This window comes from Chitinophaga sp. 01L420 (assembly GCF_056399985.1).
Genome location: NZ_JBFTSK010000020.1, coordinates 1 through 57,671 on the forward strand (window position 1 = coordinate 1; position 57,671 = coordinate 57,671).

Here is a 57,671-nt window from a genome sequence, read left to right on the forward strand (position 1 = left end):
CATCACCTATGAGCGTGATATATTCAGAAGGGGCATTGATGATTAAAGCACTGGCGGCTTTATGGAAATATAGCTTTTTTAGTACGGCGGATTCGGGCATTTGCTTTTTATTATAAAAATAAAAAAGAACGACAAGATTCCCGTCGTTCTTTTTTACAAGTTCATAGTACCCTTTATAAGAACATCCCACCTGAAGCCTCAATACGCTGCGCTGTAATCCAACGCGCTTCTTCTGTACACAGGAAAGCTACTACCCCGCCAATATCATCCGGCACACCGGTACGTCCCAGCGCTGTTTGAGCAGAGATATGTGCAATGGCCTGTGGCGCATGATCAAATACGGCTTTGGTAAAATCTGTTTCAATAATACCGGGAGCCACTACATTGGCAGTAATGCCACGTACACCCACTTCCTTCGCCAGGTACCTGGTGAATACTTCTATAGCGCCCTTCATGGAAGCATAAGCTGCATAACCTGGAGTTACAAAACGGGCCAGTCCGGTAGAAAGATTAATGATACGACCGTTGTCCGCAATGAAAGGCAACGCCTTCTGTGTAAGGAAGTATACGCCTTTTAAATGCACCTGATACAATTCATCAAAGTCTGCTTCTGTTGTTTGTGGAATCAGGGATCCACGATCAATGCCGGCATTGTTTACCAGGAAATCGAAAGTGCCACTGCCGGTTGCTGTCTGCAGATGAGTGGATACGGTATCAAAAAAAGCATCGAATGCTTTTGTATCAGCGGTATCCAGCTGGAAAGCCGCTGCTTTTTGCCCCAGCGCCTGTATCTCCCCTACTACTTTGTCTGCTTCTGTTTGGTTGCTTTTATAAGTGATAATGATATCATGTCCGTTTTTAGCAAGATGTAAAGACATATTCCTGCCTAAACCACGACTACCGCCCGTTACCAGGGCTATTTTATTTTTCGCTGCCATTTTTGTTATCTTTTTTTGATAGCACAAATTTCTGGTAATCTTTTGGAGTGGTTGTGGTGATAGCTTAAGTATTTTAAAACGAAACCGGCCATTCTATGCGGGGTATTGCGCATAAAATGGCCGGCTATTATTAGTGGTGATATTAATCGTTTAGCAGCATCTCCAGCTGTTGCTTCAGTTTCTCTTCTACTTCTGGTCCTTCAAATCCTATGTTGGTGAAAATGATGTTACCTTCTTTGTTGATGAGATAGGAAGCAGGAATAATATTAAACCTGAACTTATCTCCTACAGCCGGATCAGTATTATAATACACCGGGAAAGTATATTTCTTATTCCCGCTCCAGCCTTGTGCATCTGCCAGGGTATTCTTAGCGCCGCTGTTAGTGATCATAAACACCACGTCCGGATGTTGTTTGTATTGATCATATAACTTTTGCAGATAAGGCATTTCCTGCATACAGGGAATGCACCAGGTAGCCCAGAAATCAATCAGGATGATCTTACCTTTCAGCGATGCCGCGGATACTGGCTGCCCTTTCATATCCACAAACGTATTCAGGGGTGGCGCTGGTTTGTTCATCCGTTGTTTTTTCACTTTGGCTATCAGCATCTTTTTCCGGAACACCTCCAACTGTGCCAGTTTGGTGGCATTATTGGTATGCTGATAAAAAGCAGCGGCATTATCCAGTGTTTCTTTGCCGGCATATTCATCTGTTGCCTGTTCCATGTATTTATCTGCTGTTGCAAGCTGTCCCTGTTTCATGGCGATCAGTCCCAGCATAGATAATAAATGTCCGCTGCCTTTATGAATCGTTGCCTGCCGCGTACTATCATCTACTGCAGGATAGATATAGCCTGTTTCCGGAAAATAACGGATCACGCCTACCGGATAACTATCCACACTGTCCAGTGCACGTTGTGCGTAGCTGCTGGCACTATCCAACGCCAGAGTGTTATCCAGCAATGTTTGCGCGATCTCCTGCCAGGTGAGCAACTTATAGGGGTTCTCCTTTTCGTTGGTCATGAAACGGGCGTGATACAATGCTTTGCTGCTATCCTTTTTTACGCTGTAATATTGAAACAGTTTGTCATGCATGCCACTAAAAGATTCACTGTTCGCTGCTGTTTCTTTTTTCAGTTCATTTTCAAAAAAGGTGATCTGCCGCGCAGTATCTTTTCCTTTGGCTACTTCTTCGGTCATGAGCTCTCTCCCTACGTCCGAGGCGGGATAGCTTTCACGGATAACTTTCCGGATAGAGTCCAGCCGAGTATTTTCACCGATGATCAGGTAGCCCATGGTGACCTTATTAATATTCCCCCTGTTAGTAGGCGCCGAATTAAATTTATCGGCGATCACCTGGTGTGCTTGCATACGGAGTTGTTCCTTTTCCTTAGGCGTATTGGCGGTATTTATTTGATAGATCAGCAGCCGCAATTTTGCTTCGTAGTTATCCGGATAACGCGACAGCTCTTCTTTGTAAAGCGCGGCCTGTTTATCCGCCAGCAATGGAGATTTCGCCATTTGCGCGCTCATGCTATATCCTTTATAAAGCGATACATCTTTTACCGGCATTTTATTTTTAAAAACGGTGATTTCATAATGCCTGTCTTTTGCCGGTTTATCAATCGCCTCTCCGCTTTCCAGGTAAAAGGTGGCGAAGGTACTATAGTCAGCCAGCACAAAGGAGGTCGTCCATTTATTGCCGTTGCGCTGCATGTTCATTCTCCATGCCTGGTTGTAAAAATTGGAATACGAAAACACCACGGTTACAGGGTTGGTGGACGCCGGGATGGTAGCTCCCGGCGYCGATGGATCGTAGGTAATCGTAACGGTCTGACCGCGTTCCGGATACTCCGGGGTGATCACCACCCGCTGTTGTGCATACGTTTCACTAACGGCAAGTAGCGCCAGTAAATGTAGCAGGATTAAATGTTTCATGCGAACGATGGTTATTTGTACCCTTCATTCTGGGTAAGGTTAACATTAGTTCTGATAGCATCAGAAGGAATCGGGTACAATGTATCAGTAGACTGCCAGTTAGCGCCTTTGACAGGCCCCAGCACGGCGTCTGATCTTTTGGTACGTTTCAGGTCAAACCAGCGATGGCCCCACTCTGCAAACAATTCCACTTTACGTTCCTGCTCTACCGCCAGCAGTAATGCAGGCTGTGTCAGGGAGGTAGACAGATCAGGCAATCCTGCACGTTTGCGGATTGCATCCAGGTCATCACGTCCGTCAGACAGTTTGCCCTGTTGGATACGGGCTTCAGCACGAATAAGATATTGTTCTGCAACGCGCATCACCATGGAATACTCCGTTATAGAACCAACTGTTCCCAGTCTTACTTTATACTTATAGGGGAAGTAATACGTTGCGCCGGCAGTAGTTTTTCTAAACCCTGTCCAGTTAGCAAGCCTAAGATCATTCGGTTCAAATTTCCGGATCAACTGGATGGTGTCCAGTCTGAATAAAGCCGAGGCAGTAGGCGTGCCGGGAGTAGAAGTGAAACCTTCCCAGGTATTGCGACCACCAGTCACATTTACCGGCTGTAATTGCCAGATTGCTTCCTGGCTGTTGGCGAGGAATACGGTATTCAAATCTTTCAACAGGGAATAGCGGCTATCGCTGATCACCAATGTGGCGGTAGCTTCTGCCAGCGCCCATTGTTGATTATACAGATAAGTTCTGGCCAGCAAAGCATTGGATGCCGCTTTATTGGGACGCAACCGCAAACCAGTAGGATAATCATCCCCCATGAGTTCCACCGCCTGTTTCAGGTTAGCGATGATCATATCGTATATTTCTGCGCGCGGTGCACGTGGCTTTACGCCATTGACTTTATAATCTGTACTGGTAATCATAGGCACATCTCCATACATATTTACCAGGTAGAAATACAGGAAGGAACGGGTGAAGTAAGCCTCTCCCAATAACTGATTTTTCACGGAGGCGGTTAAACCGGTGGCAGCGGAAAGCCCTTCTATACAGGCATTCGTCTGATAAATGTAAGCATATACTGCTGCAAACATCCGTTGTGGAAAGGTGCTGCTGGGCAACAACCTGTTTTCACGGAATACATCATAGTCTGCATACCCGGTATAGTAGTACATTTCATCTGCCTGCATCGCCGACAGATAGCTCACCAGTACATTGGCAAACTGGTAATTGAGGGCATTCATGTCGCTGTACAAACCAGTGACTGCTGCCGTTGCCGTTTTATCATCCGTAAAAACAAGACCTGATACCAGCTCATTCTTTGGCAAAGGCGTTTCTACGTATTTGTTGCAGGCACTGGCACTCAGTATCATCAGGCCAGCTAAAAATATATGAATACGTTTCATGTTAAATCTTTTATTATCTGCTGAACAGGAAAATTTCTTTATAACCCAAACTGTAATCCTATCACATAGGATTTTACCGGAGGCATTTTCATACCCTGCGTTTCAGGATCCAAACCATTATAGTTAGTGAAGGTGAGCAGGTTTTGCGCCAAAGCATATACACTCACATTATTCATCTTCCATTTCTTTGTATACTTCGATAAGTCATATCGCAGTGAAATATTTTTCAGGCGGATGTAAGAAGCGTCACCCCAATTGGCGGAGGAGAGCGCATAATTTCTGAAATCTGCGGTTCCGCCACTGGCGCTGGCGCCCGGCACATTAGTCACGTCACCTTTATTCTTCCAGCGATCCAGTGCGCTGATGTCCTGGTTCGCAAACGTACCTATACCTGCTTTGCCGTAGCCATAGTTAATACCAGGCCCTTCCTGTTTTACAAACTGTAAGAAAAAATCAAAGCTGATACCTTTCCAGGTAAACGAGTTCTGTAAGCCGCCGTAAAACCTGGGATCCGTATTACCCAGGGTAACATAGTCATCATTTTCGGCAGGTGTACTGGCGCCGCTGTTGCTGAAGAACAGGGGTTTGCCGGTTTGTGGATCTATACCCAGGAATTTATATCCTCTTACAACAGTCAACGGCTCTCCTATCACATAGGTATCTTTATAAGCAGAAGCTTCAAAATCCGGGTATTCCTTCAGCTTATTTTTAGGGATTGATATATTGAATGATGTTTTCCAGGTAAAGTTCTGCCTTGAAATATTGGTGCTGCTTACTTCAAATTCCCAGCCCTGGTTTACCACGCTGGCGGGCAGGTTTGCTGTAATGGAAGAAAAGCCTACCTGGGGTGACAACTGCAAATCCACCAGTTGGTTATCGGAAATATTGTAGTAGTAGTTGGCATTAAAAAAGATACGATCCCTCAGGAAGCCCAACTCCAGGCCGATCTCTCTTTTATGACTTTCTTCCCAACGGAATAATCCATTTGCCAAACGGGAAGGTACCAGGCCGGGTACGCCGTTATAAGGGTTAGATGTAGATGACCAGCTATCCAGGTATTGATAATCCCCTACCTTGTCGTTACCGGAGTTACCAATACTTCCCCTGATTTTACCAAAGCTCAGGAAGCTGTTATCTTTCAGGAAATCTTCCTTGCTGAATATCCAGGCGGCGCCAATGGCGCCGAAATTACCAAATCGTTTGTCTGGTGCAAAACGTGTAGAACCATCGCGGCGGAAGGAAGCATTCACAATATATTTTCCGTCCCAGTTGTAGTTAAGCCGGCCGAAAAATGATGCGTAGCGATAAAAAGAATACACAGAGGGGCGTGGGGTTATCTGGCTCGCAGCATTCTGCTCTTCCAGCAATGCATCGCTGGAAAAGCCACTTGCTGTTACCGACTGTCCCTGCGTGAGATTCTGCTGCCAGCTCCCCCCCAGTAATACCTGCAGGTCGCCCTTTGCAATTTTCTTTGTATAGTCTGCCTGTGGCTCTATGATATAAGATCCAAAGCTGGAAGAACCAAAAAGGGATTGACTTCCGGTAGTTGTTATCGGATTAAAGCTGGCATCAGGCATGGTCTGCGTCTGCTTCATGTCTGTACGGGTATATCCCAGGTTGGCTTTAATGTTCAGACCAGGCAGCAGAGTATACCTGATGACACTGTTTGTTGCCAGGTTATTTGTACGGACCTCCGATTTTCGCAACAAAAAAGCGGCGGGATTTTGCTGCATATCAAACCAATACAGCTTACCGGTAGAATCGTACAATGGCATATTAGGCGCCAGGTTATAAAACATAGTCAGATCGGTAGGCAACGTATTATCACGACTACTGGTATAATTTACAGAAGCACTGATATTAAACTTACCGTTTGTGCTGCTATGGTTCAGGTTTATATGGCCGGCTCCACGCTGAAAGCCCAAATGATCTGCCATCACACTTGATTCTTTGTGGTAAGTACCACTTAAGAAAAACTGTGTTTGCTCACTGCCACCGGAGATAGATCCCTGTGCTTCTGTAGTATGTGCGGTATTGCCCATATAGAATTTTTGCCAGTCAGTTGTTTTTTGCTGATCCCAGCGTGTCAGATCAGGCGCATTCTCTTCATCATATGGTTTATTGTCATTTTTATACGCTTCTTTACGCATAGTAATGTACTCCGGCGTACTCAGCATCTTCATGGTATTTACTACCTTCTGCGCGCCCGTATATACGTTGAAGTTAGTTTGTGTTTTTCCGCTCTTCCCTTTTTTGGTTTTGATCAGTATCACACCGTTAGCACCCCTGGAACCGTAAATAGAAGTAGCATCTGCATCTTTCAGAATAGAGATACTTTCAATATCAGCGGGGTTAATAGCAGCCAGCGGACTTTGCTCGCCATTGGCAGCAGTAAACTGATTGAGCGGTTCTGAATAAAAGGGTACGTCATCAATTACATATAATGGATCATTGGGACTGAGGATAGAACTCTGGCCTCTTATGGTTACCTTAAAATTGGAACCGGATAAACCACTGGAGGAGTTAATAATTACACCAGACGCCCGTCCCTGCATAGCACCTAATGCATCCAGCACCGGCTGCGAGGCAATATCAGCCGATTTAATAGTGGCTACTGATCCAGTGTTATTACGTTTACTGGTAGTACCATAACCCACGATCACCATTTCATCCAGACTGCTGGTTTGTGGTTTCAGGTATAATTGCAGCGGACCGAAGTTCCCTACGTGGAAGGTCTGGGACTCAAAACCAACATAAGATACCACCAGTTCATCACCCGGACCTGCAGCAAGAGAGAAGTGTCCTTTTTCATCGGTGATGGTACCAATATTAGTTCCCTTCACCTTCACGGTTACCCCAATCAGCAGGTTACCAGCAGCATCTTTCACTACACCGGTCAACGGCTGTTGTGGAGTCTCCCAGACGATGTTCGTTTGACTGGAACCCGCCGGTAGTACTTTCTTCTTAATAAAAATTGTTTTGTCCTTAATCGTATAATCCAATGATTGTCCCTTGAAGATTTCCGTGAGGAAGTCTGCCAGCGGCTTGTTCTCTGCCTTAATGGTCACTGGTTTCACTGCACTCAACAGATCCCTGTCGTAAAAGAACAGGTAACCGGTTTGTTGTTTTACCGAAGAAAAAACTTCCTCCATGGGAGCATTTTTCACCGATACTGATACTGTTTGCGCAAAAGCACCCGCAGATACTTTTAAGGTCGCCACAATCATGAGAAAGATCGTTAATCTCATAGTAAGTGCAATTTTGGTTGCGGAAAGTCCAGGCATAGAAAGGACTTTACCATGATAAGTCAATTGCATAAATTTGCATTTGTTAGGATGGATAATCAGTATTCAAGTATGTACAAGCTTAGTGCGGTCATCATCCGGACATTTCCCCGGAGGTGGGTCCAATCACCTCCGGTTTTTTTATTGTCCGGACAACCGCCTTATAATGTCTAAAGTTGGTCGTGCATAATATTCAGTTGACGATAGCTAAAAATTAAACTGGCTGTTACTTATGGTTCCACGATGATACTGCGGCCCTGCAGGCGGAAATGGATACCGGTATTTTCCAATCCGTCCAATACATCGGACAGTGGCAGATTACGTTGAATTTCTCCCTGAAATCTACGGGCAGGAATAGTACCTGCATAAACAATTGTTACATCATACCATCTGGCCAGTTGGCGCATCACGGTGGGTATATCTGCGTCACGGAAATAAAACTCATCCTTCTTCCAGGCCAGGATGGCGGCAGTATCTGCCTTTGCTATTATATTGATATCGCCAGGGTCATTTACCAATGCCTGCTGGCCGGGTAATAATACCCTTGATCCATTACGGGAGTTTACTTTTACGGCGCCTTGTATAAGGGTCGTTTTAATGCCCGGTTCATCTGTATAGGCATTGATGTTAAAGCTGGTTCCTAATACTTCTATATTGGTGAGCGGGCCTACTTTTACATTAAACGGCATTTTTTCCTTTGCTGTCACTTCAAAATAAACCTCTCCCTTTATCTCCACTTCTCTTTTCCCTTGCTGAAAAGCAGTAGGGTAGGTAATGGCGGAAGCGGCGTTCAACCATACCCTGGTGCCATCCGGCAGCGTAAGCCGAAACTGACCACCTCTGGGTGTAGTGAGGGTATTGATGGTAGTTTGAGCGGAATAGTCCTGCGTATTATACTGCAGCTGACCATTGTTCAAATGAATAAGTGCGCCCTGTTGTTGAATCACCTGGTTGCCGTTACTATCCAATGGTATCACTGAACCATCTGCCAGTGTTAACATGGCTTTACTGGATCCCGGCAATATCCGGGCAGCCGGTACTGATACGGCGGCTACCCGTGGTGCCGGAGCGGAAGGACGGAATAAATAAATGCCTGCACCCAATAGCAGCAACACCGCCGCCGCAGCACTCCACCAGCGGTACATGTTGCGTACCCGCCCCTTGTCTGCTACCGGAAAATGTTGTGCACTAAAGGTGGCCCAACCGGCAGCAGTATCAAATTTCTCATACTGCGCCAGCTTATCGCGAAGGATCACCGGATCCGTTAGCTGTTCAAAAAAAAGACGATTTTCCGCAGACGCGGCTACCCATACCTGCAGTTCTTCCTCCTCTGTAGTGGTCAATATGCCCTGCTGATACCGGTATATCAGGTAAGCCATTCGTTGTAATACCGGGTTGGTTTCACTGTTTTGTTCTGCTGCCACTTCGTCCTTTTAATATAGAAACAATGAAATTTTCATTTCGATTAAAGAAATCGGAAAAAATATTTCTCCCTTAAAACAAATGATTAATAATTATAATAATGTTTGATCAGGGTGATATAAACCCCTAACAATGGTAATATGTTCTTTTTTATCAGGCTGCTTCTGATGAGTTTAAGCGCCCGTAGCTTCTGTGCCCTGACAGTATTGTAGGAGATCTGTAAGGTTGTGGCAATATCCTCGTTCTTGCGTCCTTCGAGGTAACTCATTTTAAAAATCCGCCTGCATTGGGTCGGAAGATGTTCTATTTCCTCGTATAACTGCTGTATAATTTCTGTTTCTGTGAGTACAGCATCAAAACCACTCATCTCATCTGTTACCTGCTCTTCCTGTAAATAAGAAAATTCTTTTTCTTTTACAGATAACCGCTCCCGGCTCTTCAGAAAATTGAGACAAGCATTTTTGGTGGCAATAAAAAGAAAGGCTTTTATATTGGTAGCAGATTTAAAATCACCCCGTTTATCCCAAAGCTTTGAAAAGGTTTCCTGCACGAGGTCCTCTGCCTCCTGTTCACTATCAACAATGGTAAAGGCAAAATAACATAGCGCTCTGTAATGCTGGTTAAATATAAATTGGAAAGCGGATTGGTCTCCACCAGCGAACTTTTGCAGTAAAATATGCTCCTTGTTTGAATACTCGGCTATCATCCCTGGAACCTCCTCCCCTGACAATATAAATGATTATTTATCGCTCTAAAAATACCGATAAAAGCTGATTTATTTATACTTATCAGGAAAATAGCTGGGGCTATTCAGCTGATAACCTCTACTGTTGCGGGTACCGGACATTGTATTCCAGGGATGCCCATCCCATTACACAGCGTTTATAATCCGGCTGATAAACTCATTATATTCGTCTCTCATCGGCAATTCCATATTGCGGCAAAGCTGCTTTCTTTTTACGATCACGGTAGTTTGCTGCTTCACATCAAAACCTTCTTTCTCTACTTCTGCCCAGTAAATACCGGTGCCTCTCTTTTGCCATAAGGGTAGTTCATTGAAATTTACGCCCATCGAAAACAGCAGCTCATTTTTCTCCGCGATACTAAGCTTTTCAATACGTTTGGAGGCATCTGTTTTAGTAACGCCATCCTGCCTTAAACGCCAATAGCAGTGTGCATTCAGGGAGTTACGGTGCGCATCTTCATTACGCCAGCGAAAATAATCTTCTACGAGTCCGGCATTAGGCAGTTCACAGATGCGGCAATCGAAAGCTGCCACACTCCCCAGCAACACCGAGAATTGCGCGCTGGCTTCTCCGGCAAGTATGGAATTATATTTCCGGTGCTTCCGGGAGAAAGCTGTTTCATTTAAATCAAATAACAAGGAAATTTCATCGCTTTGTGTATAGCCATAAATTACCTTAAATCCACAATTCATCAGGTGCTCCGTAGTAGCAATCATGTAATCGCGGAAGCGTACATCGAAAGGTGCTTCAAAAGGATGTGTTTCTTTGGTAAGCCGTGTAAAACCACGACCATCAATCCTCGCTACCATATACATACCAGGCAATACCTGTGTATCGTGCGCTGTTTCATATACGCGCATTTTTAAATCCAGATCATCAAACTTCATGGGTCCAGGGTTTTATAATAAACCTATTGTCTACTATCTCTACAAAATACAATTCATCAAATCCTTCTTCCGGCGAGGGCAACTCCAGCCGGCGGTAAGTGCCGCGGATACCCACCTCCGGGATAAATGCCTTACCGGATCGCCCACTGTTACGTTCTATAGCACCCGCCAGCGCTGATTTAAAATAATATCCCTTCACTTTAAATTTATACTGTTTTGCCAGGGCAATATATCTCTCCCGGTCCGCTTTACCCGGATTCGTATTATCTACCACAAATGGTTGTTGCAGGGAAAAACATACATCTAAAAAACGCCCTTCCTTGTTACGGGTATGCAGCTGATCCATAGAGATCCGCATATGCGTTTCAAAAAAATGCTGTTTGTAAAAAGATGTTTTACCGGTAGCTTGTATACCACAAAAAATAATTGCTTCCATTAGATATCACTGTGCTTTTTCTTTGGCGGCAGATAAATTAGATAACGCGATCAATCCTGCGCCGGCAATAACAGCACCGCCCATAAACGGAAAACCTGCACCCACAAGATCTTCTATCCTTGCTGAAAAGAGGAAGGGCAAACAAAAAAACATGCCAGCAATGCCGGCTGCTATGGCGGCAAAAGATCCCCATTTTGCGATATTATCTACGATAGCTATTTTTTCAAAAGCAGTTTTTGATAGCGCGATCAATCCTGCACCGGCTATGAAAGCGCCGCCGGCGAAAGGAAATCCGGCCCCTACCAGATCTTCTATTCTTGCTGAAAAGAGGAAAGGCAAACAAAAAAGCATACCGGCAACACCGGCTGCTATGGCGGCAAATGCGCCAAATCTTACAATAATAGTCATAAGGATAACAGTTACATAAGTACAGATGGCTATAAATATTTTGTCAACAACTACAGGTCAGCAGTCCCGCAACAACGAGCAATTTTTTTAGTGAATCATCATAGTACAGGATATTATCTCGCTAAAATATAAAATAAATCACTTCTCCGAAATACGGTACACACAACGGCGTTGGCCGCCGGGTATATGCTCTATCCGTTCTATCGCAGCATTTTTTCCGAGCACTGCTCCAAACACATCCTGTTCCATCTGGCAAAAATAACTGCAACATTTGGCCGCTGCCTGAATAGGACAATGATTCTCTATCAGCAGGAAACTATCTCCTTCTTTTTTGAACTCCGCCATGTAACCTTCCCGCTTGCGGAGATCTGCCAGCTGAAGCACCTTACTTTCCAGGTCTTTACAATCTTTCAGCTCTTCCTGGTATTTCTCCTGTGTACTTTGTGCGGTAGCATCCAGTACTTTGCCCATGTTTTCGGGCGATAATGTTTTACTCATATTACAGAGCAGCTTCAGCGCCAGGTCCTGGTGGCGGTCCGGAAAACGGGCATTGCCTGCGTCGGTTAAAGACCAGATCTGTTTTGGTCTTCCTCTTCCCTTCGATTCTGTAGTAGCTTCTACCAATCCTTCATTTGCCAGTTTGAGCAGTTGAAAACGCGCTCCCTCCATGGTTACCTTCAACTCTTCGGCTAGTGCGCACAAAGGTTGTGGTCCCCTGGTTTTGAGTATCCATATCGCCCGCTCATTGTCAGCAAAATTATTATTCATAATAAACAAAGTGTTTATTTGGTTTATTAAGCAAAGATACTATCTTTGTCCCATAACTAAAACGAATAGTTGCGATCCCGCAACACCGGCACTGCCGCGCGTATACCGTGTGCAGCACCTGAGTATGCGGCGATTCAAAACTACTACTCCGTCATATCAACCGGCAGGGCCCTCCGGCTGATATTATTAAACATATACGAATCAACAGCTAAGGCTATGGCAGCCTCGTTGCTTTCAGCAGCAGGCCCCCGCATGTACATACTTTAAACATAAACATCCATTACAATGAAAATAGCAATAATAATTGGCAGTATCCGTCAGGGAAGACAATCTCAGAAGATCGCCCATTACCTGCAACATAAATTACAGGCAAATGGAAGCACTATTGATCTGATAGACCTTGCAGAAACGCCCCTACCCATGCTGGAAGAGCGTGTGGGCAAGCATCCGCAGCTGCCGGCAGCAGTACAGGATTTAAGTAACCGCCTCCATACAGCAGATGCGGTGATCATGGTTACACCGGAATATCATGGAAGCTTTTCCGGTGTATTGAAAAATGCACTTGACTATTTTTACGGCGAATTTTCGAAGAAAGTGATCGGCATTGTAACTGTCAGCGCCGGCAAATTCGGGGGCATTAACGCCGCTACACAGCTGCAACAAGTGATCCTCAGCTTAGGCGCCTTCCCACTCCCCACCAAATTGCTGGTGCCGGAAGTATATGGCGCATTCAATGACGCGCAGGAATTAACCAATGAATTTACACTCAGATCGGCACAAAAATTCATGGATGAATTTCAATGGTTTGCGAGCGCCATCTGCGAAAAGAAACAACAGGCTACACTTAGTATCTAAACACATTCCCGATACCGCGGAGAATACGGGCATTCTTCGCTGTATCGGGTTTTTAGCTATTAGTTTTTAAGCCATAACTTTTAGTTAAACCATGATATTTTCCGCTGCATTGCCTAACAGCTAATGGCTAACAGCTAAAAGCTAAAAAAACATGCTATCTTGCCCCCTATTATACAATATTTACGGGACGCATTCGTCTTCAAAATGGAAATCCTGTTTTTAGCTGCAAAACATATCTGGTAAGATGAAACAAGAAGCTGGTACTAAAAAGAAAGAAGCCGGCATATTCAGTCTGCTGCAACCATATATGGGAATGGTTGTTTTGCTGATACTGTTTACGCTGTTGAGCAATGGCCTCAACTTATGGCTACCCAAAATTATCGGAAACGGCATCGATGCATATGAGCATGGTACCTTTCAACTCAACCCGTTACTGATAAAATTCCTGGTGGCTATCGTCATCATCCTGGTGTTTACTTATCTTCAGAATATCATACAAACATATGTGTCTGAAAAAGTAGCCAGGAACCTCCGCACCCAAATTTCAGATAAAATATCCGGCCAGAGTTATGCCTGGATTGAACAGGCCAACCCTTCCCGATTGCTGACCAACCTGATTGCAGATGTGGATTCCATCAAATTATTTGTGTCGCAGGCGATCGTTTCCCTGGTATCTTCCCTGTTCATTATTATTGGTGCCAGCATATTACTGCTCACCATCAACTGGAAACTTGCCCTGGCGGTGATTGCCACCCTCCCCGTTATCGGTATTACCTTCTTCCTGGTATTACGTAAGGTAAGGGCTTTGTTCATCAAAAGCAGGGAAGTAATGGACTGGCTCAATAAGGTTATCAACGAAAGTATCCTCGGCGCAGCACTCATCAGGGTTATTAATTCCCAACAACTGGAATATGAAAAATTCCTCGATGCCAACGGTAAAGCCATGAACTTTGGTCTTTCTATTGTACGGATGTTTGCAGGACTGATCCCGGTGATCACTTTCTCTGCCGGCATAGCAGGACTCTTAATCCTCGCACTCGGCGGACATTTCGTCATCACTGATACCATGAGTCTCGGCGATTTCGCTGCGTTCAACAGCTACCTCGCCCTGCTGATCTTTCCCATACTGGTGATCGGCTTTATGAGCAATATTATTGCCCAGGCCACTGCTTCCTACCAAAGGATCAGCGCCGTCATCAATATGCCGGATATCATGCCCGGTGGTACCATTAATACTCCTGTTAAGGGAGACATCGAGTTCAGGGATATCACCGTGAACTACGGTCAGAAACCAGTGCTTAAAAACATCTCTTTTACCGTAAAAGCCGGATCAAAAGTAGCAGTGATAGGTCCTACTGCCGCAGGCAAAACCCAGTTGCTGTATTTGCTTACCGGCCTCATAAAACCGTCTTCCGGCACCGTGCTGATAGATGGCCGTCCGGTATCAGATTATAATTCCGAATCCTTTCACAGCCAGATTGGCTTTGTATTCCAGGACAGCATCATCTTCAATATGAGCATCCGGGAAAACATTGCCTTCAATGACAGTGTCACCGATGCATCCCTCGAAAAAGCACTGTACACATCTGAACTCAAAGAGTTCACAGAAGCATTGCCTGAAAAACTGAACACCATCGTGTCAGAAAGAGGCACCAGTCTTTCCGGTGGGCAAAAACAGCGCATCATGCTGGCACGCGCACTGGCTATCAACCCAAAGATCCTGCTACTGGATGATTTCACCGCCCGTGTAGATACCAATACGGAAAAGAAAATACTGGCCAACGTTCAGACAGAATATCCGGGCATCACGCTCCTGTCGGTGACACAGAAAATTTCTTCTGTAACACATTACGATCAGATCATCCTGCTCATGCAGGGCGAAATTATTGCCAGCGGTACACACCATGAACTGATCAATTCCAGTCCTGAGTACATCCAGATCTTTAATTCCCAACAAAGTACCAGCAACTATGAATTACAATCTTAATAAATATACGGAGAAGGAGCATAAAACATCCAACTACGCTGCATTCAGAAATCTGCTGCAGCTGATTTCCCATGAGAAAAAAAATCTGATCATCGCGTTATCAGCTATCCTGCTGAACTCTACGCTCAACCTGCTGGGACCTTTTTTAATTGGTTACACGATCGATCATTATGTGCAGCATAAACAATATCACGGCGTACTGGTATTCTCCGGTATATTACTGTGTATGTACCTGGTGGCCTTATTTACCAGCTTCTTTCAAACAAAACTGATGGGAGGTGTAGGACAACGAACCTTGTTCACACTCCGTAACTCCATCTTCAGTAAAATACAACAACTGCCGGTTGCCTTTTTTAATCAAAATAAAGCAGGAGACCTTATTTCGCGTGTCAACAACGATACCGATAAACTCAACCAGTTTTTTTCACAATCACTGATGCAGTTTGTGGGTAACATTGCCACTATGATTGGCTCCGGCATTTTTTTACTGGTGATCAATTATAAAATAGGTATTGCCGCGCTGGCACCCGCTTTGCTCATCCTGATCTTCACCAGGATCTTATCGCCCTGGATCAAAAGAAAAAATGCCGCCAACCTGAAAACAGTGGGTGGTATGAGTGCAGAAATTCAGGAAAGCCTCAGTAATTTTAAAGTAATCGTTGCCTTCAACCGCCGCGATTATTTCAGAAAACGCTTCAATGAAGCCAACGATAAGAATTACGAAACCGCTATTGGCGCTGGTTTGGCTAATAACGTATTTCTCCCGTTCTATGCCATGTGTGCCAGTATCGCACAACTGCTGGTACTGACAGGTGGTATATACCTGATTACACAGGGAGAATTCAGTATAGGCTTATTGGTGAGTTACCTGGCATACGCTAACTACTTTTATAATCCATTAAGACAACTCGCCACACTCTGGGCCAATTTCCAGGTAGCCATGGCGGGATGGGACCGGATCTCTGAAATACTGGCGCTGGAAACAGACCTGGTAACCGTACCGGCAGTAACTACCAATACATCCAACGCTCCATTACTGGAGTTCAGAAATGTACATTTCGGTTACCCGGAAGGCAGAGAAATATTACACAATATCAGTCTCTCCCTGGAACAAGGAAAAACCTATGCTTTGGTAGGACCAACTGGTGGCGGAAAAACAACCACCGCTTCTCTCATTGCACGTTTATACGATCCTACACAAGGCACCGTGCTGTTGAATGGAAAAGATATCAGGGGCTATGATGCAGATGAACGTTCTCAGAAAATTGGTTTCATTTTACAGGAACCATTCCTGTTTACCGGTACGGTAAAAGAAAATATATTATACGGCAATCCGCTGTATAAAGATTATACCAACGACCAGCTAACAGAAGTGATCAAAGAAGCCAACCTGGAAAAGCTGCTGGCTATCTTCGAAGAAGGCCTGGAATCAAAAGTAGTATCCGGTGGCGATGGGGTGAGCCTGGGACAAAAACAGCTTATTGCCTTTATGCGGGCCGTTCTCCGCAAACCAGACTTATTAATACTCGATGAGGCCACTGCAAATATTGATACCGTTACGGAACAGTTGCTGGGCGAAATACTGGAGAAATTGCCCGCATCTACTACGCGTGTAATTATTGCACACCGACTTAATACCATTGAGAATGCAGATGAAATATTTTTCGTGAATTCAGGAGAAGTAACCCGCGCGGGATCACTGCAAAATGCGATGGAGAAATTATTGCATGGGGTAAGAGTAAGTTAGTAATACAACCATTAGGTAGGGTAACTATCTGTTAGTACCCGATTGATATATACATATTCCGGCAGCGATTGTAACTTTTGTAACAATGCAGCCGGAATTTTTGTTGGTCCTGATAGTGCACCCGCTACCTGCCCTGCCGCCTAAAATACAGCCTTCAAATCGCGCCCGCTTACTTAATACTGCAGTCATACTGTAAAATAATAATATATCAGGAGAATAGTACATGGCATGGCCCCTCTCCACCGAACAGCTCCCCAATCCCGTTTATTTTTATTATATTCACCACATGTCAAAATTCAAAGATGTAGTGGTAACACTATCAAAAAAGCATCCTCAAACAGCTGAACCGGTGCAGGCCGGGCATACGTTTGTTATCGGCGTATTAGGTAAAAAGTCTGCCTACTACGAAATAGCAACCGAGCAGTTAAACAACCTTCATAATGATGATTTGCAAAAAGCGTTGTTTCAACTACTTCACCCACAAACCCCGCACCACTAGTCAATCTATTTCCAACACAAACAAGAACCTGCGCAAATCGCAGGTTTTTTGTTGCCGGAAAAATTTTGTACTAACTGGTAAAGAATATACCTTTGGACTAAAATAACCACAGCATGTCAGGCAGACCTAAAATATTCGATGATCAGGAAGTGATTGGCAAAGCGGCTGATCTCTTCTGGCGGCAAGGATATGAAGCTACTTCTACAGAAGATCTGCTGGCGGAAATGGGCATCGGCAAAGGCAGTTTTTACCTGGCGTTTAAAGGAGGCAAGAAAGAACTCTTTGAAAAAGCACTGGCGCAACACAGCGAAAATGCCATTGCCCGGTTTAAAAAGGAACTGGACAAAACAGAAGACCCTATTGAATACATCCGTCAATTTTTCCGCAGGATTACAGAGAGCCCCAAAAAAATACACCAGCGGGGCTGCATCATGGGCAACGCCATCGCAGAATTATCTAACACCGAAATCCTGCTGATGAAAAAAGCTGTGCACCACCTGCAGGACCTGGAAGGTCTTTTCCTGAAAGCCTTGCTGCGGGGCAAAGAACAAGGCAAACTCACCTCTAAGCTGGAACCGGCACTGCTGGCCCGTTTATTACTCAATAACTGGAACGGACTAGGTATTACCCGGAGAATTTATCCGGATAACGAATCCCTCGCTGCCATCATAGAAACGCAATTGAAAATACTGGAATAGATCCTGATAAAGTTCAGCTCATCAGTGCTGCTAACAATGTAAACAGCAAACTAATTTCATCAATTATTTTGTACCATTCAGTACATAATAAAAAATACATTTAATGGAAAAAACCGTACCACTGTCCAAAGCCACTGCCTTGCTATTTGCCGCCGCCAGCGGATGCGCCGTAGCTAATGTATACTATGCACAACCATTACTCAACACCATAGGGCAAGACCTCCATATCCGGCCAGGTGCAGTAGGCATTGTTGTCACCATTACGCAAACAGGCTATGCCCTGGGATTATTATTACTACTGCCTTTGGGCGACCTGTTTAACCGCCGCCGTCTGATCGTTACCCAACTGTTGCTCGCAGTGGTGGCCTTATTGTTAGTCGCCTGGGCGCCTGCCCAGCCTCCTTTCTTTGCAGGCATCGCCGCAGTTGGATTACTGGCAGTCGTCACTCAAACACTGGTGGCCTATGCCGCTACACTGGCGGCCCCTGCAGAACGTGGGCGTATCGTAGGACTCGTCACCAGTGGCGTGGTGCTGGGCATTCTGCTCGCACGCGCGATCTCCGGCACCCTCGCTGATCTCGCCGGATGGAGAGCGGTATATGTCTTCTCCGCAGTACTGATGCTAGTCACGGCCATCGCATTGTTCAGGGTGCTGCCCAAAAATGACCCCGGCAAAGTAGTCGCCTCCTATCCCCAGTTGCTGGCCTCCGTTTTCCGACTTTTCTTCGAAGAACGCATCCTCCGGGTCCGCGCCATCATTGCCATGTTCATCTTCGCTGCCTTTAGTGTACTATGGACTTCCCTCGTGTTACCCCTCAGCGCTCCCCCCTATCAGTTTACGCATACCGTAGTGGGCATGTTTGGCCTGATAGGCGTAGCTGGCGCCCTTGGAGCCGCCAGAGCCGGACATCTCGCTGATCGCGGTCTTGGGCAGTGGACCACCGGAGTAGCACTCACCTTGCTGCTCCTCTCCTGGATACCCGTTAGTTTCACCACACAATCCATCTGGGCACTCATTGCCGGCATTATCCTGCTCGATCTGGCTATACAGGCAGTGCATGTCACCAATCAAAGTATGATCTACCAGATCCGTCCGGAATCACGCAACCGCCTCGTAGCAGGCTATATGCTCTTCTACTCCATTGGCAGCGGCATAGGCAGCATTGCAGCCACCACTACATATGCCCATGCGGGGTGGACAGGCGTATGTATACTCGGCGCTGCCATCAGCGCCATGGGATTAATATTCTGGGCAATCACCCTCCCCCGCAGCAGCAGGCATAACACACAATCCACCACCGACACTCATCAAACACACGCAGATCAACACGCTTAAAAAAGCAATAACTTTGGGGTCCAGCAAATCATCTTCGTCATGCCACATATACCCATTTACCAGGTAGATGCTTTCACCGATGAACTGTTCCGCGGCAACCCGGCTGCAGTTTGCCAACTGGAAGCCTGGTTGCCAACAGATATCCTGCAGAAAATAGCCGCAGAAAACTTTCTGCCAGAAACCGCATTCTTTATACCCACCGCCCAGTCCGGCCACTATGAACTCAGGTGGTTTACACCCGAAATAGAAATGGATCTCTGCGGACATGCAACCCTCGCCACCGCACATGTACTCTTTAATCACCTGGGCTGGGACATGCACCAGCTCACCTTTCATACACAAAGCGGCGCATTGGCTGTGAGCAAAAATAAAGACCTGCTCACACTCAACTTTCCGTCAAGACCCGCGACAACCGCTTCTCTCCCACCTGAAATACTCAAAGGCATGGGCGTGTACCCTATGGAAGTACTCAAGGCAAGAGATTATATACTCGTGTATCATGATGAAGAAATTGTCCGCAACCTGCAGCCAGACAAAGCGATCCTGGACCAGATCAACCTGGATCCCGGTGGCATCATCATCACCGCCAAAGGAAAAGAAGTGGATTTTGTATCCCGCTTTTTTACACCACAGGCCAGCATCTTTGAAGACCCGGTAACCGGATCCGCCCATTGCTCCCTGATACCTTTCTGGAGCGCCCAACTAGACAAGAAGGAAATGGTGGCGTTACAGCTATCTGCCAGAAGAGGAAAATTATACTGTGTAGATGCTGGTGACCGCGTATTTATTGGTGGCCACTGCAAGACTTACCTCGAAGGAAATATTTTTGTACCTTAAAGAAATGAGATTACTCCTTATACCATTCTGCCTGCTCATCGGCATGACCCAAAGCCACACTGCTACTGCGCAAAGCTTACCGGCAATAGATAATACTGTCACTACTTTCATGAAGCAGTATCATGTTCCCGGCATGGCCATCGCCGTTACACACCATGGTAAACTGGTATATGCGAAAGGCTACGGTTACGCAGATACGCTGCAACAAACCAGCGCTACTGCCAATAGTTTATTTCGTATTGCCAGCGTTTCGAAATGTATAACGGCGACGGCTATACTTACATTAGTGGATGCTAAAAAACTGTCGCTCGATGCGACCGTGTTTGGGAAGAAAGGCGTACTCGATACCACCTATGGTCAACCGCCCTACCCGGAAAAGCTGCGGAAAATCACCGTCCGCCAACTGCTGCAACATACTGCCGGCGGCTGGACCAACAACGGCACAGATCCTATGTTCAGCCATCCTGCTATGTCGGCAGATGAACTGATTTCATGGACCATTACCCATCAACCGCTGGAAAATAGGCCCGGCTCCGTATACGCTTATTCTAATTTCGGCTACTGCATACTCGGCAGGATCATCGAAAAAGTTTCCGGCATGCCCTATGAAGCCTATGTAAAAAAAGCAGTACTACAACCCTGCGGTATCACCACCATGCAGATAGGTGGTAACACCTTAGCGCAAAGAAAACCAAATGAAGTAGTGTACTACGGACAGCACGGCGAACAACCCTACATTTACAATATTGCCCGTATGGATGCACATGGTGGCTGGATTGCTTCTGCTACCGATCTTGCCCGCCTGCTGGTACACGTAGATGGTTTCCCTGCTCCGGCAGATATACTCACAGATACTGCCATCACTGTTATGAGCACTGCTTCCACCGCTAATCCCGGCTATGCCCTGGGATGGGCCGTGAATCCCTATCACAACTGGTGGCACTCCGGCTCACTCCCCGGTACTGCCAGCGAAATCATTCGCTCTCATCATGGATTTACCTGGGTAATGCTTTGCAATACCCGCACCGACAGCAGCTTTTTTAATGACCTCGATGGACTGTTATGGAAAGCGGTGAATGATCCCAATACACCCTGGCCTGCTGTGGATTTATTCACCGGTAAATAATCTATTCTTTCTTACGTCCCACCCATAACAGGGCATCTTCATACATTTTATTCTGCAGGGAATCTGTAAATATTTTATCGCCATGTCCCATATTAACATACAGCATATTGTATTTCTTATTGGTCCATACTACCGGGATATCACCGGAAGTCAACAGGTTCTTTTTTCCCAGCGGATAATTCGCAGCGTCTAAGGTGACCAATACTTTTACATCTTTACTTAACCGGGGGCTGGGATCCCATTGGTACCACTCATTAGCGGGACTCAGATAGTCAGCGGGCAAATGCCGTGTCACCGGGTGATTGGTAGGATCCACATGCAATTTTGCCGGTAATGGCGGCCAGTTATTATTTACAAAAACGGCTCCTCCCATGAAGTTTACAAACCAGGGCCACTGTGTATATTTATCGTTGTAGCCTGCCACATGAAATCCAATCCATCCGCCGCCATGCTCCATATAGGTGCTGAAAGCAACCCGCTGTTCCGGTGTGGTGGGGAAAAAATTCAACCACAACACTACCTCGTACTTACTCAATACGGCTGCATTCATTTTGGACCAATCCGTGGTAGTATCAAACTGAAAATTTCTTTCTGTCGCCAATCGCTTGAAATATACCAGCGCATCATTTGCAAAATCAACATGGTCCGGCTCTACACGGAGATTATAAAAGGCGAGTACTTTAAAGGCAGGTGGCTTGCTAACAGCAGTTGCTGCAAAGCTGATATGTAACAACAGGCATAATAACAATGGGCTTTTCTTCATCATAATTGTGTATTTGTGTTTAATTAATAGCGGGTATCCTTTACATACTACGTGGTAACAAATGGTGATGACGGGCAATAGGAAGTCCGGGGCAATGCCCATCAAAGAAAAACGTAAACGCGTATACGAAAATTAGTGCAGGGCAATTACACTACGCCTACTGCACTGCACGGTATTTCCCGGGCTACTTAACAGCCGCCCAGAAAATAGCATTCTGAAACAGTTGTGTATAAGCCGGATCCTCCAGCAATGCGGGGCCATGCCCCATAAAAATGTATATATTCTTTGCCTTTACATGCTCGTTGGTCCATACCACCGGATGATCACCCATCTTTTTATCAGAGGCGGGCACATAGGAAGATTCATCTACGCTGGCCAGTACATGTACCTGCGGGCGCGGGCTTTTATCGTAGGTATACCATTCTTCTTTTTTAATAATAAAGGGAGATGTAATGCCCTTCATTACCGGATGTGTTTTATCTTCTATCGTTACTTTACCATCGGCAAAGTCAGGGATATAATTGGTAAAACGAATGCCACCCATGAAGTTGTAAAACCAGTTCCACATAGGGAAGCCATCAAACTCTCCCAGCAAGGTTGCATGGTGAAAACCGATCCAGCCACCACGGCCTTCAGAAACGTATCGTTCAAAAGCCGCTGCCGCCTCCGGCTTCCAGCCATAGGGGGCATAATCCAGTTGAATGAACAGCTGGTACTTTTTCAGATAAACATCATTGATACTGTCCGTGTTATTAATATAGTTGACCACAAAATGATTGTTAGCAGCGAGTTGGTCCAGCCATACCCGGGCGGCTTTAGAAAATGCTACATGATGTCCACCGTTTTCATATAGCACCAACGCAGTGAAGGCGGGTTTACCAGCCACGGGTTGCGTTCCGCGCAGCGAGGTGTTAATCTCGTCCAACAGATATTCTTTTTCGTCAGAAGAATATTCCCAGAACATCACTCCTGCCATTTTATGTGTCGTTACATAATCACATTTATTTTGTACCGACCACTCATCATCGTAGGTGATAAACTCCCGTGTAGTTGGGTTAAAAAGATAAGGTGCTTTGGCGCTTTCATCCCGGTAGGCAATGAAGCCCTTTTTATTCACCAGGCTATCTTTCGTAAACGTATAGCCTTTACCGAAAGACTGTGATACGATCTTTCCTCCCAGCCCGGTGCCAGTGCTATCAGCCAGTATAAAACGCCGGCCGTAAAAGGCGATTCCCATCACCAGCTTATTTACCGGCACACCTGCTGCTACGTAGGCTTTCACCGCCTTGTCGGCAGAATGCCCCGCAGGATTGCCGGCAGCGGTCATCAGGTTAGTATGATGACCTGCATTTTTATCTGAATAAAAATCATAGGTCATCAGGTTGATGTAGTCCAGGTATTGCTGGGCTTTTCCCATCTCTGAAGTTTCCAGGAAAGACTCAAAGCCACCAACAGCTGTTGTCAGCAATTTCTTCTGATGTGTTTCTTTTTCCAGCTTATCCAACTCCGCCCGCAAGGCAGCAAACATCAGCGTATAATTCTGCTTGTCTTCCGGACGATATATATTACCGGTTTCACCAGGTCTGGCAGGATATTCCCAATCGATGTCTACCCCATCCAGTGCATATCTCCGGATAATATCCACTGCGCTGGCTGCAAACGCCCGGCGGGCAGTATCTGTTAACACCGCATCTGAAAAATTAGCGCTCCAGGCCCAGCCCCCAATAGAAATCAGGATCTTTAAATCGCGATTCTTTTCTTTCAGCAGATTTAACTTGCGCAGGTTGATCGTATCTGTTTTCTCATTGCTTAACACCGCCCGGTTATGCTGCACATTTACAAATGCGTAATTGATATGCGTCAGCTTATTCGCCGCAATTTTGTCAACATCCACCAGGCCGCGAAAGCCACCTACATAACCAATAATCACCGGCTTCTCCTGCTCTGCCATGTTTTTTTCAAATACGCGCAGAGCAGGTGTAGTAGCGTTAAGTAAAGCCGGGAGTAGTAGCATTAAAAAATAGATACCTCCTTTCTTTGGTGAATGCAAATACTTCATAATCTCTTGTTGAAATGAATATTTTTGTAGCATGCTAGATTTTTAATCTTAATTTCTTTTTCTCCAGGAATCCCACTATCATGATCAGGACAAAGGCCACCGCAAAAGAGCGGAAAATACCACCTATGCCACTGTCGAGCCATTGCGGATAATGAAAACCTACCAGCGAATAAAGTGAGTACAACAAATAAGGCATCAGGTAGCAGGTCAACGTGCTGGTACCCGCCGGTTTGATGATCCTGAACCAATGAAATTTACCTTTCACATCTACCAGGAAAATCAGTAACTCAAACACCAGTATACCAATACCTCCGCAAATCAATACCCAGGCCGGCGTAGATCCTATCTTCGAAATACCACCGGTATAAGGCCGTACCAGGAATCCCAGTACAATGGCGCCTATACCTATCCCCGCAAAAAGCGGCCATACTGCGTTGGGGCGTCCGCGTTGGAGCAACCTGCTGTACAAAGCAGACATAAATGCACCGCCCAGGATCAGCGTAATAGAAGACGCATCGCCGATAATCCACAGCCAGAAAGGAAACCAGCCTCCATGAGTGCCCAGGTTAATAGCCAGGAATAGCAGCAGTGCTATCAGCAACAATTCGAAGCGACCCCGGATCAGCAAATACACCGTAGCACTTACCAGGTAAGCCCATCCTATAATACCAAGGATACCACCCCACGACTGCTGCATGCCATGCGGATGTTCGGCATCACCACCTTTGTAGAGCCACGCCATTAATGCCAGCAACGCAACACCCAAAGTAGTCAGGCTATACCTGAGCGTTTTAGACATCGTTTCCGGATAATCCAGCCATACCAGGAAAAAGCTGAGCGTAATAATAATTTCCCATACCGAATAAGGTAACACCGCTGCGGAACTGTAGCTTTCCAGGTTGACATGAAAGAAGCCCATTACAATCAACGCTACTGATCTCAATACGATATGCGTTTCAATTTTTAAAAACGACTGCTGCTTTTGTATGCGATACCCAATGGCATACGGAATAGAAAGTCCTACAATAAAAAGAAAGGTAGGGAATACAGTATCTGCAAAGCCCATCCCCTCTTCATCTCCCCGGACATGTTCTATCCAGGCCGGAATATTACTGACCCCACTTACATCATTCACAAAAATCATCAGCAACATGGTAATGGCGCGAAATGCATCAATAGATAATAATCTGTTTGTTTTGATTGACATGTGATTTGGTTATGTAACCTCAATATAATTCTATTCTTTCGCCATTGCGGTGACAGCCTGCAGAAACCAGGCGGAATGCGGAATCCATTGCTCCGTCCACCGCCACTCATTACCATTGTCTTCTTCTTTGAAATCAATACCGCTGCCATCACCACTTTCCTTGTGACCAGTGATGCCGTTGGAAACACCACCTTTACCGGTACCATGCTCGTACAATGCTTTCATATAGGGCACATTGTTCTTGCCATAACCATACAGGAAACACATATCATAAGGGTTTTCACCCAGGATCCACGACAACTGATGAGCAGCATAATCTGCCAGTGGCGCACGTACGCCCCAATTACCTTTGGCCGGATATACCAGTCTCCCGCCGGTGATAGCCGCTGCTGCCAATGATCCCAGCCGCGCATTTTCGCCCTGCCACCACCAACCGGTTTCATTTTCATGCGGTATAAAAAATCCAGCCTTTATGGCACCCCGGTATTTAAAATGCTGCCGCGCATATCCATAAGGATTACTCACGCTGCCGGTGACGGCCAGGTTGTAATCCAGGGCTTTACGAATGGTGGTTAACGCCGTATCACGGTAACGGCTATCTTTTTCCTTATCAAGATACCGTACCAGTGCAATCACTGGCAGCCCCGCATCAGAGGCATGGAAGAAAGGCCGGTCGCCATCGTCTGCTATAAAGTAACCTGTTGGAGATAAACGCCGTGTCAGATTACCGGCGCGCTTCCGCGCTTCATTTCTGTAAAGCGCACTGTCGGTGGCAATCCATAGTTCAGTCGCCGCCATCAATGCACAATAATCATCTATGATATTTTCTTTCCCATCATCATCATACTCCTTATTATGTATCAATAAATGGGCAAAAGCTCTTTTAGCCCCATCGAGATATTGGGCAGCGGTAAAGTCGCCGTTCTTTTTCCAGCCGGCAATTCTTGCCAATGCTGCGACACCCATCCCACCACCTTCCCGGAAAGCGCACTGGTAATCAGCCGTGGTGACGCTGTTGGCCAGCAAACCAACGATCCTCCTGGCATGTGCATCTTTATTAAAATAGCTGAACACCGTCATGTAGAAATAGTTACTGTCGGACAAAGCGCGCATCATATAATCCGCTCCCCACAGGGCTTCCTGCTCTGCCGCTGTTGTTTGTTGTAAAGAAGACAGCAACTTCGGCGCGGTTTCCCGCAGGTTAATCAATGACCAGGTCACCAGCGGAATTTGCTGCGGTGACATGAAATTGGCGTAAGCCAGGTGAGAAAAATATTTACTGACATCTCCGGAAGCGTCACACCAGCCCCCACGGATATCTACCCGCTTATCACTGCCATACAACAACACACCTTTATCCGCATCTTCTTCTTCGGGTGTATTGGCCCGCTGTCCTTTATAAAAGTGTAAGATGGCTGGTACTACTTTTAATGCCAGTACATTATTCCCAATTTCAAAAGCAGCAGAAGTGTAAGTAACCTCTTTAACGGTAATGGTTATACGGAAATTACCCGCTGTCCGGAAGGAGGAAAAATCTGCCCGGTAATAATATTTACCGGCAAACCACTCAGGCACCTGTGTCGCTTTATCGGTCTTACCGGTGAACACGACTTTATTATCTGCTGTATTTTGCAGTGAAAAGCGCAATGGTACCGGCATTGGTACATCACTACTTACAACGGCCGTTTTCGGACCACGACTATCATAAGCCACCTGGTTCACATGAATAACAGATTGAGAGAATGCCGGCCGTGAAAACAATGCCCCTAAAATAATATACCCCAGCAAACGAGTCATAGGCGATCTTATATTTAAACAGTGGTTTTACAATTACCTTTTAACGTGGACCAGGAAAAAATTGGTGGACCTTAGTGCCATTCCTGTGAAAACAAATATCCGGATTAATCCCTTCACCTGCTATTTTTCCACCTAAACATTCCCTCTACCAATATTGATAATCAATTGATTCCGGGTGTTTATTACCCCTACAATACCACTACAGGAGAAATTTCCCGAAGAAAAACCCTATTTTGTTTTGGTCTATGCATCGAGTCCTGATATTCCTTTTACTTTTCATTTGCCTTTCCATACCTGCCGGAGCACAAAACACGATCGGCCTGCCAGACATCATTAATTACAATAGCCTGGACTTTCACGCCAGTGCAGATATAAGATGTATCCGACAGGGCAGCAATGGCATTTTGTACATGGCCAACAACGATGGCCTGCTCACCTTCAATGGCAGATACTGGAAACTACACCGGCTCCCTAATAAAGCGGAAGTAAGATCTGTGGCAGTAGATCCCACGGGAAAAATTTACGTAGGCGGACACGATGAAATTGGCTACTTCTTCCCGGCAGCCAATGGGACACTGGAATACCATTCCCTGAAACACCTCATCCCACCGGTAGATCACCAGTTTGCAGACATCTGGGATATCATTATCGCCGGTGATGTGGTTTATTTCCGGACTATAGAAAGCATTTTCGAACTGAAACAAAACAAAATCACCTTCTTCGATGCACCCGGTGGCTGGCTCATGATGACCTGGGCCAACCATCAGTTATATACCACCGACCGTACCCTTGGCCTGCTGACATTAAAAAATGGTAAATGGGAGCCTGCCTGCAATAACATACCCACTACCAGTCTGCGTATTAAAGATATCACCGCCTACAAAGGCGATACCTTACTGGTAGCTTCTCTTAATAATGGTTTATTTCTACTCTGTAATAATACCCTCCTGCCACATAAAACCAGTATCGATCCCATTCTGCAAAACGACCGGATCAACTGCGCCTGGAAAATAGCAGATAACCAATATGCCATTGGCACTATTGGCAATGGCCTGTTCATCCTGGATGAGAAAGGGCGTCTCTTCCAGCGTTTTTCCCGCAGCGAAGGACTCCAAAACAATAATATCTTTTGTCTTTTTCCTGATAAAGACCGCAACCTCTGGCTGGGACTGGAAAACGGTATCGATCTCGTTAACTACAGCACCTCCCTCCGGCATATCTATCCCGATAAAAACAACGGGGTATCCGGCAGTGCCATCACCGTTTTCAATCATCAGCTGTACGTAGGTACCTCCAATGGCTTATTTACGCTCCCGGTAAATCCGGAAGAAAAAGATCTCAGCGCCAACAGCGGCACTTTCACAGAAGTAGCACATACCAAGGGCCAGGTATGGGGCCTTCAGGAAGTAAATAAGCAGTTGTTAATGGCGCACCAGGACGGCGCCTTCCGGATCAGTGATGGCCAGGCCACGCCGCTGGCAGATAAACAGGGTACCTGGTCTTTTTTACCATTGCCACCAGGTGCAAATTCTCAGCAAACCGTTATCGCCGGTGCCTATACAGGATTGTTGCTGTTCCCCTACACGAATGGCATACTCTCTGATAACATCGTAAAAATTGATAGCCTGTATGAATCCATGCGTTTCCTGGCAACAGATAATAATATCATCTGGGGCTCCCATCCTTATCGTGGCATCTTCCGCATGGAACTATCACCGGATAAAAAAAAGGTAATCCACAAAACTATCCTGACACAAAAAGACGGACTACCTGCCGGCACCAACAACTATGTTTATCATGTAAAGAACAGGATCGCTATTGCCACCGAAAAAGGCGTGTATGAATACAATGCCAGCACTCATAAAATGGCGCCATCGGCTTATTTCAAACCCTTTTTTAAAGATATGCCGGTCCGCTTTCTGACAGAAGATAAAGAAGGCAATATCTGGTTTGTCAGTAATCAACTGATCGGTGTAGTGGACTTCAACCATCCGGCAGACAGCAGTTATTTTTCATTGATCTGGTTCCCCACGCTTCCAGCGCAGGCGCCAGCCAGCCCCGGTTATATTTATCCTTACGATAAAGAAAATATTTTCATCTGCTCCAGCAAAGGCATTTATCACATCAACTACCTGCAGTACATGAATGCCAGCACACATCTCCATGTGCTCCTGAGCAGTATAACCGCTTTGTCGCCGAAAGACAGCCTGATTTTCGGAGGCTATACCAGCACAGCCAAAGAAAACATGGCACACCTGCCCAAACAATGGAACTCTTTTCACTTTGAATATACCGCCAACGTATATCCACAAAAAGACAACGTTGAATTCAGTTGTAAACTCAACGGCTTCGATCGGGACTGGTCCGATTGGTCGCCGCGTACAGAAAAAGATTATACCAATCTCTCCTACGGCACCTATACTTTTTCGGTGAGGGCACGCAACAGTACAGGTAACATCTCTGATGCCGTCAGCTATACATTTGAAGTGATGCCCGCCTGGTACCAAACCGGATGGGCATATGCTGCCTATGTACTCCTTGCGCTGGGAGTGATTTTTGGGTTGCTGGAGCAACATAAAAAACGGGTACGCCATCTGCAACTGCAACATGATGCCGCACAAAAACAATTAAATTACCTCCACCAGCTGGAACTATATAAAAATGAAAAAGAAATCATCGCGCTGCATAATAACAAACTGGCTTCTGAAGTCAACCTGAAGAATAAAGAGCTGGCCACCATCACCATGCACATGGTAAACCGTGGTAAGCTGGTATCCCGTATCCGGGAAGAACTGTCCCTGCTCCTGAAAAAAACGGGGCTGTCAAATGCCGCCAGCGAATTTAAACCCATCCTCCGGTTGCTGGAAGATGCAGAAAAAGGTGACAATGACTGGGAACAATTTGCCGCGCACTTCGATGAAATACATCATAATTTTCTCCATATCATAAAAAAGAAATATCCCATTTTAAGCGCCACAGATCTGAAACTGTGCGCCTACCTCAAATTGAATTTAAGCTCCAAAGAAATTGCACAGCGGATGAATATTTCCGTAAAAGGGGTAGAGATCAGCCGTTATCGTCTCCGTAAAAAACTACAACTGGAAACAACTGTTAATCTTTTTGATTTCCTGATAAACGTTACTGCATAAGGCTTCCATTGTACATGAGGTGAAATTAATGTCGTTAACAAGGCATTAATATGGGCAATTAATGCTTTGTTAACGCTTTCATTAGTCCTTCCCGCTTTACTTGCAACATATTCCGGCTTCATAGCCAGAAAAAACAATTAAGGTGAATGCAAAACCTTGGGAGAATCCGGGAAAGCCGGGTTCTCCTCTTTTTAACACCAGGATGCCCGCTGATATACAAACCAATAAATGCCATGCGCTGCTCCTTTCATTATTCCACCGTTAATAACAAACAGTATACATATGAAGCGTATTTTGACAGCTTTACTCCTCCTGCTGGCGATGCCTTCCCTGGCGCAGTTAAAACACAGCAGGGAATCCCAGTATCCTACTTACCACGGACTTATTATGGCTGGCTATCAGGGCTGGTTTCGTGCTTCCGGCGATGGCTCCGGCGCCCAGCGGTATTCCTATGGCGATGAAACCCGCAGCGGCATTGATATGTGGCCTGATGTAAGCGAATATGAAAAAACATATGCCACACCATTTAAACTGGCCAACGGACAACCTGCCCGTTTCTTCAGCTCCTATGACAAAAGCACCGTAGACCTTCATTTTAAATGGATGCAGCAATACAACGTGGACGGTGTTTTCATGCAGCGCTTTTTTAACAATGCCAAACACCGCGACAGCACTTCCGGCGTGATCCTGAAAAACGCATTTGCTGCCGCATCAAAATATAAGAGAGCCATTGCAGTGATGTACGACCTCTCCGGCTTAAAAGCCTCAGGAGAAGACTGTTCTGCCATTATTGAAGACTGGAAATACCTGGTAGATCAGTTGAAAGTGACCAATCAGCCGGGTGCTAAAACTTATTTACAGGAAAATGGTAAACCAGTGGTAGCTATATGGGGTATCGGTTTTCCGGACCGTCCGTATAATCTCCGCAATATCGGGTTGGACAGATTGATCGACTTTCTGAAAAATGATCCGGTATACGGAGGTTGTGCTGTGATGTTGGGTGTGCCCACTGCATGGCGTACACTCAATGCCGATTGCCTACCGGATCCTTATCTGCATACCCTCATTAAACAAGCGGATATAGTGCTGCCATGGAACGTACAGCGTTATTCTCCGCTGCTCCACAATGACATGGACCGTTTCCGTGATAACCTGATAGCCGATCTGGCCTGGTGTCGCGCCAACAAACTGGAATATGTGCCTTGCGTATATCCCGGGTTCAGTTGGCATAATCTGAGCCGCTATGAATTTCCTGACGATGTAAAACCATCTGGCTCTATTCCAAGACAAGGCGGACGTTTTTACTGGCAGCAAATTACGACCGCACTCACTGCGGGTGCCAGTATGCTTTATGTAGCCATGTTTGATGAAGTAAATGAAGCTACCGCCATCTTTAAGGCGTCTGATCAGCCACCTGTGAGCAACACCACGCCGTTTATCAATTTAGATGGTAAACCATCAGATCATTATTTATGGTTAACAGGGGAAGCAGCTAAAATGCTGCGCAATGAAATACCGGTTAGTGTGAAAATGCCGGAAAGAAAATAAACAGATAAGTAAAATAGATAGGTAGACAAAAGGGCTGATTAAAATACTATTTTAATCGGCCTTTTTTACGCGGTGCATGTTAGATACGGCTAGAAGGGTACAATCAACGCTTATTTTAACGCCTGCACTGCCAGGTACTTACCTTTGGTTAACAGGTATACGCCACCAAAATAAGAGGCAATACCTACAAGTGAAAATACAATCAGCATCCAGATAATTTTGCGTCGGTTTCCTTTCCGCCTTTGATCTCTGCTCAGGATCATCTGTTCCACTTCCAGCCATCCCCGACCGGGATCGCCGGTTCTGAAACGTTGATCCAGTCTGCCAGATCTTATCATTTGCTGATAAATGGCGGCGACTGATTTAGCATTGGGAATATTGTCCATCAATGCAATCAATTCCCTCGTATCATCATCCGCTATGCGCCCGTCTGACATTGCCTTTTCAGGCAAATTTTTTAGCGTAAACCTATCTGCAATCATTTTAAAATACGAATTCATAATAATGCCTGCATGAGTGATTTGATATCGGTATTGTATCTACGATATTGGGGCATGCATAGTTTTAATTCCCGTAAGAAAAACCTTTTAGCAGTGGCAGGCGCCGTTTTACCACCTATGCTTATATGCATACTTTATTTACATTAAATAAATAACAACTTTTGCTTTCTCCGCGGTAAAAACAGCTCAAATACGCTACTTTAATACGGATACCTAACAATGATTCCTGAAACCTTTTACCACAGCTTATTTTAGCGACATAAAGTTCTGAATCCCGCTACTACAGAATTCCTTTAGGAATTATCCCTATTTTTAGCCCATGAAAGTGCTGATTATAGAAGACGAACCCGCGCTCAGAAACAGTATACAGGAATATCTTGAACATCAGGGCTATATCTGTGAACTGGCAGCAGATTTTAAACAGGCAATAGATAAAGTCAATGAATTTGACTACGACTGTATCGTGGCAGATATAGGTCTTCCCCTGGGAAATGGCCTCGATATAGTGAAAGAATTAAAAATGCTGGAATCCAGAGCAGGTATCATCATCATCTCTGCAAAAGATTCATTGGAAGATAAACTCAGTGGCCTGGAACTCGGTGCAGATGACTATCTGACAAAGCCATTCCATCTATCAGAACTCAATGCCCGTGTAAATGCTATTTTACGTCGTAAAAATTTTGACGGCAACACCACCATCACTTTTTATGAAATCGTCATAAAACCCGCGTCCAAAACAGTACTGGTACACAATAAATCTATCACCCTCACTGGTAAAGAATATCAGCTGCTGCTATACTTCATTGCCAACCAACACAGGGTAGTCACCAAGTCGGCACTGGCAGGACATCTGTGGGGAGATGAATACGATCAGGCAGGGTCTTATGATTTCATTTACACGCATATAAAAAATCTCCGCAAAAAGATGCTGGAAGCCGGCGGAGAAGATTATATCAAAACAGTTTATGGCACCGGTTACCGCTTCGGTTAACCCGCTGGTAAATATAAAGACACACACTGCTATTATGAAGCTGCTGACTAAAACAACGGTTTATTTTCTGCTTATCATGTTACCTGTTTTTGCAGCAGGTGCATTCTTTCTCTATTCCAAATTCAACAAAGAAATTAAACATGAAACAGATGAAGAACTGGTGAACGATAAACTACAGTGGATGCGCTACCTGGACACGGCCAGCGTGAACAATCCCATATTCAGCATCAGCACACCAGAATTCAATTTACAGCCTACCGAAAAAGCCGCACAAAAAAAACATAAACTAAAAGGCATCAGCATCTACCAGGAACCGGAAAATACTTATGCACCTTTCCGGCAACTCACACAGGTGATCAGTTTGCATAACAAAAACTATCAATTCACCCTGCGTAAATCACTTATTGAAAAAGATGACCTGATCCAAAATGTGGCGTATGTGATGCTCTCTGCTTTCACCGGTCTGCTGCTGTTTGTACTGATTTCCAATTGGCTGATCAGCAAAAGTGTATGGAAACCATTTTACCGCTCCCTCGATCAGATACAACGCCTGCAACTGAATAAGCTGGAAAACACCGTATTTGATCGCACCGCCACCCACGAGTTTAACCAGTTGAATGCAGCACTTGGTAACATGACCGCTCGCATTCACCAGGACTATACCAGCATCAAAGAACTGACGGAAGATGCCGCCCACGAAATGCAAACGCCCTTAGCCATCGCACAAAGCAAACTGGAATTATTATTACAGGACGATACCCTTTCTGAAACACAACTGAAAGGAATTCTCATCAGCTATGATGAGCTGCAACGCCTGTCCAGACTCAATCACAACCTGCTATTGCTGGCGAAAATAGAAAATCAGCAATACCCTGTTACCGAACAGCCCGACCTCTGTACCGTCATAGAAAAATACCTGCTGCTTTTTGAAGAATTAATCAGGGAGAAGGAACTCCACATCCAACAGGAAATGACAGACAGCGCCCCATGGCCACTGCACCCTGCACTCACGGATATACTGGTGAGCAACCTGTTAGGTAATGCCATCAAATACAACTATTCAAAAGGCAACATTGACATTCATTTAACCGCCAACACCTTCCGTATTACCAACAGCAGTCAGCTACCGGAAATCCCCGCAGAAATGCTGTTTCAGCGCTTTAAAAAGCACAACAACGGCTATACGAATTCTAATGGCCTGGGGCTTGCTATCGTAAAAAAAATAGCTGACACCTATCACCTGCATTTGACATATGGCTATGAAAACGGCCAGCATAGTTTCACTGTAACCTTGTGAAACATTCAGATTTGCTCCAGATTCCATTGTTTTCTTTGTACCACAAACCATACGCATTGTTATATGAAACGCATTTTACTGGCTTTAATTTTACTGAGTACGGGCTTTCAACTGGCTGCTCAAAATCGTGTACCCATTTCTGTTAGTGATACCACCAAACCATCTGCTAAGGATACGATCAGCAAAATTTCCGACCTGAATGAAGTCATTATTTCTTCTACCCGCAATAACAGCCGCATTGCAGACCTCCCCATGAAAGTAGAAGTACTGGGCAAAGAGGAAATGATGGAAGAAAGCGGAATTAAACCCGGTAATGTAGCGAGTATATTGGGCGACTTATCCGTGATACATATTCAAAACACCTCGGCAGTCAGTGGTAATAATGCCATCCGTATGCAGGGACTGGATGGCAAATACACACAGTTGCTCCGCGATGGCGTACCCGTGTACGAAGGCCTGAGCGGGAACTTTGGTGTACTCGCCATTCCTCCGCTGGACCTCAAACAAATAGAGATCATAAAAGGCTCGGTATCCACGCTTTATGGCGGTGGGGCCATTGCCGGCATTATCAACTTCATAGCCAAAACACCCGGCAGTACACCTGAACTAACCATACTGGCCAACCGCAGCACGCTGAAAGAAACGAATGTAAATGCCTTCTACGCAGAACGCTACGGTAAAACCGGGCTGACATTGTTTGCTGGTGTCACTACACAAAATCCGGTAGATGTAAATAAAGATGGTTTCAGTGATGTTCCCCGGTTGCGGCAATACCTGCTGCATCCCCGCTTCTTCTGGTACATCAACCCGCTGAGTACCCTGGTAGCAGGTTATACCGGTACCATCGAAAAGCGTGAAGGCGGTGATATGCAGGTGTTGGAACATTCCGCAGATAATATTCATCAGTATACAGAAGTCAACAATAGCGAACGCCATAGTGTAGACCTGCAGTTTACCCGCAAAAGTCTCCTTGGCGGCACCTTGGCTATCAAAGGCGTGGGAAGTTTCTTCCATCTGCAAAATGATCAGGGCACCTTTGCCTTGCTGGGCAACCAAACCAGTACTTATGCAGAAGCTTCCTATAATAAAAAAAGCGGGCGGCACGATTGGGTGGCAGGGTTGAATAATACCGGTGAAATTTACCGCCGTGCAAAAGGCGACAGCACCCTGCTGGGTAACTACACCTACAATACCATGGGCGCCTTTGTACAGGATGGTTATCACTTTACCGATCAGTTCCTGGCGGAAGCCGGAATACGCGCCGATTACCACAACGTATTCGGATGGTATGTACTGCCCCGCCTCGCCTTTGTATACAAGCCTGCAGAAGGGCTTTCTCTCCGCCTCAGCGCAGGTACCGGCTATAAATCACCAGCCGTATTTACCGCACAAACGCAAACCATTGGCTATCGTAACCTGTTGCCGCTCAGTGCAGGTATTAAATCGGAAAGAAGCCAGGGCATTAACTTTGACGGTAACTACCATACCACTCTCGGCAAGGTAGATGTTACCATCAACCAGGCGCTGTACTATACCCATATCAAAGATCCGATCCTGCCGGTAGCAACTAAGAATGACAATAACATGCTCCTGCTCCAGAACATGCCTTACCAGGTAAACAGTTTGGGTACCGACACCTACCTGCGTTTTGAACTGGATCACCTGGAGCTGTACTTGGGTTACAACCATACGGTTTCCAGGTATAACAACACCGGATCTACCAATATTCCCTTTGCTCCGCAGGACAAGTTTGCCAGTACCCTGGCGTATGAAATAGAAGGAAAGTGGCGCTTTGGGATAGAAAACAGCTGGATAGGCAACCAGTATGATGAAGCCAATCAGAAAACGCCCAATTACTGGTTCTGGGCGGCCATGATTTCCCGGCAGTTTGGCGAACATATCACGCTGGTACTGAACGGGGAAAATATTTTTGACGCCAGACAAGGCAAAAATATGCCATTGTTTACCGGCCCGGTGAGTCATCCCAACTTCGCATCCCTCTGGGGGCCTATAGATGGTCGCACCATCAACATGTCCGTAAAATTTAATTTATAGATAATATTGAGAACGGCGTACCTTTGCGATCCTAATTTTCTGTGCAAAATGAGATCTGCTAAAAACAGGTACGCCGTTTTATTTGGCTTTGGTACCTTACTCCTTATCCTGTCATTCCTGGTTAGAACTGCTCTGCTTATCTGGATTTATCCACAATCCGGCCTCCATATCTCTGATATACCCGCTATTTACGGCAAAGGTCTTGTCTACGATGTAGGAGTGGCGCTGTTCTTTACCATTGCTTATGCCTTTTACCTGTTAATACTGCCACAGCGGCTGAATAGCACGTTATTTAACCGGGTATTTACCTATATCGGCTTTTTCCTGGCCACCATGATCCTGGTATTTTCCTTCTTCGCTGAATTTACTTTCTGGGGAGAATATGCCGGCCGCTTTGACTTTATAGCGGTAGACTATCTCATATATACGTACGAGGTAATCGGTAATATCAATGAGTCATACCCATTGCCATTACTGATTGGAGGTGTACTGCTGTTCACTTTCCTGCTTACCTGGGGCCTTAGTCGCCGGGGCACTTTCCGCAACAGCTTCCAGTCTAATACTTCCTGGGGAAAAAGATTACTCACATTTGCCACCTTACTGGGATTACTCGTGCTACACGTTTATTTCATCAGCAATACCTGGGCGGAAAAAAGTAAAAACCGCTATGCGCAGGAGTTATCCAAGGCAGGCGTCTATTCCTTTATTTCTGCTTACCAGAATAATGAGCTGGCTTATGATAAATATTATTTACTGGAAGATGACAACAAAGTGTTCGATCGCATGCGCACCCTCCTGCAGTCACCGGACAGTCGTTACCTGGAGAATGGTAAAAGTGTTTACAGAAGTATAACGGACACGGCCACACGTGTAATGCCGAATGTAATGATGGTCACCATCGAAAGCTTTAGTGCCGACTTTATGGACCGCTTCGGCAACACCCAGCACATCACACCTGTACTGGACAGCATTGCAAAACAAAGTATCTTGTTTACCAATATGTATGCTACCGGCACCCGCACGGTAAGAGGAATGGAAGCCCTTACCCTGGCTGTTCCGCCTACACCCGGGCAAAGTATTGTACGCCGCAAAAACAATGAAGGCCTGTTTTCTGTAGGACAAATATTTGAACAAGCCGGTTACGAAAGCACTTTCTTTTATGGTGGCGATGGTTACTTCGACAACATGAATAAATTTTTCGGCAACAATGGCTACGATATCACCGACCGTCATCGCCGGAAGTTAGTAGAAGATCAGATCACCACTACCCGTACCAACATACCAGATAGCGCCGTTCAATTCTCAAATGCCTGGGGCATCTGTGATGAAGATATTTACAACGCCGCTATCAGAAGTGCCGATGAAAAGTACGCCGCAGGAAAGCCGTTCTACGACTTCATCATGACGACCTCCAATCACCGCCCCTTCACTTACCCTTCGGGTAAAATAGATATTCCTTCCGGTGCAAGCCGGGAAGGTGCCGTAAAGTATACCGACTACGCCATCGGACAGTTCCTGAAAAACATCAGTACCAAACCCTGGTTTAAAAATACGGTAGTCATCTTCGTAGCAGATCATTGTGCCAGCAGCGCCGGTAAAAATGAAATTGAAATCAGCAAATATCATATCCCCTGTATCCTGTACAATGTACCCGGGGCTACACCACAGGAAATCAATGCCATGTGCTCACAGATAGACATCTACCCTACCTTGCTGAGCTTATTGCACTGGAGTTACAACAGCAAACTCTACGGAAAAAATGTACTGGAACCTGGCTACCAGCCACGTGCCATGATCAGCACTTACCAAAAACTGGGCTACCTGGAACCCGGAAAATTACTCATCCTCAGCCCACAACAAAAAGCAGCCTGCTTTAGCTGGAACCAGGCACGCAATGAACAACACGCAGCGCCCATGGATAGTAGTCTGCTGAAAAACAGCATCGCAAATTATCAAACAGCTTACTCGTTGTTTAAAAACGGCGGGATGAAGAAGTAATCTATTCGTGATTGGGAGAATTTGTTAGCACCACCTGGTACTGCAGCACAAATTCTCCCAATCGCGAAATATTTCATGTTTGTTTTTCCTCATAATTCCCTAAATTTATTTTCCCGGTATCATATTGATAATTTTTCTACCAACCGGTGCGCATAATCTGGCCTCTTTTAAGCAACATTCGTCCAATATATAGCAGTACTGTCGGCCGCTGACAGCAATGCCTTGTTTTTTTATTTGTTGAAAACAACCAAAACAGTAAAATCAACATCACTCATGCTGGCTACAACTTTTACGGGTTCCCTAGAAAGTGATCCGGACGGCGGGGAAATGAAAGATGATATGCCGCTGCATGAAAGACTAATGCACCAGCAAAAATTACTGGAAATCATTGGTAGTATTCATGATAATTTTGCAACACCCGAACGCATCCATGATGCGTATGAACATTTATTACCCGATCTGATTTCACTAACAAACAGTGAGCACGGTTTTGTGAGCGAAGTGATCCAACACCGGAATGGTGCCATTCAGTGGCAACCGCTTGCCAAAAGCCGGATGCCAGAAGGTGAAGGAAGCTTTGCTGCGTCCCTGCAAAAGGTGGTCTATAGCGGGCAACCGCATATCAGTACTGTAGATAATGGAACTCCCACTCCCTGGTCGCTTCTGGGCATTCCGATCATATTTCAACAAAAGGTCCTGGCTGTAATGGCCTTGCTCAGCCAAACCACTACGTATACTGCCGCCACCATACAACTACTTCAGCCCCTGCTGCAGGTGCTGGGTTATCAACACGGACATGCCTTCCGGACCCGTGAATACCAGCAATTGAAAAATGTACATACCGAACTAAAATCAGAATGGGAGGCACTCATGATGACGCTGGACGATATTGTGTTTGAAATGAATGATCAGAAAGTCTTTACCAAAGTATGGTGCAACCAGGAAAGCCTCCTGTTTCGTCCCCGGGAAGAAGTAATAGGCAAAACCATTTCCGAAGTATTGGGCGAACATTCCATTGCCTTTAACCGCCTGGCAGACAAGATCCTGCGGACAGGAGAACCCCAGGAGTACCTATATCCGGACATCCGGCAAAGTCTTGAGCATTGGTACGAGCTGAAGATGACGCTCATCAATAGCCCGCAACCAGGCCCTAAACGGATATTACTACTGATCAGGAATATTTCCGCCCGGGAAAGAAAACATACCGGCTACCAGCAGGCACAATCAGAATTGAAGCGTAGCAATCAGTTACTCGGTATTTGCCAGCAGATGGGTAAAATGGGCGGCTGGGAATTCAATGTGGTGACCGGCGAAATGTACTGGACCAAAGAAGTGTATGCTTTGAGAGAAGTACCACCCGACTTCCCTATTACATTTCATGCAGCGGCCAGTTTCTATCATCCCGATGATCAGCCGGTTTTTGAAGCCGCCAGAGATCTCCTCTCCAATGAGAGTGTACCTTTTGACCTGGAACTACGGCATATTTCTGCCAAAGGCACCAAAACATGGGTACGAACAGTAGGCCGGCCCGTACGAAACAACAACGGCCACCTGACACATTTCCGGGGTATCATCATGGATATCACCGATAAAAAAGATACTGAACTGGCACTCACCAATGCCAGGGACAGTGCACAAAAAGCAGCACAATCAAGAAGTGAATTCTTATCCGTTATGAGCCACGAAATCCGTACTCCTTTAAATGCCATCATAGGCATTGCCGGCATCCTGGAAGAAAATCCGGTGACAGAACATGCAGAAGTAATTCATAGCCTGCAATTCTCTGCCAACCATTTGCTGGGTCTTATTAATGATATTCTTGACTTCAGCAAGATGGAGGCAGGTAAGATTGAACTGGAAAAAATTCCTTTCGATCCGGCTGCCCTTATACAGGGTATTACCACCAACTACCAGCCAATGGCCAAATCCAAAGGAATTGAACTGGTGACCAACATCGATAGAAAACTGCCGGCCAACATCACCGGCGATCCGGTCAGGCTCTCACAAATCATCAACAACCTCCTCAGCAACGCTATCAAGTTTACCAACGAAGGCAGCGTTACCATAGCCGTACAAATGGAAAGCAGTACGGAAGATACCTGCAATATCTCCTTTATGGTAAAAGATACCGGAATAGGCATAGTCCCTGAAATGCAGGATAAAATATTTGAAACTTTTGTACAGGAAGATTCTGCCACCACCCGCCATCATGGTGGTACGGGATTAGGCCTGGCCATCACAAAAAAACTGGTCAACCTCCATAACAGCAATATCACCCTGGAAAGCCGGAAAAATGAAGGCACCATTTTCCGGTTTGATATCCCTTTCGCCGTTCCGGAAAACGAAGCCAATCAACTCCGTAAAAAAGAGAAACAAGCCGTTGGCTTCCTCAACGACATCACGCTGCTCGTAGTGGAAGACAATGCCATCAACATACGCATCATTGGATTACAACTGAAAAATTCAGGCGCCACCATCGTCACCRCCAGTAATGGCCGGCAAGCACTGGCCAAAATGCAGGAACAGTCTTTCGATGGCATCATCCTCGACCTGCATATGCCGGAAATGAATGGCTATGAAACCATCCCGCATATACAACACCTGCAGCCGAACGCTTTCATCATTGTACTCACCGCGGATATTATGCCGGAGGTAAAAGAGCGGCTCCATAAATTGCAGGTGAAAGATATGCTGCCCAAACCCTATGCAGCGGAAGATCTCCTGCATATTTTGGAAGAAGCTAAAAGCAGGAGACAAAAAGCTATTAACACGAATGACCAGAACAGATAATACCCCAACGTGTCCCGGATCTACTGGTTCGATCATACCAACTCAGCATTTGTGTCCATAGCTTTTGCTTTTTGCCTTCCGCTTTCCGCTTTTAAAAGTACCTTCGCGCCTGCACAAAAAGCCAACAATTATGCAAACACCTTCTTTGTCGGCCCGGGACCTGGACGTCATCTGGCACCCGTATACACAAATGCAAACCGCTCCTGCGCCTATCGGTATTGTACGCGGACAGGGCGCACTTCTTTTCGATGAACAAAACAACAGCTATATAGACGCCACTTCCAGCTGGTGGGTAAACATACACGGACATGCACATCCACATATTGCACAGCAACTCGCAGCCCAGGCGCTGCAACTGGAACATTGCATCTTTGCCGGGTATACCCATCCTCCGGCCGTAAACCTGGCGGAACGCCTGCTACAGATCCTGCCGGATAATCAACGCCGCGTGTTTTACTCCGACAACGGATCTACTGCGATAGAAGTAGCCCTGAAAATGGCCATACAATACTGGGATAATAAAGGCACCCGCAGACATAAAATTCTGGCCTTCAAAAATGCCTATCATGGCGACACTTTCGGCGCCATGAGCGTGAGCGGCAGAAGTGTGTTCACCCGCGTGTTCGATGACCTTTTGTTTGATGTTCATTTCCTGGAGGTACCCACCGCGGAAAACATCTCACAAATAATAAATACTATAAAAGACTTACAGCCGGAAGACATAGCTGCCTTCGTTTTTGAGCCGCTGCTCCAGGGCTCCGGTGGGATGGTGATGTACGATGCCAATGCATTTGAGCAACTGTTACAGTACTGCGCTTCCAAAAATATTTTACTCATCGCTGATGAGGTGATGACCGGCTTCGGCAGAACCGGAAAAAACTTTGCCATGGAGTATCTCCATACGCAACCGGATATGATATGCCTCTCCAAAGGGCTTACCGGCGGCACCATGGCGCTGGGCGTAACCACTAGCACCGCTGCGGTATACGAAGCATTCCTTTCGAACGATAAGCTGAAAACATTATTTCACGGCCACTCCTTCACGGCCAACCCCCTCGCCTGCACCGCCGCACTGGCCAGCCTGGATATCTTTACCGATCCCGCCTGTACACTGAACCGGGAACGCATACACGAAAAACACGCTACCTTTTTAGGAGAACTGCAACAGTTTTCGATGATAAAAAATCCAAGACTACTGGGCACTATCCTCGCGTTTGAAATAGTAACCTCCAACGCAGACGGATATACGAATGCATTAGCGGATCACCTACACCGCTTCTTCCGGGAAAAACGGATCATGTTGCGCCCGTTGGGTAACACACTCTATATACTGCCACCATACTGCATCACCAACGAACAGCTGGACCAGGTATATGAGAGCATCCGGGAACTGATACCAACACTTGGCCACCAATAAAAAAATTGCTTAAATGCAAAGAGGCCGTCTTTTCAGACAGCCTCTTTGTAAATACTTTACCCAGTACAATTATTTTACCGGTACAGCAATTTTAGTATCATCCCACTCAAATACCACAGCATTACCTGGTAATGTGAATGTGAGCTTTTCAGCCGGCGTAGCCAATGCTTCGCGCTTTACTTTTACTGCTACCACATCTTCACCTTTATTTTTGTCGTAATCATAAGCACCCCATTGACCCAGTTTACCATTGAGGATAACGGTCCAGGTTTTAGGATCAGGAATAGAAAATAAAGTGTAAGTGCCGGCTTTTACAGGTTTACCACCAAATACAACATCTTTGCTGAAGGTGATTTGAGTGGCTTCATCGGCACCGGTACGCCATACTTTACCGAATGGCTCCAGGGTGCCAAAAATTACGCGGCCATTTTTAGAAGGTTGTCCATAAACTACTTTAATACCGTTGGCTTCTGTTGTAACGTGTGGACTCTTACGTGGCTTTTCCTGTGCAAAAACGAGGCTTGTAACTGCCAAAAATAAGGTTGCCAAAAAGAAATGTTTCATTTTTTTAGTTTTTTCTGAAATAAGAAGAATTTTTCAAGAAAGCTTTACAATTTAAATTAAACCATAAAATCCGTTGTAAGCAAAACAATGGGATCAATGGTAAAATAACTCCATATTACTTCTTTTCACAGATATCACTCAACTTAGTTAAGCCGGTTTCCATGGCAGGGCCATAGATCCTGTCTGTTACAAATCCCCTTAATTTCCACCAGGGCAGCATCCCCAGCTTGATTTCCATATGCCAGAATATAGCCGTGGATGCCCCATCTGCTGTGGGCTTCAGTTCAATACCTCCATTTACCGGTCTGGCACCTTTAATATCCAGCAGATAATGTATGCCCTTAGCCGGATCACTGTCCAGGATCGTTACCTTCCCACTGCTTTCCTTGCCTTCCCAGCTATACCAGGCGCCTGTGCCGGCTGCCGGCCCGGAAAATACGAGGGTAGCGGTGCTGTCTGGCTTCGTCCACGGATTCCAGGGCTCCCATGCCTTCAGGTCACTGATCTGTGCATATACTACGGAAATAGGGGCCCGTATCACGCCGGTACGCTCTACCACTCCCGTAGATGGAAATAACAACGACAGCAGAAAAACCATACTGCCCAAAACGATCACACTGATCAGCAACAACTTAATAAGACGCATAGAAAGAAATTACGAATTACGAATTACGAATTACGGATCATCAGGAGATCTTCGTCTTTCTCCGTAATTCGTAATTCGTAATTCGTAATTCTATTTATCGACAATCCTTTTTATATTCTCCAATCCCTTTTCAAAATCTTTCCCCACCCACTTGTCCATCATCAGGCCCATGACTTTTCTCAATGGATGCTGCCCCATATGGCAAATCATGCCCCAGGTAACCAGGGTGCCTCCGGTAACGGTATCAAAGCGAAAATAGCCTTTGGCGAGTCCCATGGCCATAAAATCGGTATCAGTAGCTACGTACTGATCTGCCCGTGACTCCGTAACAGACATGTGCCCCTTGCCTACATTGCGGTTGCTGCTTTCCCAGCTATATCCCGCGCCTACCCCGCTTTCCTTTTCTCCATAGGTAATTTTCACCGCGGGGTCCTGCTCTTTCCAGGGCGACCACAGCTCCCAGTTACGCACCACATTTACCAACGGGAAAATAACACCGGCTGCTGCCGGGACTAACAGCGAACGCTCCACTTTAACAGTGGGTGACAGGAATAAACTAAAAATGAAAAGTCCCAGTACAAGGACAATAAATGCACCCAGAATAATGAATAAGGCTTGCATCTGACTGGATTTAGATAGCACAAAGCTAATAAAATCACACTATTCCCACTTGAATACTTTCACGGCTACCGCATATACGACAACACCCCACAAAGTAAGAATGGCAATATCCCAACCCACATTCCAGAGATGCTGCCCTTCAAAGGCCACTTTCCGCAGTGCATCAATCAGGTAAGTCAGCGGCATTATTTTGCAAATAGGCTGCAGCCAGCCCGGGAAGGAATCTATCGGGAAAAAAGTGCCCGCCAGCAGGAACTGTGGCAGGGTAACAATATTTGCCAAAGGAGGAATGGTGCTTTCGTTTTTAGCCAGACTGCTTACCACAAAGCCAAAGCCCATGAATACCAGCAGCCCGAACACCGACAATACCAGCATTTCCAGGAAAGTGGCAAAACCATGCACCAGCGTAAAGCCAAACGCAAAATGCCCCAGCGCAATGATCACTACAGAGCTGATCAGCTGGAAGATCATCCGGCTCAGCGCCTCCGCCAGTACAATATAGGTACGTTTGATAGGCGTGGCAAAGAAACGCTTGAGTACCAGCGTTTGACGCATATTATAAAACAGGAAAGCGGTACCAAATACGGCCGCGCTCATCAGCGCAAATCCCAACTGTCCCGGTAAAATGAAGTCAATGGTCTTAAATTCCCGTCCGGGGATCTCTGTTTGCTTAAAAACAGCCACAGTAGGACGTTTGTATTCGGAATCATCTATGCCGGCCGTCACGTTTTTCAACACGCCCATCAGGATCATTTTCTTACTGGCATCTGAAGCGGTGGAAGTCCGGATATTGATGTCATAATGTTGCACATGGTCGGCACTTTCCACTGGCACCACATCCAAAATAGCCACCAGGCGTCCTTTTTTCAGATCTTCCTCCATGTCAGCCACCGGTTGATCTGTCACCAACTTCAAGGCACTTATATAATGCAAGTCCTTATAAAACTTACTCGTAGTATCGGTTTGGCGGCCTACTCCCACTTTTACGGAAACAGTACTGCCTCCTATAAACCCAAACACCAGGATAAATACCAGCGGGAACCCCAAACTAAACACCACGGCGGAAGGGCTCCGGAATATACCCCTTAAACYTCCTTTCGTAATCGCCAGCATGGCCCTCAACTGATTGTACTTAGCTCCATTCATCTGATCTGCTATTTTAAAAACCGGAAGCAAAACTACTATAAAAAAGGAGAAAGCCTAAGCCATAAAGGAAAAAGCTATTGTAGCGGAGATATAAAGGGATATTGCATCCGCTTTTATCTATGCTACAATAGCTTTTTCCTTTATGCTTTGAGCCTTCTGCTCTTAGAAACTATATTTAAATGGTATTCTTGCCTGTATCTGGCCATGCAGCTGCTGTACGTCTTTCAATTGCTGATACAGCTCATAATTAGCACCCAGCTCTTTTTTCACCATGTTCGCACTGGTCTCTGCACCTAACCCTTTGAGGAACCGGGCGATCTTATTCTTTCCAGCTTCAGGATATTCCCTTAAACGGTACTCAGATAACTTTGCCAGTCGCGCCGCACAAGCCAGGGCCTCATTCACACCACCAATACGGTCTACCAGTCCCAGTTGTTTTGCCTCTACACCACTCCATACACGTCCCTGGGCAATGCTGTCCACCACAGCAGGATCCAGCTTTCTGCCGGCTACCACGCGGGATTTGAAGGAAGCATAGGTACTGTCAACACCATTCTGAATAAAGCGCTTCTCTCCTTCTGTCAACGGACGGCCTACTGAACCCAGATCGGCATACTGTGCGGTTTTAACACCATCGAAAGTAACGCCCAGCTTATTTTTAAAGAAATCCTGCAGATTAAACATCACACCAAATACACCGATAGAACCGGTTAAGGTATTAGGCTCTGCAAAAATGCTGTCGGCCATGCAGGAAATATAATAACCACCGGAAGCTGCATAGTCGCCCATAGATACTACCACTGGTTTTACTTTCTTCGCCAGCGATAGTTCCCGCCAGATCACTTCAGAAGCCAGCGCACTACCTCCACCAGAGTTCACGCGGAACACGATGGCCTTCACATTCTTATCTTCTCTTACCTTACGGATTTCACTGATATAATTTGCACTGGCAATGGTATTGTCCTTATCAGATTCTCCATCCACAATATCGCCCTGCGCATAGATCAGTGCAATTTTGCCTTCTCCGGTGCCGCTGGAAAGTTCGGTACCTACATTATATTTCCCCAGGGTAACAAAGTTGATGTCACCATCCGTCTTGGTGGCTGTTTTATTTTTCAGCTCCGCAGTTACTTCATCATCATACTTCAAACCATCTACCAGCTTATATTTCAACGCATCATCGGGTTCCTGGATCAAATTTTCATTGGCGTATCCATGTAAGGTAGCGGTATCTATATTACGTGCTTTGCCCACTCCCTGCAGGAAAGTACCGTACAATTCACCCAGGAACTGGGTAGTTTGAATACGGTTAGCTTCGGTCATCTGCGTTTCACGTAATGGCTCGGTAGCACTTTTGAATTTGCCGCAGTAGAAAATTTCCGGTTTTATTTCCAGCTTATCCAACGCGCCCTTTAAAAAAGGTATCTGTGTGGAGAAACCTGTGAAATCCAGTCCACCTTTGGGGTTCAGGTAAATTTTATCTGCAGCGGAAGCCAGGTAATAAGCACCTTGTCCCATCACTTCTCCATATGCATACACAAATTTGCCGGATTTACGGAAACGAAGCAACGCATTACGCAACTCTTCTGTGCTGGCAAAGCCACTGGGATTACCATTTACTTTAAGATAAATACCTTTAATGTTATCGTCTTTGGCAGCATTTTCAATCAGTCGTACTGCCTGAAACAAACCAGGCACCTCTCCTTCATCATCCGGCATCAGGGCACTAAGCGGGTTTACTACTTTCTGTTCTTTATACGACTGGCCCGTTTCGAGCACCAGTACGCCGTTGGGGTTAATAGCTACCTTTTCGGAGGTAAGGGCCTTGCCTATTATGACCATCAACACGATGATGCATATACCTGCAAATGCAACAAATGCAAGAAAGGCTGCCAGGAAAACTTTGAAGAAACGCATACTTTTTGGTTAAGATGAAACTGAGATAGAAAGATACATTTTTTCAAAAATAAGGAATATGGCTACTTTTGGGGCTTGAAATATACATGAATACAGCAATATTACTTATAGGTGGCAATTTGGGTGATCGTACCGGGAACCTTGAAAAGGCGGTACAGCTGATCTCAGAAACAGCCGGAGAGGTCGTACAGATCTCCGCCTTATACCAGACCGCTCCCTGGGGAGCCGTGGACCAGCCTGATTATCTTAATCAGGGTGTAGAAATCCGCACCACAATGGATGCACTAACGTTACTGCATACACTTTTGGAAATAGAAAGAAAAATTGGACGTATCCGTCAGGAGAAATGGGGATCGAGGGTCATCGACATCGACCTTATCTTCTTTAACGACAGCATTATAGCCCTACCGGAATTAAAGTTGCCGCATCCCCGGATGCAGCTACGGCAATTTGTACTGGTGCCTTTGCTGGAAATCGTCCCGGATTATGTACACCCGGTGTTACATAAAACCGTAAAAGAACTGGCAGCCAGCTGCCCGGATACATTACCGGTTAACCGCTACTCCAACTAAACGGGTTAGCATCATTCTAAACAACACATTCATGCACTATAAATTTATTACGGTAGAAGGGAATATCGGCGCTGGCAAAACAACACTGGCCAATATGCTGTCTGCTCATTTTTCTGCGAAACTGATCCTGGAAGAATTTGCGGATAATCCTTTCCTCCCCCTCTTTTACGAACGCCCACAACAATACGCCTTCCCCCTGGAATTGTTTTTCATGGCGGAACGTTATAAACAACTGAAAGAAATGCTGCAGTCGCAGGATCTTTTCAGCGATATCATTATCTCCGATTACCTCTTTATTAAAAGCCTGCTGTTCGCAAAAATCAATCTGCCGGAAGAAGAATATGCCCTGTATCAGAAATTATTCGACATCATCAATCCGCAGTTGGTACAACCCGAACTACTTATCTTCCTGAACGCACCTGTTACCAAGCTTCAGGAAAATATCAAACACCGTAACCGGACTTACGAACAACATATTCCGGACGAATACCTCATGAGTGTACATGATATGTACATGCAGTATATTAAGCAGCATCCGGTACGTACACTGGTGGTAGATACCACCAAAGTAGATTTTCTCCGGCAGCCGGAAGACTTTAATAACCTGCTGCTGGCGCTGGAAAAGGAGTATGCACCGGGTGTGCATTATTTAAAGCTGTAGTGCGGATGTTGTACGATTTAAAAAGATCAGGGAAGATGAACAGGATATAACTGTATTCATCTTCCCTGATCTTTTTAAATCAACGTCAGTATCATTATGATGTCTGCGACAATACCTTCTGTGCAATAGCATTCRCCGCTACAAAACCACTGGTCCATGCATGCTGAAAATTAAAGCCGCCTGTGATCCCGTCTACATCCATTACCTCTCCGGCAAAATATAAATCAGGTACCAACCGGCTTTCCATGGTAGCAGGATCTATTTCACTCAGCGTAATACCGCCGCAGGTTACAAACTCCTCTTTAAAGGTAGTTTTACCTTTTACCGGGAACTCCATGCTGACCAGCAATTTCATTAACTTGTTCTGGTCTTTGGCCGGCAGGTCAGCCCAACGCATTTCTTCCGGTATCCCTACCTGTTGCAGCAGAAATTGCCATAACCGTTGAGGTAAGCTGAATGGATTCTTATTATATAATTTCTGTTTTCCTAACTCAAAACGCAGGCTTTGCCAGTCTTCCCGCAGGGTGTTTTCATTATAGGCCGGCAGCCAGTTCACAATCGCTGTAAAGGTATACTGGAGTTGCTGCAGCTCCCGGGCTCCCCAGGCCGACAGTCGCAATATGGCCGGGCCACTCATACCCCAGTGGGTGATGAGCAAAGGTCCCAGCTCCTGTAATTTGGTTCCCGCCACTTTTACCTGGGCCGTGTTGGCCACGCCCATCAGGCTGGTGATCGGATTACCAGGCATATTAAAGGTAAACAGGGAAGGCGCCGGCGGCACGATGCTATGCCCGCTTTGTTCCAGCCAGGCAAATTTGCCCGCCTGTGCATACCCTCCGGCGGCAATACATAAATAATCAGCTACCAGCTCACTACCATTTTGCAATTGCAGTTGCCAGCGGCCATTTCCCCCTTTTTTAAAGGAAGTCACCTCTGTATTGGTCCGGATATTCAAGTGGTATTTATCTGCTTCCCGCAGCAAACAATCGATGATGGTCTGGGAATTATCTGATACAGGGAACATACGACCATCCTCTTCTGCCTTCAGTTTCACCCCTCTTTCAGCAAACCAGGCGATAGTATCGGAGACAAAAAACCGGGAAAATGATTTCTTTACAAAATTTTGCCCCCTTGGATAGCGTTTAGCCATATACGTAATATCCGGCGCATTATGGGTAACATTGCAGCGGCCACCGCCACTTACCTTCACTTTGGATAACAGCTTGCCTGTTTTTTCCAGCAGCACGACTTCCAGCTGCGGGCAAAGACGGGCCGCATTTACCGCACAAAAAAATCCGGCAGCTCCACCGCCTGCCACCACTAAACGTTTCTGTTCTGAACTCATTAAAATCTTGTTAAAACCATGGCTTGAGCACGCAATAATAACAAACCTGCCGTAATCTTACCGATTAATCTTCCGAAGTTTATATTTTTACATATATTATACTGGCTCAAAATATATTGCATGCAACCGCACCTGAAGAAAAAGCGACATCACCTGAAATGGATGATCCCTGCCGTTCTGTTAACCGGCGTAATGAGTGCACTGGCTATACTACCATCGCCCAATGATTGGTCCGACCGCATAGTGAAGGCATTACAAACATTTGGTTCCCGCTACCCGGCTGAAAAAGTTTATCTCCACCTGGATAAAGACTACTACGCCTCCGGCGAAACCATCTGGTTCAAGGCCTATATCACCCTGCAGGGAATGCCCTCCACTTCCGCTACCAATCTCTATGTAGAGTTGCTGGATAAGAACAATAACATTGTACAGAAGAAACTGTTTGCTGCCGGTAATGCCGGTGCTCCGGGTAACTTCGATATTCCTGAAACACAGAAACCGGGCGTATACCAGCTCAGGGCTTATACCGCCTGGATGCTCAATTTCGATCCCGCTTTCAGCTATAACAGGACCATAGAAATATTTGATCCTTCCAAAAAAACAACCGCTCCCGCCGATAGCGTTGTTGCGCCCGACTTTGCGGTACAGTTTTTCCCGGAAGGTGGTAACCTTATCGCCGGTCAGCCCAACATAGTGGCCTTCAAAGCCATTGACAACAACGGCTACCCGATTGAAGTTTCCGGTACCATTAAAGATGCCAAAGGCGGCAACTCCGTTGCGCTTAAAACCATTCACGATGGTATGGGTACCTTTGATATTACCCCTGCCAACGGACAGGATATTTTCCAGGCAGTGGTGAAAAGTGCCAAAGGACAAACCAAAACAATTGCCCTGCCAGCACCGGTAACTACCGGCGCATCCCTGAAAGTATTCAATAAAGGCGCCCGTATCTTTTACCAGGCCGTTCCCGGTAATGTAAGCGATACTGCCTTTAATGACCTCGTGATTGTAGCTCAAATGGGCTCCCAACTGGTATACAAAGCCAGTCTGGATGTAGGCGAAGGCCGGATCAGTGGTTTTATCCCGGCAGACCATCTGCCTTCAGGTATCCTGCAAATTACCCTGTTCGCTAAATCGGGTATGCCGCTCTCTGAACGACTCACCTTCGTCCGCAAAAATGACCTCCTGCAAATGGATGTGTTGGACGCTGATACCCACAAAGAACCCAGAGCGAAAAATGCCATTGAAATCCGCCTGCCAGACACGCTGCAAACCAGCATATCCATGGCGATTACAGATGCGGATGCTGTACCGGTAGATAAAAATTCAAACAACATCGTTTCTACTTTCCTGCTGACCTCCGACCTAAAAGGATATATATACAATCCGTCCTGGTATTTCCGTAACGATGCCGATTCCACCCTCCGTGGCCTGGACCTCGTAATGATGACCAACGGTTGGAGACGGTTTGCCTGGGAAAAGATCCTGAACAACGAATTCCCGGAAATCAGATTCCCTTACGAACAAGGGCTGCTGATGAAAGGAGTAGCAACCATGCTGAATGGCCGCCCTATGCCTACCGGTAAACTGGATATGATCATCCGCCTGCCGATAGACAGCTCCTCCATGTTCGCCTCTGCGCCTATCAACGATAAAGGTCAATTCGAAATTGCCAACATGGTGTTCCCGGATACGGCCTATATCTACTACCAGGGTAATGACCTCGTAAAAAAAGGAGTAGATGTAAATGTGAAGTTCGATAACCACTTCTTCGAACGCCCTACCCAGGTTAAAATACCTTATCCATTGCGGATACCACCAGCAATAGACAATAATGCCCTGAAGCAGTTCCTGGCCAATGCAGCGGAAGGTAACAAAGTAAACCGCTCTATCAACAACAAAACGGTATACCTGAAAGAAGTAAACGTCAATGCCACAAAAGTTAAACCGGAAGAAACCACCGAAAAACGCTATACCTCCGGTATGTTCTCCGGTGGTGACGGCTATACGTTTGACCTGACCAAGGAAAATCCGATTGCACTCAACGTATTCCAGTACCTGCAATCTAAAGTAGCAGGACTGCAGATTACCGGGGATCTGAATAACCCTTCATTGTCGTGGCGTGGTGGCAAACCAGGCTTATACCTCAATGAAATGCAATCTGATGTAAGCATGCTGGGTACCCTCTCCATACAGGATATCGCCCTCATCAAAGTATTCCGCCCTCCGTTTATGGGTGGATTTGGTGGTGCCAACGGCGCCATTGCGGTATACACGAAGAAAGGTGGCGACAACGCTCCTAAAAATGATCCAAGCATCAGAGGCTTTAAACTTTATAAGAAAGCGGGTTATACCATCGTGAAGCAGTTCTATTCTCCTGACTACTCCGTTAAGAAAGAAGTACATGCTTTACCTGATAAACGCCTCACGCTCTACTGGAATCCAAACGTAGCCGTTGATACGCTCACACACACTGCCAGGATCCAATTCTACAACAACGATTTCACCAAACGTTTTCGTGTAGTCGTAGAAGGTATAGGAGATGATGGAAGCGTAGGCAGACTGGAACAGGAATTTTAGCAGCTGTTAGCTTTTAGCCATTAGCTTTTAGATTTTAGCAAAAAAAATGCAGCGGAGATAATCATATGCTATGTTCTCCGCTGCATTTTTTTTGCTAAAATCTAAAAGCTAATGGCTATAAAATCAACAACGGCGTTACAATCCCTATTGAGAAACGATAGTTATCATTGTTCACCATTCCTAATTTCGTTTGTGCGTAGTCGGTATACCGGTATACTCGTCCTATCATATTGGCGTATACTTTCAGGTTCACATGTTTAAGCGGGTATACTTCTATGCCAGGTATATATCCCCAGGCGGTGCGCAGTTTTTTATCTTTGTTGGGGTCAGGGTTCCCATCCCAATAGGCAAAATCCACCATGCCGGTTAAGGCCAGGTGTACAATCCTGCTCAGTTGTATGTCAGCACTCAGCCAGTGGCTCATATATTTCACGCCCTGCACTGCTTTTTTATCAGGGGTAAAGCTGCTCACAAGTCCCTTACGATCCAGGTTTTCAAGACTTAATTTAAAATCATATTGCAGACGGAAACGATTTAAAGAAAGCTGGTTGCCCAATGCAATGTAGTTCATGTACTGATGGGTAGCTTCTTTAAAGATACTGTAAGACCAGATGGTGCTGAACTTGCCGTCAAACATATTACCCCGCCAGTTGATCACCGCGGCAAAAGGAAATTTACTTTCACTGATACCGGGAATAGAATCATACAATTCCTTAAATGTTTTGGTTCTGCTGTTTAGTATCTGAAAAGTGAATTCATTATTCTTATCAGGCAAAAAGCCCAGCCCGGCGCCTGTCAGGAAGTTATCGGAATATTCGATGATGTCGGAATATTCGTAAATATCGATCGGGTTTGCATCAAACTCGTAGCCGCCCCAATCTGCACATAATTTACCGGCATATATTTTCCATTTTTCATTGGGATCGAAACGTACAAAGGCCAGGTCAGTAGATCTGCTGAGGTTATCAATAGACTGTGTTACCGGATCACGGGTGTAGCGGTCACGGAAGCGGAAATACAGCTTATCTGCTACTTTGCCTTTGATCTCCAGCCGGAACTGTTCATTCACAAAACGGGAACCTGTATAAGTACCGTTTTCAAAGGCATTGCGAAAGGCGAAACGCATATTGGCGATGACGTCTACATTATTCAGCAATGATTGCCTGTTTACCGGTATCAGCGGGGTATGCAGGGTATCATTCGCAGATTCCTGCTGCTGTGCAGATGCAGTAAATGCGTACAATAGCATGCACGCCATTAACCATTTGCGGATATGCATAATCGTTAGATTTCGGGAGTCATTGTTTGCCTGTAAAAATGCTACCACAGTATCCCTGCCAGGAGGAAACCCACTGCTACAGAAACACCTACACTCACAAAGCCAGGTAACATAAAGCTATGGTTCACCAGGTATTTACCTATATGTGTGCTGCCTGTACGGTCAAAGTTGATGGCCGCCAGCAGTGTAGGGTAGCCGGGTAAAACAAAGTCGCCATTTACTGCCGGGAACATGGCCACCAGGTGCGGAGGAATAATGCCCAGTGACAAACCCAATGGCATGAGTGCCTTGGTAGTAGCAGCCTGACTGAAAAGCAGGATGCTGAGCAGGAAAAGAGCAATAGCAAATGTCCACGGAGCAGCACGCACCATATCACCCAACGCATGTTCTATGATATCGGTGTTGGTTTGCATAAAAGTAGCGCTCATCCATACCACACCAAAAATAGATACCACTGCCTGCGCACCGGAATTAAATAAACTTGCTTTCGCTACTGCAGCGGTAGTGGTTCTGCAAAGCAGCATAATAGCGGCTGCAGCGGCCAGCATCACGAGTTCTATCACAGCAGACATTTTGATATTGCCGGCAGCATCTACGGCCAGGTTACTGGTACCTTCTCCGAAAGAAGGCAACATATCTGGAAAAGCTCCTACCAGTACAATCAGTAATACCGCCAGCCCGAAAATCAGTACAGAAGTTTTAGCGCCCGGTAACAGCGGCACCCTGGCAGATTCCGTATCTGAATTAATGCTGGCTGCAAACTCAGGGTCTTTCATCTTTTCGAGGAACAAGGGATCTTTGTCGAGGTCCTTACCCATTTTCCAGCATACCGCCACACCTGCCAATGTTCCTACAATCGTAGCAGGAATACATACTTTAAGGATTTCCAGCAACTCCACTTTCCCACTGAGGATAGTTAATATAGCAGCGGTAGCGGCGGAAATAGGGCTGGCCGTGATAGCCAGGTGAGAAGAAATAACAGAAATACTCAATGCTCTTTCAGGGCGTATTCTTTTTTTGGTAGATACTTCTGCAATAATAGGCAACAACGAATAAGTAATATGTGCGGTGCCTGCAAATAAGGTAAACAGATAAGTCACCAGTGGTCCCAGCAATACAATCAGTGAGGGCTTGCTGCGCAGAATTTTCTCTGCCAGTCTTACCAGGTAATCCATTCCACCGGCGGCCTGCAACGTAGCCGCAGTGCTCACTACCGCCAGTATAATCAGCATTACATCAATAGGAGGATCTGCAGGCCGCATGCGGAACAGGAATATATAAATGGCTAATGCCACCATTCCCATCACTCCCAGCCCAATACCTTTCATGCGGGCGCCAACAAGGATAGCCCCAAGCAAAATTGCAAATTGTAACCAGATCATATGAAGCGTGTATATCTGATGATAATGATCGGATGTTTCTACACTACAGACAGGCTCCGGCAAAGAGAGAACGCCGGAACATACGGGCAGCCTGCCGGAAGACGGTGGCTGCCCGCGTATTTTATTGAATAAACTGGGGTCTTATCAGGTTGTCGAAAGTGAAAATTTCATCCCACTTTTCCTGTGTTACCCATTTCTTTTCTTTCACCGCCAGATCATGAACAGACTTTCCTGTTTCCAATGCTTCGCGTGCAATAGCGGAGCATTTCTCATATCCGATAATAGGATTCAGCTGTGTTACAATACCGATGCTATGCATCACCATTTCTTTGGTACGGTCTGCATTGGCAGTGATACCTACTACGCATTTATCTTTCAGCGTCTGACAGGCATTATTCATATAAGTAATGGCGGTAAACAATGCGAAAGCAATAGTAGGTTCCATTACGTTGAGCTGCAACTGTCCTGCTTCTGCGGCCATGGTCACCATCAGATCAGCGCCAATCACATAGAAAGCAGTTTGGTTCACCACCTCTGGTATTACCGGGTTTACTTTGCCCGGCATGATAGAAGATCCCGGCTGCATGGGAGGCAGGTTAATTTCGTTTAACCCTGTCCGTGGGCCGGAAGATAATAACCTCAGATCATTACATATCTTGGAAACCTTTACAGCTGTACGTTTCAGCACACCAGACAATTGCACATATGCGCCGGTATCATAAGTAGCCTCTATCAGATCTCCAGCCAGTATCAGATCCAAACCGGTAATAGTCGCCAGGTATTTGGTGACCAGTTCGGAATATCCCTTAGGTGCATTTACGCCCGTACCAATGGCGGTGGCACCCATATTTATTTCAGAGATAAGTCGTTTGCTTTCTTCCACACGGGACAGCTCTTCGTTGATATTGGTAGCAAAGGCTTTGAACTCATCGCCCATACTCATAGGCACCGCATCCTGTAACTGGGTACGTCCCATTTTCAGTACGTTTTTAAACTCCACTCCTTTAGCGCCGAAAGCGTCTGCCAGCTCACTCAGGGTGAGTTTATACCCGGTGAGTTTATTCATGAGCGCTATGCGAAAAGCGGTAGGATAAGCATCGTTGGTAGACTGTGAGCAGTTTACATGGTTGTTGGGATGACAGAATTCATATTGTCCCTTTTCCTTCCCCATCATTTCCAGGGCTACGTTCGCAATAACTTCGTTGGCATTCATATTCACCGAAGTACCTGCGCCGCCCTGTATCAGGTCGCTCAGAAACTGGTTATTAAACTCGCCCGCAATCACGCGATCACAAGCCTTGATAATATACTCCGCGATATTTTTATCCAGTACCCCCAGATCGCGGTTCGCCATGGCTGCGCCCTTTTTTACATAGCCTAACGCCTGTACGAAAACGGGTTCCACCATCAGGGGAATACCGGTAATATGAAAGTTCTCAATTGCACGCAGGGTTTGAATACCGTAATATACATCTTGTGGTATTTCTTTTTCACCGAGGAAATCGTGCTCAATTCTCTTTGCCATATTTAAAGTAATTTAGGCCTGAAAGTTAAACGCATTTAGAACAATGAAACAGTGCGAATTGTTTTATTTTATCTTAAAGTGAAGTGCTTTTATTAGTATTTCATTCGGCATTCATGATTTGTAATTCATATTTATCTATGGTCCACCGTATTTTACTGATCTGTTTTCTATTTTTATTTTTCGGGAGAAATCAAACTTTTTCCCAGCAACTGCAGCCCAACTTTAACCCATCGGAGTACGGCGAATTGTTAAAACTGGCAGAACGGATGGGAGATACGCCCTGGACCAAAGTGAAGAGTAATCCGCCGCGCGATTGTGAGTTGATTTATCGTGCTAAAGAATCAGGCCTGGTGAACCGTTGGGATTTGTGGAAGCGAAAAGATGGCGTGGGTATTATTGTGATCCGTGGCACCATTGGTAGTAGTACGTCCTGGCTGGAAAACTTTTATGCAGGCATGATTCCATCGCAGGGTACGGTGAAATTAAATGACAGTACTGCAGTACCTTATAAAGTGGCAGAAGATCCAAGAGCTTACATACATGCCG

The 57,671-nt window shown here is 45.8% G+C and carries 44 protein-coding genes (1 of these 44 running past the window's edge); 20 read left to right on the top strand and 24 right to left on the bottom strand.

Translation table 11 applies throughout. From position 1 onward, the window contains the following. Window positions 1–173: 173 nt before the first annotated feature. The 10 genes from AC1DP6_RS19420 to AC1DP6_RS19465 form a co-directional block, all read right to left on the bottom strand. Complete coding sequence (locus AC1DP6_RS19420) at window positions 174–938, bottom strand: SDR family oxidoreductase (RefSeq protein ID WP_477056318.1); 765 nt, start codon at window positions 936–938, stop codon at window positions 174–176. Window positions 939–1,080: 142 nt separating this feature from the next. Further along, on the bottom strand, window positions 1,081–2,877 hold the full coding sequence (locus AC1DP6_RS19425; RefSeq protein ID WP_477056319.1) for a TlpA family protein disulfide reductase: 1,797 nt from the start codon (window positions 2,875–2,877) through the stop codon (window positions 1,081–1,083). A gap of 11 nt (window positions 2,878–2,888) precedes the next feature. Continuing rightward, window positions 2,889–4,280, bottom strand: a complete 1,392-nt coding sequence (locus tag AC1DP6_RS19430) for a RagB/SusD family nutrient uptake outer membrane protein (protein WP_477056320.1) — start codon at window positions 4,278–4,280, stop codon at window positions 2,889–2,891. 38 nt (window positions 4,281–4,318) lie between these two features. Continuing rightward, on the bottom strand, window positions 4,319–7,528 hold the full coding sequence (locus tag AC1DP6_RS19435; RefSeq protein ID WP_477056321.1) for a SusC/RagA family TonB-linked outer membrane protein: 3,210 nt from the start codon (window positions 7,526–7,528) through the stop codon (window positions 4,319–4,321). 266 nt (window positions 7,529–7,794) lie between these two features. Next, window positions 7,795–8,988 (bottom strand): FecR family protein, encoded by a 1,194-nt coding sequence (locus AC1DP6_RS19440; protein WP_477056322.1) that lies wholly within the window; start codon window positions 8,986–8,988, stop codon window positions 7,795–7,797. An 83-nt stretch (window positions 8,989–9,071) separates the two neighbouring features. Continuing rightward, window positions 9,072–9,716 (bottom strand): RNA polymerase sigma factor, encoded by a 645-nt coding sequence (locus tag AC1DP6_RS19445; RefSeq protein ID WP_477056323.1) that lies wholly within the window; start codon window positions 9,714–9,716, stop codon window positions 9,072–9,074. A 141-nt stretch (window positions 9,717–9,857) separates the two neighbouring features. Beyond that, window positions 9,858–10,619, bottom strand: a complete 762-nt coding sequence (locus AC1DP6_RS19450; protein WP_477056324.1) for a tRNA(His) guanylyltransferase Thg1 family protein — start codon at window positions 10,617–10,619, stop codon at window positions 9,858–9,860. Then, entirely contained in the window at window positions 10,609–11,055 is a 447-nt protein-coding gene (locus tag AC1DP6_RS19455) for an AAA family ATPase (RefSeq protein ID WP_477056325.1), read from the bottom strand. The genes AC1DP6_RS19450 and AC1DP6_RS19455 overlap by 11 nt, the downstream gene beginning before the upstream one ends. Before the next feature lie 6 nt (window positions 11,056–11,061). Further along, the gene (locus AC1DP6_RS19460) at window positions 11,062–11,463 is read right to left on the bottom strand and encodes a hypothetical protein (RefSeq protein ID WP_477056326.1); all 402 of its coding nucleotides are present in this window, start codon (window positions 11,461–11,463) and stop codon (window positions 11,062–11,064) included. A 138-nt stretch (window positions 11,464–11,601) separates the two neighbouring features. After that, a complete protein-coding gene (locus tag AC1DP6_RS19465; protein WP_477025416.1) occupies window positions 11,602–12,231 on the bottom strand; it encodes a helix-turn-helix transcriptional regulator in 630 nt (209 codons plus the stop codon). 285 nt (window positions 12,232–12,516) lie between these two features. On the opposite strand from AC1DP6_RS19465, the gene AC1DP6_RS19470 reads away from it, so the two are divergent. The 8 genes from AC1DP6_RS19470 to AC1DP6_RS19505 all read left to right on the top strand — a co-directional run bounded on the left by AC1DP6_RS19470 (window position 12,517) and on the right by AC1DP6_RS19505 (window position 21,316). Continuing rightward, a complete protein-coding gene (locus tag AC1DP6_RS19470; RefSeq protein WP_441574366.1) occupies window positions 12,517–13,086 on the top strand; it encodes an NADPH-dependent FMN reductase in 570 nt (189 codons plus the stop codon). Window positions 13,087–13,330: 244 nt separating this feature from the next. Beyond that, entirely contained in the window at window positions 13,331–15,073 is a 1,743-nt protein-coding gene (locus AC1DP6_RS19475; protein ID WP_477056327.1) for an ABC transporter ATP-binding protein, read from the top strand. Then, entirely contained in the window at window positions 15,057–16,820 is a 1,764-nt protein-coding gene (locus tag AC1DP6_RS19480; RefSeq protein WP_477056328.1) for an ABC transporter ATP-binding protein, read from the top strand. Before AC1DP6_RS19475 ends, AC1DP6_RS19480 begins: the two co-directional genes overlap by 17 nt. A gap of 286 nt (window positions 16,821–17,106) precedes the next feature. After that, window positions 17,107–17,319, top strand: a complete 213-nt coding sequence (locus AC1DP6_RS19485; RefSeq protein ID WP_441574369.1) for a hypothetical protein — start codon at window positions 17,107–17,109, stop codon at window positions 17,317–17,319. 113 nt (window positions 17,320–17,432) lie between these two features. After that, window positions 17,433–18,017, top strand: coding sequence for a TetR/AcrR family transcriptional regulator (locus AC1DP6_RS19490; RefSeq protein WP_477056329.1), 585 nt, complete (start codon window positions 17,433–17,435; stop codon window positions 18,015–18,017). Window positions 18,018–18,120: 103 nt separating this feature from the next. Next, entirely contained in the window at window positions 18,121–19,353 is a 1,233-nt protein-coding gene (locus tag AC1DP6_RS19495; protein WP_477056330.1) for an MFS transporter, read from the top strand. A 39-nt stretch (window positions 19,354–19,392) separates the two neighbouring features. After that, a complete protein-coding gene (locus tag AC1DP6_RS19500) occupies window positions 19,393–20,190 on the top strand; it encodes a PhzF family phenazine biosynthesis protein (RefSeq protein ID WP_477056331.1) in 798 nt (265 codons plus the stop codon). A gap of 4 nt (window positions 20,191–20,194) precedes the next feature. Next, window positions 20,195–21,316, top strand: a complete 1,122-nt coding sequence (locus AC1DP6_RS19505; RefSeq protein WP_477056332.1) for a serine hydrolase domain-containing protein — start codon at window positions 20,195–20,197, stop codon at window positions 21,314–21,316. 1 nt (window position 21,317) lies between these two features. Here AC1DP6_RS19505 and AC1DP6_RS19510 read toward each other — a convergent pair whose 3' ends face one another. From AC1DP6_RS19510 to AC1DP6_RS19525, 4 genes are all read right to left on the bottom strand, one after another. Further along, window positions 21,318–22,082: a ThuA domain-containing protein gene (locus AC1DP6_RS19510; RefSeq protein WP_477056333.1), complete on the bottom strand. Its 765-nt coding sequence runs from the start codon at window positions 22,080–22,082 to the stop codon at window positions 21,318–21,320. Between the two features lie 181 nt (window positions 22,083–22,263). Then, a complete protein-coding gene (locus AC1DP6_RS19515) occupies window positions 22,264–24,138 on the bottom strand; it encodes a glycosyl hydrolase family 18 protein (RefSeq protein WP_477056334.1) in 1,875 nt (624 codons plus the stop codon). 34 nt (window positions 24,139–24,172) lie between these two features. Continuing rightward, the gene (locus AC1DP6_RS19520; protein ID WP_477056335.1) at window positions 24,173–25,345 is read right to left on the bottom strand and encodes a DUF5009 domain-containing protein; all 1,173 of its coding nucleotides are present in this window, start codon (window positions 25,343–25,345) and stop codon (window positions 24,173–24,175) included. Between the two features lie 30 nt (window positions 25,346–25,375). Beyond that, complete coding sequence (locus AC1DP6_RS19525) at window positions 25,376–27,142, bottom strand: glycoside hydrolase family 9 protein (protein WP_477056336.1); 1,767 nt, start codon at window positions 27,140–27,142, stop codon at window positions 25,376–25,378. Window positions 27,143–27,387: 245 nt separating this feature from the next. Between AC1DP6_RS19525 and AC1DP6_RS19530 the strand changes: the two genes are divergently transcribed. Both AC1DP6_RS19530 and AC1DP6_RS19535 read left to right on the top strand, forming a co-directional pair. Further along, the gene (locus AC1DP6_RS19530; protein ID WP_477056337.1) at window positions 27,388–30,291 is read left to right on the top strand and encodes a ligand-binding sensor domain-containing protein; all 2,904 of its coding nucleotides are present in this window, start codon (window positions 27,388–27,390) and stop codon (window positions 30,289–30,291) included. Between the two features lie 282 nt (window positions 30,292–30,573). After that, window positions 30,574–31,839 carry a glycoside hydrolase family 99 protein gene (locus AC1DP6_RS19535; RefSeq protein WP_477056338.1) on the top strand — a complete coding sequence of 422 codons (1,266 nt, stop codon included), beginning with the start codon at window positions 30,574–30,576 and terminating at the stop codon, window positions 31,837–31,839. Window positions 31,840–31,949: 110 nt separating this feature from the next. On the opposite strand, the gene AC1DP6_RS19540 is transcribed toward AC1DP6_RS19535, so the two are convergent. Next, the gene (locus AC1DP6_RS19540; protein ID WP_477025401.1) at window positions 31,950–32,276 is read right to left on the bottom strand and encodes a hypothetical protein; all 327 of its coding nucleotides are present in this window, start codon (window positions 32,274–32,276) and stop codon (window positions 31,950–31,952) included. Between the two features lie 382 nt (window positions 32,277–32,658). On the opposite strand from AC1DP6_RS19540, the gene AC1DP6_RS19545 reads away from it, so the two are divergent. The 6 genes from AC1DP6_RS19545 to bioA all read left to right on the top strand — a co-directional run bounded on the left by AC1DP6_RS19545 (window position 32,659) and on the right by bioA (window position 42,887). Continuing rightward, the gene (locus tag AC1DP6_RS19545; protein ID WP_441574381.1) at window positions 32,659–33,330 is read left to right on the top strand and encodes a response regulator transcription factor; all 672 of its coding nucleotides are present in this window, start codon (window positions 32,659–32,661) and stop codon (window positions 33,328–33,330) included. Beyond that, complete coding sequence (locus AC1DP6_RS19550) at window positions 33,305–34,627, top strand: sensor histidine kinase (RefSeq protein ID WP_477056339.1); 1,323 nt, start codon at window positions 33,305–33,307, stop codon at window positions 34,625–34,627. Before AC1DP6_RS19545 ends, AC1DP6_RS19550 begins: the two co-directional genes overlap by 26 nt. A gap of 63 nt (window positions 34,628–34,690) precedes the next feature. Then, window positions 34,691–36,682 (top strand): TonB-dependent receptor plug domain-containing protein, encoded by a 1,992-nt coding sequence (locus AC1DP6_RS19555; RefSeq protein ID WP_477056340.1) that lies wholly within the window; start codon window positions 34,691–34,693, stop codon window positions 36,680–36,682. A gap of 48 nt (window positions 36,683–36,730) precedes the next feature. Beyond that, complete coding sequence (locus AC1DP6_RS19560) at window positions 36,731–38,680, top strand: LTA synthase family protein (protein ID WP_477056341.1); 1,950 nt, start codon at window positions 36,731–36,733, stop codon at window positions 38,678–38,680. A 273-nt stretch (window positions 38,681–38,953) separates the two neighbouring features. Next, window positions 38,954–41,470: a hybrid sensor histidine kinase/response regulator gene (locus AC1DP6_RS19565; RefSeq protein WP_477056342.1), complete on the top strand. Its 2,517-nt coding sequence runs from the start codon at window positions 38,954–38,956 to the stop codon at window positions 41,468–41,470. 130 nt (window positions 41,471–41,600) lie between these two features. Then, window positions 41,601–42,887: an adenosylmethionine--8-amino-7-oxononanoate transaminase gene (gene bioA, locus AC1DP6_RS19570; RefSeq protein ID WP_477056343.1), complete on the top strand. Its 1,287-nt coding sequence runs from the start codon at window positions 41,601–41,603 to the stop codon at window positions 42,885–42,887. Between the two features lie 69 nt (window positions 42,888–42,956). On the opposite strand, the gene AC1DP6_RS19575 is transcribed toward bioA, so the two are convergent. The 5 genes from AC1DP6_RS19575 to sppA all read right to left on the bottom strand — a co-directional run bounded on the left by AC1DP6_RS19575 (window position 42,957) and on the right by sppA (window position 47,781). Continuing rightward, entirely contained in the window at window positions 42,957–43,451 is a 495-nt protein-coding gene (locus AC1DP6_RS19575; RefSeq protein ID WP_477025394.1) for a DUF2911 domain-containing protein, read from the bottom strand. Between the two features lie 115 nt (window positions 43,452–43,566). Then, window positions 43,567–44,097 carry an SRPBCC family protein gene (locus tag AC1DP6_RS19580; RefSeq protein WP_477056344.1) on the bottom strand — a complete coding sequence of 177 codons (531 nt, stop codon included), beginning with the start codon at window positions 44,095–44,097 and terminating at the stop codon, window positions 43,567–43,569. 90 nt (window positions 44,098–44,187) lie between these two features. Further along, window positions 44,188–44,718, bottom strand: coding sequence for an SRPBCC family protein (locus AC1DP6_RS19585; protein WP_477056345.1), 531 nt, complete (start codon window positions 44,716–44,718; stop codon window positions 44,188–44,190). A 39-nt stretch (window positions 44,719–44,757) separates the two neighbouring features. Continuing rightward, window positions 44,758–45,864 carry an ABC transporter permease gene (locus tag AC1DP6_RS19590; protein ID WP_477056346.1) on the bottom strand — a complete coding sequence of 369 codons (1,107 nt, stop codon included), beginning with the start codon at window positions 45,862–45,864 and terminating at the stop codon, window positions 44,758–44,760. Between the two features lie 162 nt (window positions 45,865–46,026). Beyond that, complete coding sequence (gene sppA / locus AC1DP6_RS19595; protein WP_477056347.1) at window positions 46,027–47,781, bottom strand: signal peptide peptidase SppA; 1,755 nt, start codon at window positions 47,779–47,781, stop codon at window positions 46,027–46,029. Window positions 47,782–47,867: 86 nt separating this feature from the next. On the opposite strand from sppA, the gene folK reads away from it, so the two are divergent. After that, window positions 47,868–48,353, top strand: coding sequence for a 2-amino-4-hydroxy-6-hydroxymethyldihydropteridine diphosphokinase (gene folK, locus AC1DP6_RS19600; protein WP_441574394.1), 486 nt, complete (start codon window positions 47,868–47,870; stop codon window positions 48,351–48,353). Between the two features lie 31 nt (window positions 48,354–48,384). Next, a complete protein-coding gene (locus AC1DP6_RS19605; RefSeq protein WP_441574395.1) occupies window positions 48,385–49,014 on the top strand; it encodes a deoxynucleoside kinase in 630 nt (209 codons plus the stop codon). A 94-nt stretch (window positions 49,015–49,108) separates the two neighbouring features. On the opposite strand, the gene AC1DP6_RS19610 is transcribed toward AC1DP6_RS19605, so the two are convergent. Further along, window positions 49,109–50,359: a BaiN/RdsA family NAD(P)/FAD-dependent oxidoreductase gene (locus AC1DP6_RS19610; protein ID WP_477056348.1), complete on the bottom strand. Its 1,251-nt coding sequence runs from the start codon at window positions 50,357–50,359 to the stop codon at window positions 49,109–49,111. A 120-nt stretch (window positions 50,360–50,479) separates the two neighbouring features. On the opposite strand from AC1DP6_RS19610, the gene AC1DP6_RS19615 reads away from it, so the two are divergent. Then, complete coding sequence (locus AC1DP6_RS19615; protein ID WP_477056349.1) at window positions 50,480–52,939, top strand: MG2 domain-containing protein; 2,460 nt, start codon at window positions 50,480–50,482, stop codon at window positions 52,937–52,939. Between the two features lie 115 nt (window positions 52,940–53,054). Here AC1DP6_RS19615 and AC1DP6_RS19620 read toward each other — a convergent pair whose 3' ends face one another. The 3 genes from AC1DP6_RS19620 to aspA all read right to left on the bottom strand — a co-directional run bounded on the left by AC1DP6_RS19620 (window position 53,055) and on the right by aspA (window position 57,125). Continuing rightward, window positions 53,055–54,218 (bottom strand): porin, encoded by a 1,164-nt coding sequence (locus AC1DP6_RS19620; RefSeq protein WP_477056350.1) that lies wholly within the window; start codon window positions 54,216–54,218, stop codon window positions 53,055–53,057. Between the two features lie 41 nt (window positions 54,219–54,259). After that, on the bottom strand, window positions 54,260–55,600 hold the full coding sequence (locus AC1DP6_RS19625; RefSeq protein WP_477056351.1) for an anaerobic C4-dicarboxylate transporter family protein: 1,341 nt from the start codon (window positions 55,598–55,600) through the stop codon (window positions 54,260–54,262). Between the two features lie 121 nt (window positions 55,601–55,721). Then, window positions 55,722–57,125, bottom strand: coding sequence for an aspartate ammonia-lyase (aspA, locus tag AC1DP6_RS19630; RefSeq protein WP_477056352.1), 1,404 nt, complete (start codon window positions 57,123–57,125; stop codon window positions 55,722–55,724). A gap of 137 nt (window positions 57,126–57,262) precedes the next feature. Between aspA and AC1DP6_RS19635 the strand changes: the two genes are divergently transcribed. After that, window positions 57,263–57,671, top strand: the 5' end (the start) of a protein-coding gene (locus tag AC1DP6_RS19635; RefSeq protein ID WP_477056353.1) for a lipase family protein. The gene runs 692 nt beyond the window's last position; only the first 409 of its 1,101 coding nucleotides appear in the window; the start codon lies at window positions 57,263–57,265; its stop codon lies off the right edge, out of view.

Coding starts and splice junctions, on each gene's coding strand:
- AC1DP6_RS19420 (WP_477056318.1), bottom strand. CDS start 938: ATGGCAGCGAAAAATAAAATAGCCCTGGTAACGGGCGGTAGTCGTGGT.
- AC1DP6_RS19430 (WP_477056320.1), bottom strand. CDS start 4,280: ATGAAACGTATTCATATATTTTTAGCTGGCCTGATGATACTGAGTGCC.
- AC1DP6_RS19435 (WP_477056321.1), bottom strand. CDS start 7,528: ATGAGATTAACGATCTTTCTCATGATTGTGGCGACCTTAAAAGTATCT.
- AC1DP6_RS19450 (WP_477056324.1), bottom strand. CDS start 10,619: ATGAAGTTTGATGATCTGGATTTAAAAATGCGCGTATATGAAACAGCG.
- AC1DP6_RS19455 (WP_477056325.1), bottom strand. CDS start 11,055: ATGGAAGCAATTATTTTTTGTGGTATACAAGCTACCGGTAAAACATCT.
- AC1DP6_RS19460 (WP_477056326.1), bottom strand. CDS start 11,463: ATGACTATTATTGTAAGATTTGGCGCATTTGCCGCCATAGCAGCCGGT.
- AC1DP6_RS19465 (WP_477025416.1), bottom strand. CDS start 12,231: ATGAATAATAATTTTGCTGACAATGAGCGGGCGATATGGATACTCAAA.
- AC1DP6_RS19470 (WP_441574366.1), top strand. CDS start 12,517: ATGAAAATAGCAATAATAATTGGCAGTATCCGTCAGGGAAGACAATCT.
- AC1DP6_RS19475 (WP_477056327.1), top strand. CDS start 13,331: ATGAAACAAGAAGCTGGTACTAAAAAGAAAGAAGCCGGCATATTCAGT.
- AC1DP6_RS19480 (WP_477056328.1), top strand. CDS start 15,057: ATGAATTACAATCTTAATAAATATACGGAGAAGGAGCATAAAACATCC.
- AC1DP6_RS19485 (WP_441574369.1), top strand. CDS start 17,107: ATGTCAAAATTCAAAGATGTAGTGGTAACACTATCAAAAAAGCATCCT.
- AC1DP6_RS19490 (WP_477056329.1), top strand. CDS start 17,433: ATGTCAGGCAGACCTAAAATATTCGATGATCAGGAAGTGATTGGCAAA.
- AC1DP6_RS19495 (WP_477056330.1), top strand. CDS start 18,121: ATGGAAAAAACCGTACCACTGTCCAAAGCCACTGCCTTGCTATTTGCC.
- AC1DP6_RS19500 (WP_477056331.1), top strand. CDS start 19,393: ATGCCACATATACCCATTTACCAGGTAGATGCTTTCACCGATGAACTG.
- AC1DP6_RS19505 (WP_477056332.1), top strand. CDS start 20,195: ATGAGATTACTCCTTATACCATTCTGCCTGCTCATCGGCATGACCCAA.
- AC1DP6_RS19510 (WP_477056333.1), bottom strand. CDS start 22,082: ATGATGAAGAAAAGCCCATTGTTATTATGCCTGTTGTTACATATCAGC.
- AC1DP6_RS19515 (WP_477056334.1), bottom strand. CDS start 24,138: ATGAAGTATTTGCATTCACCAAAGAAAGGAGGTATCTATTTTTTAATG.
- AC1DP6_RS19520 (WP_477056335.1), bottom strand. CDS start 25,345: ATGTCAATCAAAACAAACAGATTATTATCTATTGATGCATTTCGCGCC.
- AC1DP6_RS19525 (WP_477056336.1), bottom strand. CDS start 27,142: ATGACTCGTTTGCTGGGGTATATTATTTTAGGGGCATTGTTTTCACGG.
- AC1DP6_RS19530 (WP_477056337.1), top strand. CDS start 27,388: ATGCATCGAGTCCTGATATTCCTTTTACTTTTCATTTGCCTTTCCATA.
- AC1DP6_RS19535 (WP_477056338.1), top strand. CDS start 30,574: ATGAAGCGTATTTTGACAGCTTTACTCCTCCTGCTGGCGATGCCTTCC.
- AC1DP6_RS19540 (WP_477025401.1), bottom strand. CDS start 32,276: ATGTCAGACGGGCGCATAGCGGATGATGATACGAGGGAATTGATTGCA.
- AC1DP6_RS19545 (WP_441574381.1), top strand. CDS start 32,659: ATGAAAGTGCTGATTATAGAAGACGAACCCGCGCTCAGAAACAGTATA.
- AC1DP6_RS19550 (WP_477056339.1), top strand. CDS start 33,305: ATGGCACCGGTTACCGCTTCGGTTAACCCGCTGGTAAATATAAAGACA.
- AC1DP6_RS19555 (WP_477056340.1), top strand. CDS start 34,691: ATGAAACGCATTTTACTGGCTTTAATTTTACTGAGTACGGGCTTTCAA.
- AC1DP6_RS19560 (WP_477056341.1), top strand. CDS start 36,731: ATGAGATCTGCTAAAAACAGGTACGCCGTTTTATTTGGCTTTGGTACC.
- bioA (WP_477056343.1), top strand. CDS start 41,601: ATGCAAACACCTTCTTTGTCGGCCCGGGACCTGGACGTCATCTGGCAC.
- AC1DP6_RS19575 (WP_477025394.1), bottom strand. CDS start 43,451: ATGAAACATTTCTTTTTGGCAACCTTATTTTTGGCAGTTACAAGCCTC.
- AC1DP6_RS19580 (WP_477056344.1), bottom strand. CDS start 44,097: ATGCGTCTTATTAAGTTGTTGCTGATCAGTGTGATCGTTTTGGGCAGT.
- AC1DP6_RS19585 (WP_477056345.1), bottom strand. CDS start 44,718: ATGCAAGCCTTATTCATTATTCTGGGTGCATTTATTGTCCTTGTACTG.
- sppA (WP_477056347.1), bottom strand. CDS start 47,781: ATGCGTTTCTTCAAAGTTTTCCTGGCAGCCTTTCTTGCATTTGTTGCA.
- folK (WP_441574394.1), top strand. CDS start 47,868: ATGAATACAGCAATATTACTTATAGGTGGCAATTTGGGTGATCGTACC.
- AC1DP6_RS19605 (WP_441574395.1), top strand. CDS start 48,385: ATGCACTATAAATTTATTACGGTAGAAGGGAATATCGGCGCTGGCAAA.
- AC1DP6_RS19615 (WP_477056349.1), top strand. CDS start 50,480: ATGCAACCGCACCTGAAGAAAAAGCGACATCACCTGAAATGGATGATC.
- AC1DP6_RS19620 (WP_477056350.1), bottom strand. CDS start 54,218: ATGCATATCCGCAAATGGTTAATGGCGTGCATGCTATTGTACGCATTT.
- AC1DP6_RS19625 (WP_477056351.1), bottom strand. CDS start 55,600: ATGATCTGGTTACAATTTGCAATTTTGCTTGGGGCTATCCTTGTTGGC.
- aspA (WP_477056352.1), bottom strand. CDS start 57,125: ATGGCAAAGAGAATTGAGCACGATTTCCTCGGTGAAAAAGAAATACCA.